The 57671-nt window shown below is 28.5% G+C and carries 46 protein-coding genes and 1 pseudogene (1 of these 47 running past the window's edge); 29 read left to right on the plus strand and 18 right to left on the minus strand.

Translation table 11 applies throughout. The annotated features are described in order from the left end of the window. Together C4S76_RS06365 and C4S76_RS06370 are read right to left on the minus strand one after the other, a co-directional pair. A pseudogene (locus tag C4S76_RS06365) lies at positions 1-1415 on the minus strand (hypothetical protein); the annotation flags it as partial. Between the two features lie 541 nt (positions 1416-1956). Beyond that, complete coding sequence (locus C4S76_RS06370; RefSeq protein WP_105193641.1) at positions 1957-3081, minus strand: GNAT family N-acetyltransferase; 1125 nt, start codon at positions 3079-3081, stop codon at positions 1957-1959. Positions 3082-3335: 254 nt separating this feature from the next. Here C4S76_RS06370 and C4S76_RS06375 point away from each other — a divergent pair, with 254 nt between their 5' ends. From C4S76_RS06375 to C4S76_RS06400, 5 genes are all read left to right on the plus strand, one after another. Then, on the plus strand, positions 3336-4040 hold the full coding sequence (locus C4S76_RS06375) for a zinc metallopeptidase (RefSeq protein ID WP_245915806.1): 705 nt from the start codon (positions 3336-3338) through the stop codon (positions 4038-4040). An 8-nt stretch (positions 4041-4048) separates the two neighbouring features. Further along, positions 4049-5101, plus strand: coding sequence for a 3-dehydroquinate synthase (aroB, locus tag C4S76_RS06380; RefSeq protein ID WP_105193642.1), 1053 nt, complete (start codon positions 4049-4051; stop codon positions 5099-5101). Between the two features lie 542 nt (positions 5102-5643). After that, positions 5644-6330, plus strand: a complete 687-nt coding sequence (locus C4S76_RS06390) for a TM2 domain-containing protein (protein ID WP_105193644.1) — start codon at positions 5644-5646, stop codon at positions 6328-6330. A gap of 555 nt (positions 6331-6885) precedes the next feature. Beyond that, positions 6886-7410: a hypothetical protein gene (locus tag C4S76_RS06395; protein WP_105193645.1), complete on the plus strand. Its 525-nt coding sequence runs from the start codon at positions 6886-6888 to the stop codon at positions 7408-7410. 475 nt (positions 7411-7885) lie between these two features. Beyond that, the gene (locus tag C4S76_RS06400) at positions 7886-9622 is read left to right on the plus strand and encodes a T9SS type A sorting domain-containing protein (RefSeq protein ID WP_105193646.1); all 1737 of its coding nucleotides are present in this window, start codon (positions 7886-7888) and stop codon (positions 9620-9622) included. Between the two features lie 279 nt (positions 9623-9901). Here the strand turns inward: C4S76_RS06400 and C4S76_RS06405 are convergent, their stop codons facing one another. The 9 genes from C4S76_RS06405 to C4S76_RS06445 all read right to left on the minus strand — a co-directional run bounded on the left by C4S76_RS06405 (position 9902) and on the right by C4S76_RS06445 (position 18229). Beyond that, the gene (locus C4S76_RS06405; protein ID WP_105193647.1) at positions 9902-10678 is read right to left on the minus strand and encodes a succinate dehydrogenase/fumarate reductase iron-sulfur subunit; all 777 of its coding nucleotides are present in this window, start codon (positions 10676-10678) and stop codon (positions 9902-9904) included. A gap of 27 nt (positions 10679-10705) precedes the next feature. After that, positions 10706-12721, minus strand: coding sequence for a fumarate reductase/succinate dehydrogenase flavoprotein subunit (locus C4S76_RS06410; protein ID WP_181044075.1), 2016 nt, complete (start codon positions 12719-12721; stop codon positions 10706-10708). Between the two features lie 30 nt (positions 12722-12751). Beyond that, positions 12752-13438, minus strand: coding sequence for a succinate dehydrogenase cytochrome b subunit (locus tag C4S76_RS06415; protein WP_105193648.1), 687 nt, complete (start codon positions 13436-13438; stop codon positions 12752-12754). A 194-nt stretch (positions 13439-13632) separates the two neighbouring features. Continuing rightward, positions 13633-14481 (minus strand): energy transducer TonB, encoded by an 849-nt coding sequence (locus tag C4S76_RS06420; RefSeq protein WP_105193649.1) that lies wholly within the window; start codon positions 14479-14481, stop codon positions 13633-13635. A 17-nt stretch (positions 14482-14498) separates the two neighbouring features. Continuing rightward, on the minus strand, positions 14499-15038 hold the full coding sequence (locus C4S76_RS06425) for a biopolymer transporter ExbD (protein WP_105193650.1): 540 nt from the start codon (positions 15036-15038) through the stop codon (positions 14499-14501). A 26-nt stretch (positions 15039-15064) separates the two neighbouring features. Then, positions 15065-15676 carry an ExbD/TolR family protein gene (locus tag C4S76_RS06430; RefSeq protein ID WP_105193651.1) on the minus strand — a complete coding sequence of 204 codons (612 nt, stop codon included), beginning with the start codon at positions 15674-15676 and terminating at the stop codon, positions 15065-15067. A gap of 79 nt (positions 15677-15755) precedes the next feature. Then, positions 15756-16571, minus strand: a complete 816-nt coding sequence (locus C4S76_RS06435; RefSeq protein ID WP_105193652.1) for a MotA/TolQ/ExbB proton channel family protein — start codon at positions 16569-16571, stop codon at positions 15756-15758. A gap of 193 nt (positions 16572-16764) precedes the next feature. Continuing rightward, entirely contained in the window at positions 16765-17226 is a 462-nt protein-coding gene (gene coaD / locus C4S76_RS06440; protein WP_105193653.1) for a pantetheine-phosphate adenylyltransferase, read from the minus strand. A gap of 22 nt (positions 17227-17248) precedes the next feature. Continuing rightward, the gene (locus C4S76_RS06445) at positions 17249-18229 is read right to left on the minus strand and encodes a D-alanine--D-alanine ligase (protein ID WP_105193654.1); all 981 of its coding nucleotides are present in this window, start codon (positions 18227-18229) and stop codon (positions 17249-17251) included. 165 nt (positions 18230-18394) lie between these two features. Here C4S76_RS06445 and C4S76_RS06450 point away from each other — a divergent pair, with 165 nt between their 5' ends. The 14 genes from C4S76_RS06450 to C4S76_RS06515 all read left to right on the plus strand — a co-directional run bounded on the left by C4S76_RS06450 (position 18395) and on the right by C4S76_RS06515 (position 34480). Next, on the plus strand, positions 18395-19381 hold the full coding sequence (locus C4S76_RS06450; RefSeq protein ID WP_105193655.1) for a PASTA domain-containing protein: 987 nt from the start codon (positions 18395-18397) through the stop codon (positions 19379-19381). 5 nt (positions 19382-19386) lie between these two features. Continuing rightward, positions 19387-20436, plus strand: a complete 1050-nt coding sequence (locus C4S76_RS06455; protein ID WP_105193656.1) for an RluA family pseudouridine synthase — start codon at positions 19387-19389, stop codon at positions 20434-20436. 98 nt (positions 20437-20534) lie between these two features. Continuing rightward, the gene (gene kdsA / locus C4S76_RS06460) at positions 20535-21353 is read left to right on the plus strand and encodes a 3-deoxy-8-phosphooctulonate synthase (protein WP_105193657.1); all 819 of its coding nucleotides are present in this window, start codon (positions 20535-20537) and stop codon (positions 21351-21353) included. Between the two features lie 74 nt (positions 21354-21427). Continuing rightward, positions 21428-22789, plus strand: coding sequence for an oxygen-independent coproporphyrinogen III oxidase (hemN, locus tag C4S76_RS06465; RefSeq protein WP_105193658.1), 1362 nt, complete (start codon positions 21428-21430; stop codon positions 22787-22789). Between the two features lie 806 nt (positions 22790-23595). Beyond that, positions 23596-24315: a hypothetical protein gene (locus C4S76_RS06470; RefSeq protein WP_105193659.1), complete on the plus strand. Its 720-nt coding sequence runs from the start codon at positions 23596-23598 to the stop codon at positions 24313-24315. Positions 24316-24357: 42 nt separating this feature from the next. Then, entirely contained in the window at positions 24358-25080 is a 723-nt protein-coding gene (locus tag C4S76_RS06475; protein WP_105193660.1) for a hypothetical protein, read from the plus strand. A 38-nt stretch (positions 25081-25118) separates the two neighbouring features. After that, the gene (locus C4S76_RS06480; RefSeq protein ID WP_105193661.1) at positions 25119-25820 is read left to right on the plus strand and encodes a hypothetical protein; all 702 of its coding nucleotides are present in this window, start codon (positions 25119-25121) and stop codon (positions 25818-25820) included. Positions 25821-25871: 51 nt separating this feature from the next. Further along, complete coding sequence (locus tag C4S76_RS06485; protein WP_146105709.1) at positions 25872-26585, plus strand: hypothetical protein; 714 nt, start codon at positions 25872-25874, stop codon at positions 26583-26585. A 119-nt stretch (positions 26586-26704) separates the two neighbouring features. Further along, positions 26705-28288 (plus strand): bacillithiol biosynthesis cysteine-adding enzyme BshC, encoded by a 1584-nt coding sequence (gene bshC, locus C4S76_RS06490; RefSeq protein ID WP_105193663.1) that lies wholly within the window; start codon positions 26705-26707, stop codon positions 28286-28288. Between the two features lie 92 nt (positions 28289-28380). After that, the gene (locus C4S76_RS06495) at positions 28381-29889 is read left to right on the plus strand and encodes a PBP1 and LysM peptidoglycan-binding domain-containing protein (protein ID WP_181042785.1); all 1509 of its coding nucleotides are present in this window, start codon (positions 28381-28383) and stop codon (positions 29887-29889) included. Between the two features lie 34 nt (positions 29890-29923). Next, positions 29924-30808 carry an ACP S-malonyltransferase gene (fabD, locus tag C4S76_RS06500; protein WP_105193665.1) on the plus strand — a complete coding sequence of 295 codons (885 nt, stop codon included), beginning with the start codon at positions 29924-29926 and terminating at the stop codon, positions 30806-30808. Between the two features lie 464 nt (positions 30809-31272). After that, a complete protein-coding gene (locus C4S76_RS06505) occupies positions 31273-31968 on the plus strand; it encodes an ABC transporter ATP-binding protein (RefSeq protein ID WP_105193666.1) in 696 nt (231 codons plus the stop codon). A 10-nt stretch (positions 31969-31978) separates the two neighbouring features. Continuing rightward, positions 31979-33208, plus strand: a complete 1230-nt coding sequence (locus C4S76_RS06510; protein ID WP_105193667.1) for an ABC transporter permease — start codon at positions 31979-31981, stop codon at positions 33206-33208. A 24-nt stretch (positions 33209-33232) separates the two neighbouring features. After that, positions 33233-34480, plus strand: coding sequence for an ABC transporter permease (locus C4S76_RS06515; protein ID WP_105193668.1), 1248 nt, complete (start codon positions 33233-33235; stop codon positions 34478-34480). A 54-nt stretch (positions 34481-34534) separates the two neighbouring features. On the opposite strand, the gene C4S76_RS06520 is transcribed toward C4S76_RS06515, so the two are convergent. Genes C4S76_RS06520 through C4S76_RS06550 form a run of 7 tightly spaced genes read right to left on the minus strand, consistent with a single transcriptional unit; the run spans position 34535 to position 41021 of the window. Continuing rightward, positions 34535-35779, minus strand: coding sequence for a sulfate adenylyltransferase subunit 1 (locus C4S76_RS06520; RefSeq protein WP_105193669.1), 1245 nt, complete (start codon positions 35777-35779; stop codon positions 34535-34537). A gap of 18 nt (positions 35780-35797) precedes the next feature. Continuing rightward, complete coding sequence (gene cysD / locus C4S76_RS06525) at positions 35798-36697, minus strand: sulfate adenylyltransferase subunit CysD (RefSeq protein WP_105193670.1); 900 nt, start codon at positions 36695-36697, stop codon at positions 35798-35800. Positions 36698-36699: 2 nt separating this feature from the next. Continuing rightward, positions 36700-37419 (minus strand): phosphoadenylyl-sulfate reductase, encoded by a 720-nt coding sequence (locus C4S76_RS06530; RefSeq protein WP_105193671.1) that lies wholly within the window; start codon positions 37417-37419, stop codon positions 36700-36702. 32 nt (positions 37420-37451) lie between these two features. Continuing rightward, complete coding sequence (locus tag C4S76_RS06535; protein ID WP_105193672.1) at positions 37452-38264, minus strand: phosphate ABC transporter ATP-binding protein; 813 nt, start codon at positions 38262-38264, stop codon at positions 37452-37454. Between the two features lie 40 nt (positions 38265-38304). After that, positions 38305-39153, minus strand: a complete 849-nt coding sequence (locus tag C4S76_RS06540) for a PstA family ABC transporter permease (protein ID WP_105193673.1) — start codon at positions 39151-39153, stop codon at positions 38305-38307. Next, positions 39150-40052 carry a phosphate ABC transporter permease subunit PstC gene (gene pstC / locus C4S76_RS06545; protein WP_105193674.1) on the minus strand — a complete coding sequence of 301 codons (903 nt, stop codon included), beginning with the start codon at positions 40050-40052 and terminating at the stop codon, positions 39150-39152. The genes C4S76_RS06540 and pstC overlap by 4 nt, the downstream gene beginning before the upstream one ends. Positions 40053-40061: 9 nt before the next feature. After that, a complete protein-coding gene (locus tag C4S76_RS06550) occupies positions 40062-41021 on the minus strand; it encodes a PstS family phosphate ABC transporter substrate-binding protein (protein ID WP_105193675.1) in 960 nt (319 codons plus the stop codon). 411 nt (positions 41022-41432) lie between these two features. Here C4S76_RS06550 and C4S76_RS06555 point away from each other — a divergent pair, with 411 nt between their 5' ends. The 10 genes from C4S76_RS06555 to C4S76_RS06600 all read left to right on the plus strand — a co-directional run. Beyond that, positions 41433-43214, plus strand: a complete 1782-nt coding sequence (locus C4S76_RS06555; RefSeq protein ID WP_105193676.1) for an assimilatory sulfite reductase (NADPH) flavoprotein subunit — start codon at positions 41433-41435, stop codon at positions 43212-43214. Between the two features lie 17 nt (positions 43215-43231). After that, a complete protein-coding gene (gene cysI / locus C4S76_RS06560) occupies positions 43232-44935 on the plus strand; it encodes an assimilatory sulfite reductase (NADPH) hemoprotein subunit (protein ID WP_105193677.1) in 1704 nt (567 codons plus the stop codon). A 2-nt stretch (positions 44936-44937) separates the two neighbouring features. After that, positions 44938-46305 carry a siroheme synthase CysG gene (gene cysG, locus C4S76_RS06565; protein ID WP_105193678.1) on the plus strand — a complete coding sequence of 456 codons (1368 nt, stop codon included), beginning with the start codon at positions 44938-44940 and terminating at the stop codon, positions 46303-46305. Between the two features lie 229 nt (positions 46306-46534). Then, the gene (locus C4S76_RS06570; protein ID WP_105193679.1) at positions 46535-47014 is read left to right on the plus strand and encodes a YcxB family protein; all 480 of its coding nucleotides are present in this window, start codon (positions 46535-46537) and stop codon (positions 47012-47014) included. A gap of 55 nt (positions 47015-47069) precedes the next feature. Then, positions 47070-48206, plus strand: coding sequence for a radical SAM family heme chaperone HemW (gene hemW / locus C4S76_RS06575; RefSeq protein WP_105193680.1), 1137 nt, complete (start codon positions 47070-47072; stop codon positions 48204-48206). A 24-nt stretch (positions 48207-48230) separates the two neighbouring features. After that, positions 48231-49040 carry a glutamate racemase gene (gene murI, locus C4S76_RS06580; protein WP_105193681.1) on the plus strand — a complete coding sequence of 270 codons (810 nt, stop codon included), beginning with the start codon at positions 48231-48233 and terminating at the stop codon, positions 49038-49040. A gap of 97 nt (positions 49041-49137) precedes the next feature. Then, positions 49138-49761 carry a bifunctional nuclease family protein gene (locus C4S76_RS06585; protein ID WP_105193682.1) on the plus strand — a complete coding sequence of 208 codons (624 nt, stop codon included), beginning with the start codon at positions 49138-49140 and terminating at the stop codon, positions 49759-49761. Positions 49762-50172: 411 nt separating this feature from the next. Continuing rightward, complete coding sequence (gene uvrB / locus C4S76_RS06590) at positions 50173-52182, plus strand: excinuclease ABC subunit UvrB (protein WP_105193683.1); 2010 nt, start codon at positions 50173-50175, stop codon at positions 52180-52182. A 602-nt stretch (positions 52183-52784) separates the two neighbouring features. After that, positions 52785-56708, plus strand: a complete 3924-nt coding sequence (locus tag C4S76_RS06595) for a C10 family peptidase (protein WP_105193684.1) — start codon at positions 52785-52787, stop codon at positions 56706-56708. A 437-nt stretch (positions 56709-57145) separates the two neighbouring features. Further along, positions 57146-57671: the 5' portion of a C10 family peptidase gene (locus C4S76_RS06600; protein WP_105193685.1), read on the plus strand. 1940 nt of this gene lie beyond the right edge of the window; the window shows 526 of its 2466 coding nt (coding positions 1-526); its start codon is at positions 57146-57148; the stop codon falls past the right edge of the window.

Genomic DNA, 57671 nt, shown 5'->3' on the forward strand with positions numbered 1-57671 from the left:
GGCATCGGGCTTTCACTGACTAATGTCCCTGTGCCCGCACTCCCTCCGGGTTTCGTTATACTTATTTTATATCCTTTTTGTTCATAATCCAGGTTCTCTATTCTCCATTTCATCTGCTCCGGAACTGGTTGCCTCCCTCCCATATTGGTATTTAACAACCAGCTTCGCTTCATAAGCTTAAGTCCTAAATAACGTTCATCTGTTTGGGTCTCTATTCCTTTATTATCATCACCCCATAAGGCATAATCTTTGTCTTTCATGCTTTGATGGGCTGAAAGCCTCTCTATTACCAACAATTTATTCCTGTTGGGGAGCCCATAGCGGCTTGCATTAACTGATTTTCCTTGGCGTTCATAGGAATCGCCGGCTACACTATAGGAAAAGCTTGGATTTTCTTCGTAGGAGGTGGTCCCGCCTTTTTGGAATAATCCGCTTTTATCATCGCGTATCATGCCGGTGATCCTTTTGCTGTATTTTTTATCTTGGTCAAGATCCCATATTAGGTGACTTTCACTATCTAAATAGGAGCGTTCCAAGGTAAATCCATATTTTACGGCCAGGTAACTTTCTGTTTTTATCCTTTCTAACGGGGTTAATATACGTCCGTATATAAATAATTCCGGTATATAGGCTTCTGCATAGTCTCCGTCGCCCCCAGGTAGGTCAAATGTGGAAGTGTTATTTATATTGCTGGGATTGAAGTTATGTCCTAAGGATATTACTGAATGGTTTCTTACTCCCCATAGAGAGGTATGGGGTTTACCGGTCCGGTAATAGACAAAGGAACGAAGGGCTCTTTCTTTAAATTGGTTCATATCGGATTCGGGACTCTTCCCGCTATGGTACATAAAGTCATAGCCTTCTTCTGCCCCATAATCTAATATGCCTCTTTGGCTTTCTTTGCTGTTGATTATCTTATCTGTACTTAAGATAAAGCTATTCCCCGGGACTCCGTTGAATGTAAACATATTCTTGGGTTGGTCCATTGGGTCAGCCCTTAATGAAAACGCACCTATTATCGTCGCTGTGGTTAAATTTGATCCTTTAATGTATATTTCTTTGGATATTTCATTGTCGGAATTACAAAAATTGGATATGTTTTCTAATTGGTTCTTTATCGCATCTTTATCATTGGTATTAAAACTTAATGCCGGATTAAAGTTATAATTGCGCAGGTAGTTATCGGCTTTACCTAAATATTCAACTCCATAAGAAGCGCCTCGCGGATCGTAATACCTTACTTGTAGTGAGTCTCCGGAATAATCTTTCCATTTATATGATCCATACCAATCTTCGGTATGGGATACCGGCTGCATCCATAAAACTGCTCCGGGTACTCCGCCTGGACCTATTATTTTTTCTTGGGAATATAATAAACAGCTACATAAAGACACCAAAGTGTAGATCTTTTTCATAGTAGATATAGTTAGTTTATAAATGAACGGCAAAACTAAAAATTTATATTTTATATTCCAAAATTATTAATGTATATTATTTTTTATTGTTTGCTGTTTTAAATATAATCCCTCCTCCTTAGTTTTTATTACAAGATGTGTATTGCTGTTTTCATTGTGTTTTTAGATTTGTTTTTTTGCTTTATTCTTTTTGTTCATTATTGTAATTTCGTTTCTAAATTTAGTTATAAATAAATCCAATGTTGAATTGATTAATATTTTTGTCCTTTTTGGTTTTTACTAAAAGTTACTAAAAAATATTTAACTATTATATTATCTGAAAGGAAAATGTTTATTTATTAAAATAAATAAGTAAATATATTAGGATTATTTTTGTATTCCAAAATAGCCTCAAATCTTTATGCTAAAAAATAGATTTTAAATATTATTTGGATAATGTTATATTTTAATAAATGATAAAAGTTCATTAAATCTATTTATATAATAATTTTAAGCTTTACATTACATATAATAAGTAATAGATTTAAAAAAAATGTAGTTTTTATATTTCTTTAAAATAAGTTCTTCTTCTTTTATGATTTATGGGATTATAATCTTTCCACAAAAGCTGAATGCTTTTATTGTTTTCTAATTCGGGATTAGTCTCTAAATACCTAATACCCTTAGAATTAAAAAGCTCAAAAAATTCTTTAAGTACTATAGCTGTGATGCCTTTTCTTTGATAATCCGGATGTATTCCTATAAGATAAAAATTTGCCCATTCATTATGTCTAGACGCTTTTAATAAATGATACCAGCCCCAAGGAAACAATTTACCTTTTGCTTTTTGTAATGCTTTAGAATAAGAGGGCATGGTAATAGCAAAACCTACTAATTTATTATTCTCATCAGCTATACAAATTACATAATCTTTATTAATAAAGGGAATGTATTTTTCTTTATAATAATTGATCTGTTTTTCTGAAAAAGGAACATAAGTAGGCAAAACCTTATAAGTTTCGTCTAATAGTTTAAACATTTCATCTGCATATTTTACCAATTCCTTCTTGGTATTGAAACGTAAAGCTTTTAATTTATATTTTTGTTGTAAAAGTTCAGAAAATCGAATTACTTTTTCTGGTAAAACATCTACAACCTTAATATAAAACTCTACCCATTCATTAGCTTTAGTAAATCCTAAAGATTCAAAATGTGTTGAGTAATAAGGGGAATTATATAAACCAATCATTGTGGCCAATTTATCATATCCCTTAATCAGTAATCCTGCTTTATCTAAATTAGTAAACCCTACAGGTCCTTCAATTCTTGTAAATCCGTTTTCTTTGGCGAATTCATAAGCTTTATCTAATAAAGCTTTGGTTACATTAAGATCATCTATCACATCAAACCACCCAAAACGTATTTTTTTTATACCTAATAGATTTTGTTCATTTTTATTAAGAATAACAGCAATTCTTCCTACTATTTTTTCATCTTTATAAGCTAAATATTTTTTACATACAGAAAATTCAAAAACAGGATTTTTCCTCTCATCAAAAATTTCCATTTCTTCGGAAATTAAAGACGGTACATAATATGGATTATTTTTATAAAGGAAATTAGGATATTCAACAAATTTTTTTAAATCAGATTGTGTATAAACTTCTTTAATTATTATTTGATCCATACTGTTAATAAATAAGACAAATTTAAATATTATAAAAAAGGAATTACATCAAAAAAAATAGTAATAATCATTAATTATAAAAAAAATGAAAACTTAAAAAAATTACTTCTATTATTTTTTGATGCAAAAATAATATAATAATTTAAAATGTGAGATTTCTAAGATAAATCAGGAAATTTTTTAAATTTAAGATATTTTGCTAATCGATAAAAAAAGGCATAATTTTAGTATTTATCAATAAAAAATTTAATTTAATGATGCACGATCCAATTTATATTGCAATTACAGCGGTTATTTTTATAGTGAGTATGATAGTTCAAGGTCAGTTAAAGTCAAAATTTGAATTATACTCAAAAACAAGTCTTTCTAATGGAATGAGTGGAAAAGAGATAGCGGAGAAAATGTTGAGAGATAATGGGATTATAGATGTTCAAGTAATTTCTACACCGGGTATGTTGACAGATCATTATAATCCGGAAAATAAAACCGTAAACCTTTCGGAAGCAGTATACAATCAGAGATCTACTGCTGCTGCTGCAGTTGCAGCTCATGAATGCGGACACGCTGTGCAACATGCTGTTGGATATTCAATGCTTCAATTAAGATCAAAATTAGTACCTGTGGTAAGTATTAGTTCTAATTTATTACAATGGGTTTTATTGGCAGGTATTGCCATAATGGCATTTTCAGGAAATACAATTGTTTTAGGTATAGGAATTGGCTTATTTGCTCTTACTACTCTTTTTGCGTTTGTTACATTACCCGTAGAATATGATGCCAGTAATCGGGCTTTGGCTTGGTTAGAAAATAATCAGATTGTAAGACCAAATGAATATAATGAATGTAAAGATGCTCTTACTTGGGCTGCCAGAACTTATTTAGTGGCTGCTTTAGGTTCTTTGGCACAATTATTATATTTTTTAATGATTTTATTAGGTAACCGAAGAGGAAACAATTAATATTTTATATGAATTTTATCAATCCCATTTATTATAAAAAAGAAGCAATAAAAAAAATAAATAATTTTATTTTAGAATATAATCCTTCACAATTAATTTTTTTAGTAGATTCTAATACTCAACAATTTTGCTTTCCGAAAGTAGTATCAGATATAAAATCTGAATGTAGAATAGAGGTTTTGGAAATAGAGCCCGGGGAAGAAAATAAAAATCTTTATACTTGCATAAATTTGTGGGAGGCTCTAACTGAATTAAAAATAGACAGGAAAAGCCTTTTAATTAATATTGGAGGAGGAGTTTTGACAGATATGGGAGCTTTTGTTGCAAATTGCTATAAACGTGGGATTAAATTTATAAATATACCTACAACTCTTTTAGCTATGGTAGATGCTTCTATTGGCGGTAAAACCGGTGTAGATTTAGGTAGTCACAAAAACCAGATAGGAAATTTTGTTTTACCTGAAATGGTAATGATAGATTCCGATTTTATAAGAACTCTTCCACAAGCACAGATATTAAGTGGATTTGCTGAAATTATAAAACATGGGTTAATAGCTGATAGAGAATATTGGAATAAAATCATTCAAATACAAGATTTAAATGCTGAAAATTTAGAAAGCTTAATCTCTGCTAGCATAGATATTAAGAAAAAAGTAGTAGCTGAAGATTTTACAGAAACAGGATTACGAAAAATATTAAATTTTGGGCATACAATAGGACATGCGGTAGAAAGTTTTTTTCTGGAAAATAAAAAACCTATTTTACATGGACAAGGGGTAGCGATGGGAATGATAGTAGAAAGTTATATTTCTGTAGAAAAAGGTTTTTTAGCCTATTCAGACTATCAACTTATTAAACAGTATATTAACTCTCTATATTCAAAAATTTCTTTAATGAAAGATTATTTTAAAGAAATTTTCATGTATATGCAGAATGATAAAAAGAATGTAAACAATGAAATTAAGTTTGTTCTCTTAAAAAGTATAGGTGAAGCGGTATATGATATCTCTGTAAATCATGAATTGATAGAAAAAGCTATTAATGTATATATAGATATGTAAACATATCAAATTTTTATCAAAAAAAATAATTTATTCTCTTTATTTTAATATCAATTATACTACTTTTTATTAAGAGTTGAAAAAGAGACAGTTTTATTTAAGTTTTGATATTAAATTAATGAGTAATTCTTTATTTATAAGATTTCGAATATCTAAATATATTCTTTTTTTATTAGATTTTAAAAATTTTGTAATTAGTTCGAAATTCATTTTCCTAATAGAACAAAAGAATCAAAATAATATATGTGATGTTTATCATTTCAGGCTAAATACAGGGATTTTTATTTATATTTGGCCAAAAATTAATATTATGAAAGATTTTAACAACTTAATTACAAATTTTTTATTGCTCATAATCTATCATGCTAGTGAGGTAAAATCAGCCATAAATAACATCTTTTACAACTTTAAAAATATTACTTTTTTACAGACTATATAAGTTTAAATAGTTTTTTTATGTTAAAATAATTAGTATTTCTAATTAAAAAAATAGAGAAGATCTGCAATACTCAATTTATCTATAATTAAATAATTTATTTATAATGAAAAACAAAACTACAGCTGCTCTTTTAGCTTTTTTCTTAGGCGGTATAGGTGGCCACAAATTTTATTTAAACAGACCCGTAGAGGGATTTATATATTTAATATTTAGTTGTACATTGATTCCTGCTATTATAGGTTTTATTGAAGGTATTATTTATTTATGTATGAGCGATTATTCATTTAATCTCAAATATAATGAAATACCAATTCAAACTAATAGTAATAATATTTATTTGTCCCTTAATCAAAATTTAGCTCATGGTAATGGCGGGTATCACTCTCAACAAAATAATACTATTTATGAGAATAAAAATATATTACCTAAGACTCAATCTGAAGCCTTTTATTTTATATTAATTAAAACATCCCAATTAGATGGAGAGGTAACAAAAAATGAATATCAACGTATGGAAGTTGTTTTAAAATTATTTTTTAATGATAAGGTTTTAAATATGACTACAGACGAAAATAGGATTAAACCTATATTACATGAAGATACTTTTGTGGTAATTGACAAATGCCTTGAATTTATTGATGATAATGAAAATTTATTAAAAGTTATTATAGAATTCAGTAATAAAAACGGAATAATAAATGAAGAAATAATGAACATTATCAGGTATATTTCTAAAAAGTCAGGAATGTCTAAAAATGTTTACACAGAAATAATTAATAATTATAAATAAGTAGTTTATACTACAAAAATTACTATCGCAAGTAAAAGACTAATTTTATATTGAATGAAATAAAATATTCAGATTATAATATGTGCAAAGTTATTTTCAAATCAAAAAATAGCTTTTGAAAGTAAATTTAGTTAATGTATAAAATATCTTATAATGTAATGATGGTTTAAATTTATTTTTTTTCCTTATTTATGATGATGACAGTATTATTATAAATATAAAATAAGATAATCATTTTAAAAAATATAGATTAAATTCTTAAATTATACAATTGTTAAATCAAAAAAAGATCTTTTTAAAGTTCACAAATTTTTTTAAATTTACTTTTCTTAAAGCATACAAATTTGTGACCTGAAATTTAACTGATATTTTGCTTGAAAATAAGTTTTTAACCATTATAGATCCAGATAAATATGATCAACTTATTTAGAATTAAAAGTTTTGAAAATTAATAGATCCTTAGTTAAAGTTCATTTTAAAAAATAAACACACATAATATATCACAACAAGCTAAATACAGGGATTTTTATTTATATTTGGAGTAAAATTAATATTATGAAAGTATTTATAAATTCAATATCGATCTTTTTTATAGGATTAATCTTAATTTCATGTAATGATTCATTTCTTAAAAATGCTGATTTATTACTAATTAACTTAAATAAAATGAATTATGCCTCAAGTAATGTTTGTTCATATTATTCTAATGTATGGAAAAATGCAATATACAATGAAGAAGAATATTTAGATGCTTCCAGTCCTTACTACCTCAAAGACTATAATCAGGCACTTATTATAGCAAAAGATACAAAATATATAAAAGATGAAGTAGCTTTTATTGTAAAAAGCAAAAAGAAAGTTGACAGTTTAATGAAATATATTAGTGAACATTCAATTAAAAATCAAGCTTTGTATGATGATTTGTTTGAGTTATATGTAAAATCTAAAGAACTTACTTCATTGGCTCTAAAACCTTCCGGATCATTGATCTATTTTGATGATAAAACAAATAATCTTTCGTATGAAATTGTAAATCTTTCTAATAGAATTAAAATTGAATTAGAAGCGAAGAAAAAATAATTAAAAAAAATACTTTCTTTATAAGAATAGTAATTTCAGAATAAGTACAAAATTTACATTTTATTCTATAAAATATATTCCTACAAATAAAAACGACAACAGTTTTATTAAAAACTTATTTCTTATTTAATAAAAAATGTTCAGTGAGGTTTCTTTCAAAAAGAGAAAAGCTTTGTCTTAGGTTTATAACCCCTAAGTGAAAACAGCATCCATTTTCAAACCGGAAACTTCATAAATTGGAATTTTAATAACAAAATAATCTAATTATTTTAAAGAAGAACTGATTAACACAATCTACTTGTTACTAAAATATTATAGTATAATTTTTACCCATATTAATATATGAATTATTAGAACAAAACATAATAAATAACAAATAAATTTATATAAGTATTTCTTAATCTTAATATATATTATATAATAATATTAAATATTATCCCTATATTAGCTATACAACCAATTAAATATATTACTTATGAAAAAAATTTTATTATTTATGCTAGTATTGAGTGTATTCAGCACTCATAGTTTGGCTTCCAGAAATTATTCTGCCGAAAAACAAAATTATCTTAAAAAGAATTTTGTAGCTTCTACTAATTCACAGTATGATCCAATGGATGTATTGGGAATATTAAATATATTACTTGATACCTATCAAACAGATTATACAAATCTAGGTCTGACTTGGGAAGATATAACTGAAGCTATTAATGGAAACCCGGATGCTATGATTGAAAAAGCAAAATATAAAAATTCAACAGAATTGCCTTTTACCTGGAAAACATCGGGAAAATACAAAGTTTTAACAAGGCTAAATTTATCTGTAATACGTTGTTATTCTTTTGATGGTAAATATTTTAAGAATTTAGAAGTATTATTTTGCCCCACTGATATTAAGTATTTAAATGTATCTAAAAATTATATGTTAAAAGAATTATATTGTAGTTTTGGTTTTTTAGCAAACATTGACATTGATATGTCTAATAATCGTAATTTGGAAGAATTAAGTTTCTTTGCTTGCGGAATTACTTCTTTAAATATATCTAATAATCCTAAATTGAAAGGGCTATATTGTACCTATAATAAACTTAAGGTTTTAGATGTATCTAAAAATCCTGATTTAGAGGTTATTGAATGTGAAGATAATCAAATAATGGCTTTAGATGTATCTAAAAATCCTAAATTAACCACATTAATTTGTTGGGGTAATAAAATCCCTGTTTTAGATGTATCTAAAAATACTGAATTAGTAGAATTTGATTGTGGCGGTAATCAATTAACAGTTTTAGATATATCTAAAAATCCAAAATTAGTGCAATTTGATTGTGAAGATAATCATCTAAAGGTTCTAGATACATCTAAAAATCCTTTGCTAGAAAGTCTATCTTGTGGAAATAATCAGTTAACTTATTTAGATGTTATTAAAAATCCAAAGTTAGTAGAGTTTAGTTGTGGAAAAAATCAACTTAAAGTTTTAGATATATCTAAAAATCCAAAATTAGAGGAATTTGGTTGTGAAAAAAATCAATTAACCGTTTTAGATATATCAAATAATCCGAATTTAAAGTCTATTTATTGTTTTGAAAATCAATTAAAATTATCTACTCTAAAAGGAGATTTCTCTAAACTTGATATTTACTCTAAACTAGGTCCACAAGCCTTATTAAAAGGAGGTACCAAAGGCTTTTTTGAATTAATCGACCTTTCTACTGAATATAACATCAACGGAACTTTAACTATCTTTAAATGGTATGATAAAGCTACTAATCAAGAAGTGGGGGTATTTGCCTCTAAAGGAACTTTTTATGCAGGTCCGGCCAACGCAGGAAAAACCCTTATCTGTAAAATGACTAATACTTTATATCCCGGTTTAATTTTAGAATATGAAGTAAAAATTAGCAATTCTACGACTCAGGGATTATCTGCTAAAACTATGGATTTTAATATACCTGAAAATTTTACCTTAACAAGCTCTCAAGCAGAAGCTTCTAACTTAAAAATATTTCCTAATCCGATAATCGATATATTGAAAATCAATACTCCTTTACATATTGAAACTGTAAGTGTTTATGATTATTCCGGTAATGAAGTAAAAAAAATAAGTCCGGTTTCAAGTAAGGAAATTAATCTACAAGGTTTATCCAGCGGCAATTATATACTCACCATACAAACCTCTCAAGGGGTTATTACAAAAAAGATTATTAAGAAATAAAAATTCTTAATAAAAGAAAAGAACCCGCCACAGTGCGGGTTTTGTTTTTTAAAGAAAGACAAAACAGACAAATTTTAGCTTTAGTAAATATTTTAAAATTTATAATCTGTATCTTATCAAACGGGTAATTTAAACTTTATAAAAAGATAAAATTGATAGTTTTCACCAAAATTAGATTTATTGTATTTAGGAAGTAATATTATTATAAAAAATATTAAGCATAAAAAACTCGAATTGTAATAATTCGAGTTTTTTATGCTTAATTATAAAATTTAATATTTATTCAGCTTTAATGTCATTTACTACACTTGCATAAATAAACTCTCTATTCATTCTAGCAATATTTTCTAAGGAAATTCCTTTAGGACACTCTACTTCACAAGCCCCTGTATTAGTACAGTTTCCAAAACCTTCTTCATCCATTTTTCTTACCATATTTAATACACGGCGAGTAGCTTCTACCCTACCTTGTGGAAGCAAAGCAAACTGAGATACTTTAGCTGAAACGAATAACATAGCTGAACCATTTTTACAGGTAGCCACACAAGCTCCACATCCTATACATGCTGCAGCAGCAAATGCTTTATCTGCTTTTTCTTTTTCAATTGGAATTGCATTCGCATCTATCGTATTACCTGAAGTATTGACAGATACAAACCCTCCGGCATGTTGAATTCTGTCGAAAGCAGTTCTGTCAACAATTAAGTCTTTTATTACAGGAAATCCGGCAGATCTCCAAGGTTCAATTACAATAGTATCTCCATCGTTAAACATTCTCATATGTAACTGACAGGTTGTAATTCCCCTATCCGGTCCATGTGCTCTTCCGTTTATAAATAATGAACACATACCGCAGATACCTTCTCTACAATCATGATCAAAAGCTACCGGTTCTTTATCAGAGTCTACTAATTGTTCATTTAGCATATCCAACATTTCTAAGAAAGAACTTTCTGTAGAAACGCCTTGTAATTTATATTCTTCAAATTTTCCTTTTTCAGTTTTACCTGCTTGTCTCCAAACTTTTAATGTTAAGTTTAATAATTTTCCTGCCATTTTATTTATATTTTTTTACAGGTTATTTTATTTATAATTTCTTGCTGCAATTTTAATATATTTATAATTCAACTCCTCTTTATGAAGAATTTCTTTATTTATATCCTCTCCATTATATTCCCAAGCAGCTACATATGAATATTTTTCATCATCACGAAGTGTTTCTCCTTCTTCTGTTTGATATTCTGTTCTGAAATGCCCTCCACATGATTCGTTCCTATTTAAGGCATCCATTGCCATTAATTGTCCTAATTCAAGAAAATCTGCTACTCTTCCTGCTTTTTCTAATTCTAGATTAATGGTTTTATCTGAACCCGGAACTTTTACATCTTTCCAAAACTCTTTTCGCAATTCTTCAATTTCAACAATTGCTTCTTTAAGACCTTTTTCATTTCTAGCCATACCCACTTTATTCCACATAATTTTACCTAATTGCTTATGAAAATAGTCTACTGATTTAGTTCCTTTATTATTCAAGAAAAATTCTATTCTCTCTTTTACAAGCTTTTCAGCTTCATCAAACTCCGGTGTATTCGTACTAATTTCTCCAGTTCTAATTTCATCAGCTAAATAATCTGCCATGGTATAAGGTAACACAAAATAACCGTCTGCTAAACCTTGCATCAATGCTGATGCTCCTAATCTGTTAGCCCCATGATCGGAAAAATTAGCTTCTCCTGCTACAAAACATCCTGGTATAGTACTCATTAAGTTATAATCTACCCAAATACCTCCCATAGTATAATGCACAGCCGGGTAAATTTTCATAGGGGTTTCATAAGGATTATCACCTGTAATCTTTTCATACATGGTAAATAAGTTCCCATATTTAGCTTCAACTACCTTTTTCCCTAATTTTATAATCTCTTCTTCAGAAGGATTATGTATATCTAATTCGTTAACTTTTTCTTTTCCATATTTAACAAAAGAAGCTGAAAAATCAAGATATACCCCCTCTCCTGTCGCATTGTTTTCAATTCCGTATCCTGCATCACATCTTTCTTTAGCTGCTCTTGATGCAACATCTCTTGGTACTAAATTTCCAAAAGCAGGATATCTTCTTTCTAAATAATAATCTCTATCTTCTTCTTTTATCTCTGTAGGTTTTAACTTTCCAGCTCTGATAGCTTCAGAATCTTCTTTTTTCTTTGGTACCCATATACGTCCGTCATTACGTAATGACTCTGACATTAGAGTTAATTTAGACTGTTGATCTCCATGAACTGGTATGCAAGTAGGGTGGATTTGTGTAAAACAAGGATTTGCAAATGCTGCTCCTTTTTTATGTATTTTCCAAACGGACGTACCGTTAGACCCCATAGCATTGGTGGACAAGAAAAATACATTTCCATATCCTCCTGAAGCTATTACTACAGCATGAGCAGAGTGTCTTTCTATTTCACCGGTAACTAAATCCCTTGCTATAATTCCTCTTGCTTTTCCATCTATAATTACAATTTCCAACATTTCATGTCGGTTGTACATTTGAAGACGACCTTTACCGATCTGTCTATTCATAGCTGAATAAGCTCCTAATAATAATTGTTGTCCGGTTTGACCTGCTGCATAAAAAGTTCTTTGTACCTGAGTTCCACCAAAAGAACGATTATCTAATAATCCTCCATATTCTCTTGCAAACGGAACACCTTGAGCTACACACTGGTCTATAATTGCACCCGATACTTCTGATAATCTGTATACATTAGCTTCTCGTGCTCGATAATCTCCTCCTTTAATGGTATCATAGAAAAGACGATATACACTATCGCCGTCATTTTGATAATTTTTTGCTGCGTTAATTCCTCCTTGTGCAGCAATTGAATGCGCACGTCTTGGAGAATCTTGATAACAAAAGGCTTTTACTTTATACCCCATTTCTGCTAAAGAAGCTGCAGCTGAGCCTCCTGCTAATCCTGTTCCTATAACAATTACATCTATTTTACCACGATTATTGGGAGCAACTAAACGCATGTGGTCTTTATGATTTTTCCACTTTTCATGGATATCTCCTTCTGGAATTCTTGGATCTAATTTTATACTCATAATCGAACTTTCTTAATATTAATAAAACTACTAAATTAAACTATTGCCTTTTAAGTAAAAATAAATTGCTATTGAGGCAAATCCGATAGCAATAAATATAAAGTAGGCTTTTCCTACTATTTTTATAACTGGAGTATAAATTCTATGATTAACTCCTACTGATTGAAAAGATGATGCAAAACCATGACTTAAGTGTAATCCTAAAAATATAAAAGCTACCACATAAATTAATGTATATATAGGACTTTTAAAAAGTTCTGTAACCAATAAATAATCATCTTCTACACTTCCAAACTTAATCGGATAAAAATAATTATATAAGTGTAACACCAAAAAAACCAGAATTAATAATCCGGTATATATCATGGTTCTTGAATTAAATGGTGTATTAGCGGAAAATTGATTAATTGCATATCTTTCTTTTCCTCTAGCTTTTAAATTTTTACGGGTTAACACAATTCCTAAAATAATGTGATAAATAAAACCGAAAGCTAAAACAAACTGCATAATCTGAATTAACGGATTAGTAGCCATAAAGTGTGAAGCTTGGTTAAATATCACTTCTTCTTTAGGTAATAAAGTTCCCTCACTATCTGTATTACCAGCAAATAATGTTAAATTAAGTCCTAAATGCACCAATAAGAAAATCATGAGAAAAAAACCTGTCAAAGCCATCATAAATTTCCTTCCAATCGAGGAAGAGTAAAATCGAGTCATATTATTTCAATATTTTAATTTGATAGCAAATTTAAAAAAATACAGAGGTTCATGTGTATGACAAATGTCAGATTTACTACTTTTAGACTATTTCTAAATAATTTAGTTATTATTTTAGACCTATATATGTAAAAAATATAAAAACTGTTTCTATGTAAAGAAACAGTTTTTATAAATAATTTTAATTAAAAATTTTATTGAGGTGGGATTCTAAACACAACCGGAAACCTAAATATAGATCTAACAGTTTTTCCGTTCACCATGGCAGGCTTCCATTTTTTAGTTTGTTTAATAACCCTTACGGCTTCCGCTCCACATCCATCACCAATATCTTTAACAATACTAACTTGGGAAACAGAACCATCTTTTTCTACCACAAATTTAATCATTACACGTCCCTCAGTATTCCTATCTATAGCTCTCGAAGGATACTCTATTCTACTGGCAACAAATTTCCGTAAAGATTCTATTCCACCGGGATATTGAGCTTCCTGTTCAACATCGCCGTCAAAAATTTTATTATCATTAACAGGTGGGGTTACCGGAGGTATAGGTGCTGCAGGAACATCATTTGGCTTACCATGAGCAATAGCTGCATCACCTGTTCCTTTACCGTCTTTATTTTCTAATCCTATAGCTTTATCTTTTGTTTCCTGTACTTGAGGAACGGTTTCTTCTTTTACTACAACTTTCTTAGGTTCCGGCATTACCATCTTAACTTGAGCTACTTCATCCTGCTGTGGAGGAGGGGGAGCTTTGGGCTCTTCCGGCTTTATTTCTACCACCTCATCTTTTTTATCATCAGGAGGATTTAATTCACTTAAATTTACTTTTACTTCTCCTTTAGATTTTTCATTCGAATCAGCTTCTTTTCTATTATAAACGTATAATAGCAATATGAACAAAATAAAAATAGCTGCTCCTATAAAAAAAGCTTTTGTAAGATAGCCTTTTTCATTACACCTCAGTCTGTATGCTCCATAGTTTCTATTTTTATGTTCAAATATTATATCGTCTAATGACTGTAAATGCTTATCTGACATTTCATTACTTTTTATAGTTAATTTTTAACTTTCTCAATATACACAGATTTTTCTGTTGAAGAAAGATCTTTAATTCCGTATCTAGTAGAATTTGTTATTTCCATCTCATCCAAAATATCTACTAGATTTTTATAATTAGAGTCATCCGTAGGTTTAATAATTATAGTAAACTTATCCGGATCTGCCTCTTTCTGAGCTCTCAATATTTCTTTTCTTATTCCTTCTTTTGAATAATTAGTTTCTATTAAATTTGAAGGACTTAAATCTTTAAGTTCTTGTTGATGCCAAAAAACTTTATCTTTTTTTCCTAGAATTATAGTAAACGAATTTTTAATTTTAATATTAGGAATATTTTCTGGGGGAATTTCCACCTTGGGTGGCATATTTAAATGCATAATATTGGGCTTACTAAAAGTGGTTGTAAACATGAAGAATGTTATAAGTAAGAAACCTAAATCACACATGGGAGCCATGTCTACATTAATACTCATTTTTTTAGATCTTACTTTCCCTCCGCCTTTACCTTTACCACTACTTGTGTCTACGCCTGCTGACATTTTATTAATTTTTAGTTAACATTAATTTATTCTGGTTTACTTTCTGAAGCAGTAATCAATTGAAATTTATTCATATTCTTATCTTGTAAACGATTCATCAAATTTTTAAATTTAGGATATTGAGTTTTTACGTCACCTCTTATACCTAAATCTAAAGAATCATTTGAATCTTTCGCAATCTTTCTAGCTTCAAAAACCCAATCAGTAATTTGCGGATTCAAGCTATCTCCGGGAATTCCCGGAACATTCATTCTTTCTCTGACATTTTCAGAAGCATTTAAATATTCCTTTAAGTTTTGAATAGGTACGCCAAAATCATTGATTTTCTTAAACTCATTTTTCTCTTTTTGAGTAAATTCAATATTATATTTTTTTCCTATAGCTTCTAATAAAGGAATTCTATATTTTTCTTCATCCATAGAAAAATAATATTTCCCATCTTTTGTCATAGATATTCTCATAACTCCATGATCTTTTATTTTGATCTGTGATATGGAAGATGGAGGATCAATGGTTACGGTTTCTTTAGTTTTAAATTGAGTTGTCAATATAAAGAAAGTCAGTAATAACCACGCCAAATCACTCATTGGCGTCATGTCTATATGTATACCTTGTCTCTTCGGTTTTACTCTTGCCATTTTTTTATTATTTATTTATAAATAATTTTAAATATTAATAATATGTTTCTTAATTGTATTAAGAAATTATTATTTATTATTAATGGTGAGAAGCAAAAGACTGTTGTATACTTAAACCTACTTCATCAATTTTAAAGGTTAATGTATCTATCTTAGAAGTAAAGAAATTATACATAATAATTGCTAAAGCTGAGGTACCAATTCCTAAAGCTGTGTTTACAAGAGCTTCTGAAATACCTACAGATAATGCAGCTGCATCTGGTGATCCACCGCCATCTCCTAAAGCAAAGAAAGCTTTAATCATCCCGATTACTGTTCCCATCAAAGCTACTAATGTACCTATTGAAGCAATAGTTGCTAAAATAGTCATGTTTTTTTCTAACATAGGCATTTCTAGAGTTGTAGCTTCTTCTATCGTTTTATTTAAAGATGCTAATTTTTGTTCTTTATTTAAAGTGGTATCATTAGCTAATGCTTTATAAGAAATTAGCCCTTCTTTTACCACGTTTCCTATGGAACCTTTCTGTTTATCACACAAAGAAATAGCATCGTTTATTTGGTTTTTATCTAATAATTTTCTAATTTCATTTACAAATCTGGTCAAACTTCCGGTACCCTCTGCTTTTCCAATAATAAAAAATCTTTCTATTGAAAATACTAAAACCATTAATACAAAAGAAATTAGAATAGGAACTATAATTCCTCCTTTATGAATAATACCCATAAAATTTAATGGTTTTCCATCTACTGTTTCTCCTTGAAAGTTCCCTTTTGCTCCAAAGAAAAAGATATATATTAATATACCTAGAGCTATTAAAATTACAATTGTTATAAACGGATTTAAGCCTCCAGTTTTTCTAGCTGAATTTGTTTGAGTTAATTGTTGTTTTTCCATTTGATATAAAATTAAATTTTTGAATATTTTTCTTCTTATTTATTTATTATATTAATTTGCATTCTTTTATTTGGCTTTCTCTAAAAAACAAAAACGTTAACCTTTTTTTAACTTCAAGATTTATGCCAAGACTTACGAAATAGCCTTTTATTCCCATAAGGATAAATATAAAATATAACTAAATTGTTTTTTTTTATATTCTTACTGGTTTTGGCACTAAAATTTCATAATGTCCTTTATATTTCATAATTTCTCTAACAATACTTGAACTTATAAAAGATTTTCCTGAGGAAGTTAAAAAAAACACTGTCTCTAAATTTTTATTTGCTAAGGTTCTATTGGTATGAGCTATTGCTTTTTCAAATTCAAAATCCGCAGGGTTTCTAAGTCCTCTAATTATATATTGAGCTTTTTTTTCAAAACAATAATCGATGGTTAATCCTTCAAAATGATCCACTTCTATATGGGGAAAATGCTCAACAGTTTCTTGTATCCATTGCATTCTTTTTTCTAATGGAAACATATATTCTTTATTTGAGTTATTTCCTATTGCAACGATAATTTTATCAAATAATGGTACTGCTCTTTCTATTATATCAAAATGTCCCAATGTTATAGGATCAAATGAGCCTGGAAACACAGCAATTTTTTCCATATATATAATTTAATTTTCAAATTTATTTATTAAATCTATGCAAAGCCAAGTTTACTTCATTATCCAATAAGTCAGAAAAATTATATCCAGCCTCTTTCACTTGTTGAGGGAATATACTTGCAGGAGAACAGCCAGGTGTTGTATTTATTTCTAAAAAATACGGAATTTCGTTTACTATTATAAAATCTAATCTTGAAAATCCGGTCATATTTAATAATGTATAAATACGAGCTGACATTTCCTTTATATTTTTATTTTCTTGACTGCTTAGCTTAGCAGGAGTTATTTCTTCAGATGCGCCTAAATATTTAGCCTCATAATCAAAAAATTCATTTTTTGAAATAATTTCGGTGGTATTGATTACCAATACCTTTCCTTGATAGTTTATAACTCCTACTTGAACTTCCTTTCCATTTAAGAAGCTTTCTATTAATATTGAACTATCTTCTTCAAAGGCTTTTTGAACTGCAGGTAAAAAATCTTCAATGTTTTTTACTTTAGAAACCCCTAAACTTGATCCCGATTGATTGGGTTTGACAAAACATGGTAATTGTAACTTGTCAACTATTTCTGTCGGATTTATATTTTCTCCTTTGTTTATATAAATGGAGGAAGCCATGGGTATATTATATTTTTTTAAAACAGAAAGTGTGTCTTTCTTATTAAAAGTTAGGGCTGAATTATAAAATGAACAGCCTGAATACGGAATTTCTAATAATTGCCAATAAGCTTGCATTAATCCATCTTCTCCCGGAGTGCCATGTATTGTATTTAACAAAACATCAAAATGAATTTTACTTCCATTTATGTTAAAACTAAAATCACCTCTATCTATAGGATATAATGTGTTTTCAATAGAGACCCCCCACCCTTCTTTTAATATAATTACTTTAAATACTTCATATTTCAATTTATCAATCTGACTATAAAAATATTCTCCACTTTTCAATGAAACATTACTCTCATCGGAGTATCCCCCCATTACAATTCCGACTTTTAACATAAAAATTTATTATATTATTAAAAAATAGATTTATTTAAAATTATTGTATAATCAAATAATGTGATGAATCATTATTTTCTATTGCTACACAAAATTAAACATATTTTTAACTATTAAACCATATTATTTTTATTTATTTATATATTTGCTTAGTAAAAAGCATATATGAAAATATTAAAATTCATAATTTCCTGGCAATTCTGGGTTAGTGTTATTATAGTAATCGCCATTTCATTTTTACTATTACAAGGTACTTTTCTTTGGTTGAATGCATATACTAATCATGGAGTTCAAGTGGAAGTTCCTAATTTAAGCAATCTTAATTTAGAACAAGCTATTGTCAAACTCGATGAAAGTAATTTGGAATATGAAATTGATACTTCAAAATATGATCCTAAATATAAACCATATCAAATATTAGATATATATCCATTAGTAGGCTCTAATGTTAAGAAAGGAAGACGTATTTTTATCCGAGCAAATGCAAAAACTTGGAAACCTGTAGTAGTTCCCAATATAATAGGTAAATATAAATATCTAGCTTTTAGTCAATTAGACTTAGTTGGTTTAAAAGTTTCCGATACTATCTATGAGCCTAATTTAGCTGTAAATACAGTTATAAAAATTTTATATAAAGGAAAAGAAGTGCAACCGGGCGTAACTTTACCCAGGTTTTCTCCTTTAACTATAGTTTTAGCAAAGGGGTTGGCTAAAAATGTTTCTGTACCTAGTTTTATTGGTTTGGATGAATCAACTGCAAAAGGGATGATTACTGAAAATTTATTTTCGGTAGGCTCTATAATTTACGATGATCCTGAAGATAAAGGCAATGCCCGAGTTTATTATCAGGTTCCTGTACCTTCTTCCACATATGACCAAGGTCAGGCAATAGATCTATACTTAAGTTCTAAACCTCTTGAAAAATTAAAAGATAAAATTAGAAATTTAGACCAAACATTTAATAGACGCTTTATTAATGATTCTGATTCTTTAAATTTAAGTAGACCTGTTAATGAATTTGAAAATAGTCCTTCCACTCGCAATAATACAACTAATACTCATAATTCCGAAACCAATACTTCTCCCCCTCCCCCTAAAACAAATACATCTAGAGAAGAACATAGAAGACCCAACCGAGTTATTATAGAGTAATAAATATGGGAGATACAATAAACTTAATACCAGAGGTTGAAACTGATGAAATGTATGAACACTATAAGTTTGTGGTTGATAGGGGGCAAAATTCTATGCGTATTGATAAGTATTTGGTAAATTATATTGAAAATTCTACTCGCAATAAGGTACAACAAACTATTAAGGCAGATAACGTTCTGGTCAATAATTCTCCTGTTAAATCCAATTACAAAGTAAAACCCAATGATATAATCTCCGTTGTTTTAGCTCATCCTCCTAGAGAAACCAATATAATTCCTCAAAATATACCTTTAAATATTGTATATGAAGATGAAGATTTACTTGTTGTAAATAAAGAGGCAGGAATGGTTGTGCACCCTGGTTTTGGCAATTTTGAAGGAACATTAATTAATGCTTTAGCCTATCATTTTAACCAACTTCCATATTTTCAGAATGATTTAGATAAACGTCCGGGTTTGGTTCATAGAATAGATAAGGATACTTCTGGATTATTGGTCATAGCTAAAAATGAATTTGCTATGAACTTCTTAGCTAAACAATTCTTTAATAAAACTACACAACGTGTATATCATGCCTTAGTATGGGGTAATTTTGAAGAAGATGAAGGAACTATAACCGGACATATTGGAAGAGATATAAAAGACAGAATGCAAATGTCCGTATTTCCTGATGGTACGCATGGAAAACATGCTGTTACTCACTATAAAGTTTTAGAAAGATTCCGTTATGTTACTTTGATCGAATGTACTTTAGAAACTGGAAGGACACACCAGATTAGAGCACATATGAAATATATCGGGCATATTTTATTTAATGATGCCAGATATGGTGGAAATCAGGTATTGAAAGGGACTACTTTTAGTAAATATAAACAATTTGTTGAAAATTGTTTCCAAATTATTCCTCGTCAGGCTCTACATGCAAAAACTTTAGGATTTATTCATCCAACAACAAAAAAAGAAATGTTTTTTGAGGTAGATTTACCTGAAGATATGCAAAAAGTTTTGGAAAAATGGAGAACTTATATAAATTATTCATCGCTATCTGAATAGCTATTACTATGTATTAAAAAACCATCTTATTTTAAATCAAAATATTTTGGTAACTTTGTAAGTATATACATACCTATTAAATACTATTAAGATTAAAGATGAAAAATAGTTTATATAATATACCAAAAATAAAAAATACTGAAACAAATAATTTCGTACTTATAGCCGGACCATGTATTATTGAAGGAGAGCAAATGGCAATGGATATAGCCGGTAAAGTAATAGAAATAACCAACAAGCTAGGGATTCCCTATATATTTAAGGGATCTTTTAAAAAAGCCAATCGGTCTCGTGTAGATAGTTTTACAACTATTGGAGAACAAAAATCCTTAGAAATACTTAAAAAAGTCGGTGATTCTTTTCATATTCCTACAACTACCGATATTCATGAAAATCAACATGCTGCCTGGGCTGCTCAATACGTAGATGTTTTACAAATTCCTGCATTTTTAATTCGCCAAACTGATTTATTAGTAGCAGCAGCTAATACTGGAAAATACATCACATTGAAAAAAGGTCAGTTCCTTTCTCCTGAATCCATGCAATTTGCAGCACAAAAAATTAAAGATTCTGGTAATAATAATTATGCTATTATTGATAGAGGCTCTTCCTTCGGATATCATGATTTAATTGTTGATTATCGTGGAATTCCAACCATGAAAAAATTTGCTCCAGTACTTTTAGACGTAACTCATTCTTTACAACAACCAAATCAAATTTCTGGTGTAACCGGTGGTCGCCCAGATATGATTGAAACCATTGCTAAAGCAGGTATTGCTGTAGGTGCCGACGGTATATTTATAGAAACTCATCCTAATCCAGGCAAGGCTTTATCTGACGGAGCCAATATGTTGCAATTAGATTTATTAGAAGATCTATTGGAAAAATTAGTAAAAATCAGAAAAGCTATTTCTTAAATTTATAAAGTATTCTTTAGGTTTATATTCTTTACTTATTATTAACGTTAAGTGATGATATTGACTAATTTAAAATGTTAAACTATTTAATTAAAAAATATAATGTACCTGGTCCAAGATATACCAGTTACCCTACGGTTCCATATTGGGACTTAGAAGGATTTTCTACAGAAAAATGGATAAATACCTTAAAAAAATCTTTTTTAGAAAGTAATTCAAAAGAAGGGATCAGCCTATATCTACATCTTCCATTTTGTGAAAGTTTGTGTACTTTTTGTGCTTGCTATAAGAGGATAACCAAACAACATAATGTGGAGCTTCTTTATATTGAAGCTATACTAAAAGAGTGGAATTTATATATAAATCTACTTCCGGAAAAGCCTATTATCAGAGAATTGCATTTAGGGGGAGGAACTCCTTCCTTTTTTTCTCCTAAGAACCTTAAATTTTTAATTGAAAATATTTTATCTAAAACAAATATTCATCCTAAAAAAGAATTCAGTTTTGAAGGACATCCAAATAATACTACCCATGAACATTTACAAGTATTATATGATTTAGGTTTCCGAAGAGTCAGCTTTGGGGTACAAGATTATGACTTACAGGTGCAAAAAGCTATTCACAGAATACAACCTTTAAAAAATGTGAAACAAGTTACAGAAACTGCCCGAAAAATTGGTTATGAAAGCATTAGCCATGATTTAGTTTTTGGTTTACCCTTTCAAAATTTAGACAAAGTCATTAATACTATTAAAATAACTGAAACGCTACAACCTGACAGAATTGCTTTTTATTCTTATGCTCATGTTCCCTGGATTAAAGGAGTAGGACAAAGGGGGTTTAAAGAAGAAGACTTACCTAGTGGAGAAGAAAAAAGAAAACTTTATGAGAAAGGTAAAGAATTATTAGAAAATATAGGATATTCAGAAATAGGAATGGATCATTTTTCACTAAAAAGCGATTCTCTTTATCAATCGATGATTCATAAAAAAATACATCGAAATTTTATGGGGTATACTTCATCTTCCACTCAAGTGATGATCAGCTTGGGGGTTTCCTCTATTTCTGATAGTTGGTACGCTTTTGCTCAGAACGTAAAAACTTTAAAAGAATATTATCAAAAACTGGAAAATAATGAATTACCTGTATTTAAGGGGCATATCCTTACTAAAGAAGATTTGTTTATAAGAAGGCATATATTAAATATCATGTGCCTATTGGAAACACATTGGCAAAATTCTATTTTACAAGAAAATTTTCCTGAAATAATAGATAGACTTAAAGAATTTGAAGATGACGGATTATTAACATTAAAGGATAATCAAATACTAGTTAAAGAAGAAGGAAGATCTTTTATAAGAAATATATGTATGGCCTTTGATTTAAGAATGATGAGAAAAGCTCCGGAAACTAAACTGTTTTCAATGACAATCTAAAATTTATTTATTTTAAAATAAATTTTAAAACAAGTTGAATTTAAATTAAAACCTTAAATTTCATTCCAAAAAATTAAATCAAACATAAATTTTACGCTTCACTAAATTCTTATACATTTTCATTAATCATTATTGAGCTTAATTAGTTCTACTTTAAATATTTTTTATTAAAAAAAGCATAAAAAATTAAAATGTTTTTTTACCTCATTTAGACTTGCTAAAATTGAAATTTTAAAGATTATTCATATTTGTATATAGTATTTATCTGAGGAATATAGACCTATTCAAAATATTTTTTATTTTATCATATAATAATTAAAGTTTGTTATATTATATAAAAATAAATAAAATCGCATTATATTCTATTTATAAACCATAACTATTTTTTTTATTATATAAATCAATTAATACACATATAGTATACATACAACAATAATAATATAAAACAAATATAGAATACTTAAAAATAATATAATATAAATTAATAACCAAACTACTTTAACACAAAAATTAAAAAATAATATTAAAAAAAATATACACATTTAATATAACATTTAACCTTTTTTCATATTTATTGAATAAATTATTTGGTTTGTAATAAATTAATTTATAAATTCACATGCTGAAATTTTTGAAATACAACATTTCTAAACTAAAGCATGATTTAACTAAATAAAATAAGACAGATAAATCAAAGCTTTGTTAATGAGTGTTTTATGATGTAAATTAAATAACGAGTAAAAAATATAATAATTAACACTACTAAACTCTGTTATAAGATAATTTTATTAATTTAATATATAATTATGAAAAGAAGTTTAGTTGCTTTAATTATGCTGTTTAGTATTTCATTTTCGGGAAATGCCCAGGTAGGTGTAAATACTAACACTCCTATGGCTACTTTACATATCGAGAACCTGCCCTCCTCAGCTACTGTTGCCGAGGGCATATTAATACCTCGTGTAACAGTAGCTGATCTTGATGCTCAAGATTCTAAGTACAAAGATGATCAAAATGGTTCTTTAGTTTTTGTAACCGACAATTCTATGGGGACTCAAGGAAAAAAAACAAGTAATATCAATGGAAGAGGTTTTTATTTTTATGATGCAAAATCTTCAAAATGGGCTTCTGCAACCCCTTCTTCTAACGGATATGGAGATAGTGGGAGCTTTACCGCGACTCCAATTTCATTTGATCTAGTAAAAACAAATCCTACAACTTTAAATTTAAATAGCTATGTAAATGATTATAACTATTTTGAATTTAATAAAGATTCAGCACCAGTGGATGCTAAAGCTGAAATTTATAATATAACATTTCCTTCAGCTCTAGTTTTTAAAAATAAAACTATATATTTCTTCTCTAGAATACCTGACAGTAAAAACGGAGGTGTACGTTTTACTAATGTCCCTTCAGAATTTATTAACTCAAATAACCTTGGGTTAAGTGGAAATGCATCAATTCGTCTTTATTCAGATGGAACCAGATGGTATTTAATGTCTGGAAATTTTTATGTCAATCATTAAAAAATAATTTTTCCTTTATTATAACTTCTAAAAATTGAATTAATGAAAAAAATTATTCTATCAATATTTATTTTAGCCGGAATTTCTTTTGCTAGTAATGCTCAGATTTTAATTGGTGATGATGGAAATACAACCAAAGCCCATGCTAATCTGGAAATAGTTAAATCAAAAAATACAGATAACATACCCAGTGGAATTTTAATTCCGCGTCTTACTGTAAGTTTTCTTGAAAATAATGAAATTGCTAAATTATATGGAGCAAATCAAAATGGGGTATTAATATTTGTTTCTGATAGTCCAGGGAATAGTTCTATAACTAGTAATATTACCAAACCTGGATTTTATTATTTTGATGCTACTCAAAATAAATGGTTTAGTATAGATGCTAACAATTATGGAAAAGGAAATTTTAAACCTATTCCGGTTAAAATTACTTTAAGTCCCGGAATTACATGGAATAACTGGAAATCAAATACACCCGAAGGAAAACCTTACAGTAATTATAATTATTTTGAATTTCAAGGAACAGTTGATGATACTACTAAAATTTATATGCCGGATCCTTCTGTTTGGCCAACAGGTGCTACTATCTATATAAGAAATAATACGAATGGAACAATTGGATATGATAATATAGATCCAAAAAATTTTGTAGCTAATACTTTAACAAACCATTTTGAACAAATTCCCAATAGTGCTACTCATCAATTATATTCCGATGGTACAAGATGGTATCTTATGGGAGGGACTGCTTCGGATTTATAAAATTTAATATTAATTTTTATTATTTAAAAGATAAAAATATGAAAAAAAATTTCTTACTTATGACATTATTGCTTACTATGTGTATAATGGGAAAAGCACAAATAGGCATTAATCAAAATTCGCCGATGGCCAATTTAGATATAAAAGCATCTGTCACCCCTACTTTTGCTGAAGGTTTATTAATTCCTAAAGTAAGTGTGAGCTTATTAGATGCTATGTCTTCGCGTTATAATCAAGATCTGGACGGCGTTTTGGTAAATGTTACACAAATTACGAATTCTACAGATTCCAAAACAATTGATATTAAAAATGTAGGATTTTATTACTATGATCAACCTCAATCTAAATGGAAAAGAACCGATGTAAATCTTGGTAATGGTAGTTTTACACCCAACATTATTAAAATGGCAGTATCTAAAAATACAAAATGGAGCAATTATGTAAATTATAATTATTTTGAATTTTATGAGGATGGTAGTTTTAATAGTACAATTAACATGCCTGCTCCTAATGTTTTTGCAAATAAAACCATTTATCTTAGAAATAATGCCGGAGGTAATTTAATATTAGATTGTACCGATAAGGCAGATTTCCCAGATACCATCAATCCGGACAATTCTGTAACTCAAAACATCGGTTTAGGCGGCTTATTATCCTATTCTTTATATGGAAGTTCCGCAATTCAAGCCTATTCTGACGGAAATAGGTGGTATCTTATGTCAGGTCAAAAGACTTTCTAAACAATAATTTTACAAAATAAAAATAAATTATAATTATTTAACAAATAAATTATGAAATCAAAAATATTTAAACTTTTTTTATTATTAACATTATCCATGACCGAAATCGTAAATGCTCAAATTTCAGTCTATAATACCCCTGATACCAAAATTTCAGAAACTAATTATTTTTTTGATGCTTCTCTTACTGAAGGTTTAAATAACCCAAATTTAGGTAGACTATTTGGATTTCCTGGAATAGATTTGACTGTATTTACATTTGATGTCAATAGTGTAAAAGGTAAGGTTTATCCTTCTTTCTTTGATGGGGCATTAGTATTTAATAAAAAATCTGGAACAACTGTTGATGGTATTCCTACTGAAGTTGGAAGAGGTTTTTATTACTTTGATAACCCGAATGCTAAGAATATAACTAATGGAAAATGGATGAAATTAGGTGGTACTGATTACTCTTCTAACGCACCAAACGGGGTTATAACTAGTAATTCTATAGATGGAAAACCTATTTATAGTTATAAGAGTACCTTTACACAAGTAGCAGGGGAAACTAAAACTGAATTTGATCTAACAGTACCATCCGGAATTAAAGGGTTATTTAAAATTACAATTTATAACACAGATGCTAATTACTATACAAATAGTGTTTATTCCTTAACTATGGACCCTAACAATAGTGGAAAAGTCAAATTGGTAACAGGTGTTCCTAATATTTCTGTAGTATATCCTGCTGGTACATATAATTATATATTAGAATATTTAAAATAACCTAGTTACTTTGCTTATAAATAAAAAAATGACTTCTTTCCAGAAGTCATTTTTTTATCTTATTATGAATCGTTTATTTCTTATTTCTGACTTTCAGTTTTTTATTGTAAATTTGCTGAGTGAGAAATCGTATTAATATTGCAGAAATACCTGGTATCTCCCCTACAATTAAAGATTACCTTAACCTTGGGGAATCACTTACTCCCTATTACAAAAGAACTCTTTCTTTTGATAATTTAGTAATACAAGCTAAAGATAAACTATCTTCCTTTTCTTATAGAAGTGAACTCTCTGAAGAGTTATACAATCAACACAAAAATTTAGATTTATCAGATAAACAAAAAGAAAATTTATTAAAAATATCCCAAGACTATACAGTGACCATAACTACCGGTCATCAATTGAACTTAATGTCCGGACCTTTATATTTTATCTATAAAATTTTGCATGTAATAAAACTATGCGATGTTATGAATCGTGATCAAAAGGATTATCATTTTGTTCCAATTTACTGGATGGCTACTGAAGATCATGATTTTAATGAAATTAATCACTTTTATGTACAAAATAAAAAGTATGAATGGAAGGGCAAACACACAGATTTTGTAGGTGAACTTTCTACCCAAGAACTTAAAAGTGTATTATCCGAATATTATGAGAGCTTAAAATATTTTCCAAAAGGAAAAGAGCTAAGATCAATTATAGAACAATCATATTTTTCTCGGTCAAATTTATCTGACGCTACCCGTTTTTTTGTTCATAAACTATTTAAAGAATATGGTTTATTAATTATAGATGGAAATAGTAAAAATTTAAAAAAACTTTTCATTCCTTGGGTGGAAAAGGATATTAAAGAGCAAAAATCATATCAAATTATTTCTGATACTATTAAACTACTTAAACCTTTATATAAAATTCAGGTTAATCCCAGAAAAATAAACTTTTTTTATCACGAAAATAAAGAACGACATCGAATAGATGAAACTAACGGAAAATATTATATTTTAGGAACTTGTAATAATTTTTCACAAAAAGAAATTTTAAATCAACTGAATGAAAATCCGCAAAAATTCAGTCCAAATGCCTTAATGCGTCCGGTCTATCAAGAAGTTATTCTTCCCAACGTTGCTTACATTGGCGGAAATGCAGAAATATCTTATTGGCTGGAATTAAAAAAATATTTTGATAATCAAAAAATTCATTTTCCTATATTAATCCCCAGAAATTCATTTTTACTTATTAATGAATCTCAGGAAAGAAAAATGGATATGTATAACTGGAAAGGTAAAAGATTATTTCTTCCTAAAAAAGACATTATAGATTCTGTTGTACAACAAAAATCAGATTTTAAATTTGATTTTCTTAGTTATAAAGAAAGAATACAAAACATTTTTTCAGATCTTTTAAAAGAATCCGAACATACTGATCCTTCCTGGAAAAACATGATCTTAGCCCAACAAAAAAAACAGTTAAATGGACTTAATAAAATCAATACCCGCTTCTATAAAGCTGAAAGAATAAAAAATCACGAACTTATTTCTAACTTTGAGAATCTTCATTTAGAAATATTTCCTCATAGTACATGGCAAGAAAGAATCGAAAATTTTTCTTATTATTATTCTATCTATGGAAAAAAATTCTTTAATTATTTATATAACGAAATTAGTGAATTTGAATCTGTTATGAATATAATAACTATATAAAAAAAATAATTATTTACATTTGCATCAAAGTTATTAAAAAAATGAAAAAATATTTTTTACTATCAATAATATTGCTGTTTAACTCTTTTATAATGGCACAGCAAAAAAAACATATAGTAGAAGCTAAAGAAACTTTATATGGATTAAGCAAAAAGTACCAAATTTCTATAGATGAATTAAGAAAGTCTAATCCTCAACTTAAAGATCGGGCTCCTCAAATAGGAGAAACACTCATAATTCCAGATAAAACTTCTAGCCCTAATCAAAAAAAGAAAGATAACGCTGTAACTACAAACACATCAAATAAATCATTTGAAAAAGATATAGACACATCTAAAGAATTTATCTATATAACTGTAGAACCCAAAGAAACTCTTTATAGGATAAGTAAAAAATATAAAATAAGTATTGATTCCATAAAAAAATTAAACCCTAATATGGACGAAAAAGGTCCTAAAATTGGGGAAATATTAAAATTATATGCAACCACTAATAAAATAAAAAATCAGAATTCTAAAGATTCTGACTCAACTAAATCAAACGCAAAAGAAGATAATGTTGCTATATCTAAATCAACAGTTAATGATAAAAATGAAAATGTTATCAATGTTGTAATGTTTTTACCCTTTCATACTGAAACTACAGAAAAAAATGAAGAAAGAAATATAGCTAAAGAATTTTATTCAGGAGCTTTTATCGCCTTAGACTCGCTAACCAACAAGGGGAGAAAAATTAATGTAAATTTATTGGATAGTGGAGAAGATAATAAATTTAAGGAAACCCTTAATACTTATGATTTTTCTAATACTCAACTAATTATTGGTCCGTTGTTTAAATCAGGAATCATATCTGTTGCCAATAAAATCAAAAAAATACCAATAGTTTCTCCTTTTACTTCTAGTGACGAATTAGATAATTATTCTAATTTAATTCTCTATGACACCAAAGATCAAATTTTAGCAGAAAAGCTAGTAGAGGAAATGATGAAAAAATATTCCGGTGAAAAAATATACATACTATATGATAATGATCATGTTGAGGTAGCTCATTATGTAAAATCTTTACTTCTAAATAAAAAGAAAAATATAGAAATTGTATTAACTCAAAAAGCTGAAGATATTAAACCTCAACAAAATTTGGTTACTCAAGAATACAATAAAATTTATTCTATAATAATTTCAGAAGATAACAATTTATTGACAAACTATTTAAATAATATTATAAACTGGAATACTGATCAATTGCAACCTATATCTTTATATTATTCTTCCTTATTTGATAATAAAAAATATAGTGGAAAGTTATTAGATTTCGGACTTATTTATTCAGATACAAAATATGTTAACGAATATGGTTTTAATGAACAAAAAACAATAAATGCATATAAAAAGAAATTTTGTAATACTCCCGGTAAATATGCTATTGTAGGTTTTGATGTAACCTATGATATTTTAAACCGAATGGATAACAATGGAATTTTATATGATAAATATATGAAGAGTGAAGCAAAACAATTAAGCAATAAATATTCTTTTATAAGGATTAAAAATAATGGTGCTTGGGCAAACCAAGGAGCTAGAATCATACAACTTCTTAAATAATAACAATTAATTTATATAAACACAGAAAAATTTAATGAATTCGTTAGTATTTCCTGGACAAGGAACTCAATTCCCTGGTATGGGAAAAGAACTGTATGACAGTAGAACTGATATTAAAGAAATGATGAATTCTGCTAATGATGTATTAGGGTTTGACATTATTAATATTATGTTTAACGGTACGGAAGAACAACTTAAGCAAACTAAAGTAGCTCAACCTGCAATTTTTATTCATTCCATTGCCGCCGCTAAGATTAATGAAAATGCTAGAATAGAAATGGTTGCCGGACACTCTTTAGGAGAATTTTCTGCTTTAGTCGGTAATGGAGTGTTATCTTTTGACAGTGGATTAAAACTTGTGTATGAAAGAGCTTTGTCTATGCAGGAAGCTTGTGAAGAAAATCCGTCTTCTATGGCTGCTATTATAGGACTTCCGGATGAAATTATCGAAAATGTATGCCAAGAAATATCTACAGATAAAAATCTGGTTGTACCGGCAAACTATAATTGTCCGGGTCAATTAGTTATATCTGGTCATACACCTGCTGTAGAAAAAGCTTGCGAAATCTTAAAAGAAAAAGGAGCAAAAAGAGCATTGATTTTACCTGTACATGGAGCATTTCACTCTCCATTAATGCAAATGGCTCAGGATAGACTTGCTAATGCAATTAACAATACCAAGTTTAATACTCCAAGTGTTCCTATTTATCAAAATGTTACAACTACTCCTGTAAAAGAAGTAGAGCAAATCAAAAAAAATCTCATCAAGCAACTCACCCTTCCTGTTAAATGGAAACAAACTATACAAAATATGATAGCTGATAATTGTTCTGTTTTTATTGAAACAGGTCCTGGTAAAACATTACAAGGGCTTATTAAAAAAATTGATAATTCTGTAGAAGTTTCTTCATTATCTTAATTTAAAATATATAAAAAGCTAACTTTATTAAAAAAGTTAGCTTTTTTATAAAAGAATTCTATCTAACTTCTTTTTCATTTTTATAATTTTTTTTTAAATCTTAAGTTAAAATTAATCAAATCAATTAAGTTCTTTTATTACGAAATCTTCCTTCAATTAATTATTTAAAATTTCTACTAGTCATAAACATAACTTTTTTTATCCTAAATATGAATACATATTTAATTATTGATATGTTGCCTACATAATTTACTCTATACACGTAGTTTCCTTATAATTTTTTAATAAAAATTCATGCAAAGTATATATTTTTAAACCTTTTATACAATTATTACATATACATTTTTACTAATATTAATTTACGGAATATTTTTTAATAATGTTATTTAAATATTTATAATTTAGATATCTATATGTAACATTTAATAATAATCTTATACAAATTAAGTAATATATAATATACCATGATCTCATTAAAAAATATACAAAAATATTATGACATAGGACACAACAAATTACATGTTTTAAAAGGAATAAATTTAAATATAGAGGAAGGAGAAATGGTAGCTATTATGGGCTCTTCAGGATCGGGAAAATCAACTTTATTAAATATTTTAGGAATTTTAGATTATGCAGATTCAGGGGAGTACATTTTAAATAATGTCACTATAGGAAAAGGATTAAGTGAAAATAAATCTGCAGACTACCGAAATAAATTTTTAGGTTTTGTATTTCAGTCTTTTAATCTTATAGGATTTAAAAATGCTTTGGAAAATGTAGCTTTACCTCTTTATTATCAAAAAATTAAACGAACCAAAAGAAACGAAATAGCTAGAGAATTTTTAGAAAGTGTGGGGTTAGGAGATCGTGCAGATCATATGCCAAATGAGTTATCTGGAGGTCAGAAACAAAGAGTAGCGATTGCTCGAGCTTTAGTTACACATCCTAAAGTAATTTTAGCTGATGAACCAACTGGAGCATTAGATAGTCAAACTACGTATGACGTCATGAAATTTTTACAGCAGATCAATAATGAAGGTAAAACCATTCTTATAGTTACTCATGAGCCTGAAGTTGCACAACAATGTAAAAGAATTGTTCATTTAAAAGATGGGATAATAGAAAGCGACGAAATTATTTCTCAAGATGTTTTAATTTAATATATAATCTATGTTTGATATAGATCGATGGCAGGAAATATTTTATTCAATTAAACAAAATAAGCTTAGAGCTTTTCTATCTGGATTTACTATCACTTTGGGTTTATTTATATTTATAATCTTGTTTGGAATAGGCAATGGACTTCAAAATGGTTTTATGTCACAGTTTATAAGAGATGCTACAAACCTTATCAGTATATTTCCAGGAAGAGCTACTGAGGCCTATAAAGGATTACAGGAAAACCGAAATATAACTTTAAAGAATGAAGACTTAAATCTTATTAAAAAAGTTTACAATAAAGAACTTGAATATAAGACATCTGTTATTTCCACATCTGATACCGTACGATATGGTATGGAAACAGGTAAATATCCCATTCAGGGGATCTTTCCTGAAAAACAATATATTGAAAAAATAGTAATGATTTCAGGTCGCTTTATTTCAAAAAATGATATGAATAATGATCAGAAATTTGCCGCCATTGGCAGATTAATAGAAAAAGATTTATTTAAAAACGAAAATGCCTTAGGGAAATATATCTCAATCGGTGGCATAAATTATAAAATTATTGGAGTATTTACTGACAGTGGAGGAGATAGAGAAGAAAGAATAATTTATGTACCTATAACTACTTTACAATTAGCAAAAAAAAATTCTGATACAATAAATCAGATTGATTTATCCTACAACTCTTCAATGAATCCTCAGCAGGCAATTAAATTAGGAAAAAATATTGAAATGGATTTAAGATCTAAGCTAAAAATATCTCCATCAGATAAATCAGGCTTGTATGTAAGAAACAATGCAGAAAATATGGGTGATACATTTGCTTTTTTTGCTGTCATTTCTTTTTTAGTTATTTTTATTGGATTTGGAACTATTATGGCTGGTATTATAGGCATCAGCAACATTATGGTTTATATTGTTAAAGAAAGAACTAAAGAAATTGGTGTAAGAAAAGCTCTGGGAGCAAAACCATCTAATATAATTGGTCTTATATTGCATGAATCTATATTTATAACTGTTATTTCGGGAATTTTAGGGGTTTTACTAGGCATTTTAACTTTATATTTAATTGGAGATCATTTATCGGATTATTTTATAGTGGATCCATCTGTAAGTTGGACATTAATATTATTTGCAACTTTCTGCTTAATTATTTTTGGAAGTATTGCCGGCTTTATACCTGCTCGCAGAGCTGCTAAAATTAAACCTATTGAAGCTTTAAGAGCAGATTAATATAATAAATTAAGACAAAGTATTATGCTTATTTTTGAAAGAGAAACTTGGAGCGAAATTTATTATTCTTTGAGTAAAAACAAATTAAGAACCATACTAACAATGATAGGGGTTGCCTGGGGAATGTTTTTATACGTTTTTCTTTTAGGAGCTGCTAAAGGTGTTGAAAATGGATTTAATAAAATATTTGATGGATTTGCTACAAATAGCATTTTTTTATGGGCTGATTATACAGGTGAACCCTATAAAGGTTATCCTAGAAATAGAGAATTATTTATACATATTAATGATGTAGATTATTTAAAAAAAGAAGTGCATGAAATAGATTTTATTGTTCCTAGAAGTGTACGAAATTCAGCTCAAGGATTAGTGTCCCATGGAAATATAAGTAAAAATTATAACATTTATGGAGACTACCCTATTGCTTCTAAAATTGAAAAAAAGGAATTAATTGATGGAAGATTTCTAAATGAAAACGATATTTCTCAAAATAGAAAAGTAACTGTTATCGGAAAAGAAGTTGCAGAACAATTATTTAAAAAAAATGAAAAACCTATTGGAGGTTTTATTAAAATAGGAGGAATTTATTTTCAGATAATAGGTGTTTACCGATTAGCCAATGCCAGCATAGAAGGAGAAAATACAATATATATCCCATTCAATACTTTTCAAATTCTCTATAATAAAGGAGATAAAATTAATTGGATGGCAATTTCTATAAAACCTCAATATAATGTAAAAACCGTAGAAAAAAAAATCAAACTATTACTCAAAAAAAAATATGATGTTGCACCTACTGATGAAAAAGCTTTTGGAGCATTCAACTTTGCAGAAAATTTTAAAAAAGTTACAGGCTTTTTAACTGGTATGCAAATATTAACCTGGGTTGTTGGAGGGCTTACTATTTTAGCTGGAGTAATAGCCATTTCCAATATTTTATTAATTACAGTAAAAGAAAGAACCCTTGAAATTGGAATTCGAAGGGCTTTAGGTGCCAAACCTGGAGAAATAAAACAACAAATTTTATTAGAAAGTGTTTTTTTAACTGTTTTTTCAGGAATAATCGGATTTATCGGAGGTATTTTACTTCTTATTTTCATACGTTCCTCTATAGGAGAAAGCCCTAGTTTTCCATTTTATAATCCTACGGTTAATTTATGGAATGTCTTAATAGCTTTAACAATTATGGTTGGTTTAGGGGTTCTTATTGGACTTATTCCGGCAAAACGTGCTGTCCAAATTAAACCTATTGAAGCTTTACGTACTGAATAAAATCAAAAGAATTTATCTGTAGATAGATAAATTCTTTTTCAATATTATTATTTATTATTTAACAAAACCAACTGCTACAGTATTATTGGTTTGCATGTCTATTAAAATAAATGCTCCATTCATTTTGTTATCTTCATATTTATCCAAATATAATGGTGAAGCTAACTTTATATTTACCTCTGAAATTTCATTCATAGATATTTCCGAAGCTTCAAATTTAGCAGATGGATCTTCCGGAGGAATAATATAATGAATTTCATGTAACTTACATACTCCCATTCTAGCTCCTGCTTGTATACCATATTTACCACTTAAGGTAGCTTTTTGCTCGTCTAACCAAACTAAATCTGCCAAAATATCTTTATTGATAAGAAAATCTTTATTTTCTTTAATTAGCATGCTCCCTCTACTAATATCTATATCATCAGACAGTCGTATTTGTATAGATTGTCCTTGTTCTGCTTTTTCATAAGTGGTTTTATACTTTCTTATTTCCTGCACTTTACTTTTTTTCCCGGAAGGTAATACTATAATAGTATCTCCTAATGAAATCGATCCACTTATAATTCTTCCAGCATATGCTCTATAATCAGTAAATTCTTCATTCTGAACATGTAAAACTTGTTGTATATCCATTCTAAAGTCAGAATGTTCCGATTGTGTTTTACCTATGGTATGTAATAGCTCAGATAGAGTTTTTCCTTTATAAAATGGCATATTATCAGATTTATACACGATATTATCACCTTTTAAAGAGCTTACAGGAATAATAGCTATTTCTTGATCTTGTTTAGGATACTGTTCTAACATATTATTAATCTGACGTGAAATATTCTGAAACACTTTCTCATCATAATCTACTAAATCCATTTTATTAATACAAAATAAAATATGCGATTGCCTAAGTAAACGATTAATAAAATAATGTCGATAAGTTTGTTCTAACAGTCCTTTTCTGGCATCTATTAAAATAATTGACACTTCAGAATTTGAAGCTCCTGTAACCATATTACGTGTATATTCTACATGTCCCGGACTATCTGCAATAATAAATTTACGTTCGGGAGTAGAAAAATATATATGGGCTACATCAATAGTTATTCCCTGTTCCCTTTCAGCTATAAGCCCATCGGTAATTACTGAAAAGTCAAGATCGGATAAACCTTTTTCTTCAGTTTTTTTCTTTATTAAATCTTCTTGTTCTTTAGTAAGTGCTCCATTGTCATAAAGTAGTCTCCCTATTAAAGTGCTTTTTCCATCATCTACACTACCTGCTGTATTTATTTTTAATAAATCCATCTATTCGTTTAATTAAAATTAAAAATATCCTATTTTTTTACGTTCTTCTAGAGCTGCTTCGGATCGTTTGTCATCCATTCGAGCTCCTCTTTCAGATGTCTTTGACGATTTATTTTCTTTCATAACTTCTTCAATAGTTGTTGCATTTGAAAGAAGAGCTGCTGTACATGTCATATCTCCCACAGTTCTAAATCTTACTATACCTTCTAGAACTTTATCTGAATCCACTAAATTAAGATAATCAGAAAATGCTATATAGCTCCCATCTCTTTCTACTAATTTTCTGGAATGTGCAAAATAAATAGAGGGTAATTTAATACCTTCTTGTTTGATATAATTCCAAACATCTTCTTCTGTCCAGTTACTTATAGGAAAAGCTCTAACATTTTCACCAAAATGTATTTTACCATTTAATATTGTAAATAATTCCGGTCTTTGTTTTTTTGCATCCCATTGTCCAAAATCATTACGAACCGAAAATATTCTTTCTTTAGCCCTTGATTTTTCTTCATCTCTTCTTGCTCCTCCCATGCAAACATCAAACCCAAATTCCTCTATTGCATCTAAAAGAGTCACTGTTTGTAACGAATTTCTACTGGCATATTTCCCGGTTTCTTCTTTTACTTTCTTTTGATCTATACTATCTTGTACATATCTAACAATTAATTCTACCCCTAATTTTTTAGCTAACCAATCTCTAAATTCTATAGTTTCCGGAAAATTATGTCCGGTATCTATATGTAAAAGCGGAAAAGGAATTTTAGCCGGGTAAAATGCTTTTTGAGCCAATCGAACTAATGTTATGGAATCTTTACCTCCTGAAAATAATAGTACGGGTTTGTTAAATTGAGAAACTACTTCCCGTATTATATAAATACTTTCATTCTCTAAAGTTTCTAAATGTTTATCTAAACTCATTATTAATTATTTTTATCTTTATGTATGTGTAAACCACATTCTTTTTTTCCGTTTTCCCACCACCATCTTCCAGCTCTGAAATCTTCACCTTCTTGTAAGGCACGGGTACAAGGCGCACATCCAATGCTGAGATAACCTTTTTTATATAAGCGATTAATGGGTACTTGATTTTGTTTTATATATTCTTCTACTTCTTTTAGAGTATAATTTAATAAAGGATTAAATTTAATAAGATTATGCGTATCATCCCATTCTAAAAACTGCATGTTTTCCCGATTCGGGGATTGTTCTGCTCGTAAACCTGTTATCCACAAATTTGCTTCTTTTAAGGCCCTAGCAAGCGGAATTACCTTTCTTATATAACAGCATTGTTTTCTGTTTTCTATACTTCTATAAAATCCATTTATACCAAATTCTTCAACGTATTCTCTTATATCTTTTTCATCTGGATAGTATATTTTAAATTTAAAATTTTTATATTTTATCTGTGAAGACTGAAACACATCATAAGTTTCTTCAAAATTTCTCCCTGTATCTAATGTAAAAACTTCTACTTTTTCTACATAATTATACAATATATCTGTAATCATTTGATCTTCAATACCAAATGAAGTTGAAAAAACCTTTTTCCCTGGAATAGTATCTAAGACAAATTTAATTTTTTCAAATACTGTTAGTTCTTTAATTTCCTTATTCCAATTTAATAAATCTTCTTGCCTCATTTTATCTAATTATAACATATTTAAACTAATCGTTAACTAAATGCCCCTGAAAGATATTTTTGTGTTAATACATTTTTAGGGTTATTAAAAACTTCTTGAGCTTCTCCTTGCTCAACTATTTCACCTAAATACATAAATATTACATTATCGGCAATTCTTAATGCCTGAGTTAAAGTATGTGTGACTAAAACAATGCCATATTCTTTTTTTAAATCCAAAAATAATTTTTCGATGGTATTACTGGAAATTGGGTCTAAAGCAGATGTAGACTCATCCCCTAAAATAAACTCAGGCTCTACAGCTAAACCTCTTGCTAAACATAGTCTTTGTTGCTGTCCTATAGATAAACTTGAGGCAGAGGTATGTAATCTGTTTTTTATCTCTTCCCATAATCCGACTGCTTTAAGATAATATTCAACAATTTGGTCTAATTTCTTTCTTCCTCTAACTCCATGTATTTTACAACCATAAGTTATATTATCATAAATCGACATTGGTAATGGAGTTGGGCGTTGAGATAATAATCCAATCTTTTTTCTTATATGAGTTATTTCGACATTTTTATCATAAATATCTTCATTATCTACTAAAATGTTTCCAGTAATCTTTACTTTATAAATTGTATCGGTTAGTCTATTAATACTTTTTAATAAAGTTGTTTTTCCACATCCTGATGGTCCTATTATACAGGTAATTTTACGATTAGGAATTTCAACATTTATATCTTTTAAAATATGTTGATCTTTAATGTAAAGATTAAAATTTTTAATTTTTATACTAAAGGGATTATGTATTTCTCCAAATTTATTGTTGGGTAAAAATGATTGATTTATTTTACTATTCATTTTTTTAGAATCAAATTATAAACGATTGCATTATTAGGAATCATGAAATTTTATTTTTTGAAAATTTATGTAAAAACAACCTACCCAAAATACTTAATACCAAAACTATAATAGTTAACAATAATGCTGCAGCATAGGCTTTATTCTGAACATCATCGGACGGACTGCTTAACTGAAAAAATATAGACAAAGGCAAAGTAGCTGCCGGTTGATTAAGTGATGTAGGTATATTATCCGTAAAACCTGCTGTAAACATAACTCCGGCTGTATCTCCTATGGCTCTACCTATAGATAAAAAGGTTGCTGTGGCAATTCCCGGAGCAATTTGTCTTATTACAATTTTTAAAGTTTCTAAACGAGTAGCTCCTAACGAATATGATACCTCCAATAATTCTCTAGGTAACTGTTTAGTCACCTCATCCATAGATCGAATAAATATAGGAATAATTAAAAGCGAAATTACTATAATACCTGCCAAAAGAGAGGTTCTTAATCCTAGAAAAACCATAATAGTAAACCCAAAAGCTCCATACACAATTGAGGGTATTCCAAATAATACATCATAGGTTAAACGTGCAAATTTTGCTAAAAAATGAGTTTTCTTTAAATATATATTTATATAAAAAACTACAGGAATGCTAATTAAAAGGCCAATTAAAGTAGCCCCGCCTACGATATACAAGGATCCCACAATAGCATTAAGTATTCCTCCTTCTTTACCTATATAAAACCCACCACCAGGAAGTTTTGAAATCATATCCCAAGACAATACAGGTATTCCTTTTTTTATAACAGTCCAAAGTATACTTCCTAAAAAAGAGATTACTAAAATGATAGAAATTATCATTAAAATATTCATAATCTTTTCTTCTAAAAATTTAATTTTCATAAGATATATTTAGCTTCTACTTTCTGAAGTATTATTCTGGCTCCTACGTTAAATATTAATATAATCATAAACAATATTAAAGCGGCAAACATTAATGCTGATTCATAATTTGGTATAGATAACATTTCTCCATAATTATTAGCTATTAATGCTGGTAAAGGATAACAACTATCTAAAATAGAAGTAGGTTTTGCTGGGACATTACCACAAACCATAACTACGGCAATCGTTTCTCCAAAAGCTTTGGATATTGATAAAACTATTGCTGCTAAAATCCCAGGAAAAGCTCTCCTTAAAACTACAAACTTAGAAGTTTGCCAATGTGTGGCACCTAAAGATATTGACGCATCTTTCAAATCTTGTGAAACATTTGATAATACTTCTACAAAAAGGCTTATAAGAATTGGGATAATCATCACACCCAAAACGATTCCTCCTGCTAAAACTGAATATCCACTAGTAAAATCAGAAAATTTAGGTCCCAAATAATCTGAAATCCATGGTACTATAATTAAAACTCCCCAAACTCCATATATAATTGAAGGAATACCAGCCAAAATATCTAAAACAGGAAAAATTATTTTTTTCATTGTCCTATGCGATTTTTCTGTAATATATAAGGAGGTTAAAAGAGAAATAGGCAATGCAAACATAACAGATAGCATTGTAACACTAAGAGTTCCATATATAAATGGTAAAAAACCAAATTGTCCTTTTAAAGGCTTCCATTGTGAAGAAAATAGCAATTCAGAAAGTGGAAAGTAATCTAAAACAGGAATTGATTTTGCATACAATCCTATACCTATAAGAAATAATAACAATATAGAGGCTACTGTTATTAATAACATATATTTTTCTGCAAATTTATCTTTAAATATCCGCCACTTTAAACGAGACATCCGTGTACTTTAATTTATTTTTTTTAATTCTTCTTTTCTATCTTCCTCAGACAAGGCAACATAACCATTTTCTAATGTATATTTTTGTCCTTTAGATAATATAAATTTTAAAAATTTTATTACTATAGGTTTTGCAGGTTTTCCCTTGGTAATTATATACAGATTTCTTGCAGGAGGAGACGGGTATTTTTTTTCCGAAACAGCCTTTAAAAGCATTTTTAAATCATCATAAAAATTTTCATCTTTATCAATAATTCCATTGTTATTAATATCTATAGGGAGAATAGCTAAACCTTTATAAGGTTTTTGGCTTTTCAAATCATATACATAAGCAATATTATTAAATCCTATAGCAAATTTGTCTTTTTGTACAGCAGATGCAACTCCAGGATCTCCATATACTGCTATTCCTTCTAAATCTTCTTGTTTTTTATTAATCCATGCTGCCCATGTTTCTGCTGCTCCACATGCATCAGCCCTAGTATATATACGAATAGGATAATTATTTTTACTACTTTTATCAATCTGATTCCAATACGAAATAGTATTATTCCATAATTTACTAGCAACTTCTTTTTTTAGCCCTATTTTCTTTATGTGATCTAAACCTGGATTATTTTCATTAATAGTCGCTACTACTGCATCTTTAGCTACAGTTATAGAATAAGCTCCTTTCTTTATTTCTTCTTTATGTAATTCCCTAGATACCATGCCTAGATCAACTATACTCGAAATTACATCCGTCATTCCTTTACCTGCTCCACCTCCAGAAATATCTATTCTTACTTCGGGGTTTTCTTTTTTAAATTCTTCCGCCCACTTCACAACCATAGGATATAACGCAAAAGCACCTGAAATTTGAATTTCATTTGTATTATTATTAGGGTCATCATTTTTTGTTACAATCTTCCTATCAGAACAGGAAAAAATAAAAATTAGACTTATTATTACAAAAGCATTTTTTATCATTTGTTACCCCCTAATCTTAACTCTTATTAATTAATATGCAAATATAAATAAAATCTATAAACTATATCGATTAAGTAGGAATTAAATATAAAAATATTCTATATTATTAAATATTTTCATTTATTATTGATTACATCAAATTATCACATATTATTTTAATAATAATTGCATTATTATCATAATACTACTTTTTAAGTGAAAAAAAAAGCAATCAATAAATCAATATAATTAACATAAAATTATTTTAAATATAAATCCATATTTTATATTTTTTTTTATTTAATAAAATAATATTTTATCCTTTTTAATTTGTAAGTTTGTTAGTTGTATTGATATAATGAACAATACTTATTTTATATTATTTTATACCATATTTTTATGTATTTAAATAGCCACATTGGACAATAGAAAATGAATAATTTAACTTTGCCAATCACTCAAGAACAATTAAAGAAGTTAAATGTTCTTCTCAAAGAATTGAACTCAACTCAACAGGCTTGGCTTGCAGGATATTTATGGAATGCTTCTAACAATTTGAATCCAGAAAATATCTGTTTAACTTCAAACAATGAAATAAATTCTTTAACAACTATCACTATAATTTCTGCTTCTCAGACGGGTAATTCCAAAAAAATAGCAGAGCAACTCTTTGTAGATATAGAACGTATAGGTTTAAATGTAAAACTCATTCAGGCAGGTGATTATAAATTAAAACAAATTTCCCAGGAAAAATATTTATTCATAATAACTTCCACTCATGGAGATGGAGAGCCTCCGGAAGAGGCATTAGCTTTATTTAAATTTTTATTCTCTAAAAAAATAACCCATTTAAACAGTCTTAATTATTCTATTTTAGCATTGGGCGATTCTTCTTACGATTTTTTTTGTAAAGCAGGTAAAGATTTTGATTCTCAGTTGTATAAATTAGGTGGAAAACGTATAATGGATCTGATGGTATGTGATTTAGATTATCAAAAAACTGCTGATCTTTGGAGACAAAATGTAATAAATTATTTAGAAAAAAACCTATCTTCAATTACTCAATCAAAATCTCAATCTCATCAAGAAATTTTAGTTGAAAGCAGTATTTATACCAAAGAAAAACCTTTCCATGCTCAAATTTCCGTAAATCAGAAAATTACAGCAAGACAAGCAGATAAAGATATTCGACATATAGAAATTGATTTAGGGGATTCTCAACTAAAATATCAACCCGGAGACGCATTAGGTATCTGGTTTAAAAATATGCCTGAATTAATTAATGAAATACTATCTGTGCTTCAATTAGCTCAAGATAGTCCCGTTAATTATTTTGGAAAAACTATTACTTTATTTGATGCTCTTACCCATCACTATGAATTAACACAGAATACTCCAATTATTGTTACTAAATATGCGAAATTTGCCGGAAAATCAAAATTAAACCAAATAATATCTAATGAGTTTGATTTAAAGGAATATAGTAAAAATACCCCCATTGTAGATATGATTCTTCAATATCCGGCTGTCATTACTGCTGAAGAGTTTTTATCTTGTTTACGTCCATTAACTCCTCGTTTATATTCAATTGCTTCTTCTCAAGAAGAAGTAGGCTATGAAGCTCATATAACAGTAGGAGTTGTTAAATATTTAAAAAATGGCAAAAAAAGATATGGAGGAGCCTCCGGCTACCTTTCTTTTTTAAAAGAAAATGATGAAGTAAAAATATTTATCGAGCCCAATGATCGTTTTCGTCTCCCTACTTCTAACGTTCCTATAATTATGATAGGCTGTGGTACAGGAATCGCTCCTTTTCGTGCATTCATGCAACAAAGAGAAGCTGATTCTGCAAAGGGCAAAAATTGGTTGTTTTTTGGTAATCAACATTTTATTTCTGATTTTTTATACCAAACAGAATGGCAACATTATGTAAAAACAGGTCTTTTAACTCAAATAGATCTTGCTTGGTCAAGAGATCAGGCTCAGAAAATTTATGTTCAGGATAAAATATTTAATAAAGCTTCAGAAATATGGAATTGGATTAATGATGGAGCTCATATTTACGTATGCGGAGATGCGTTAAAAATGGCTCAGGATGTAGAAAAAACATTAACTAACATTATTATGAAAGAAGGGAATATGAATAAAGAAGAAGCTGAGGATTTTATTAATAACCTTCGTGTTGCACAGAGATATTTAAAAGACATATATTAAACTAATAAAATAATACAATGAATAACGAACAGGGAGACTCAACTCCTCTTTCTGATAATGAAAGGCTAAAAAAAGAAAGTAATTTTTTACGGGGAACTATTGAAAATGATTTTAAGGATGAACTTACCGGTGGATTTAAAGGTGATAATTTCCAATTAATTCGATTTCACGGAATGTATCAACAAGATGATAGAGATTTAAGGGCAGAGAGAAAAGAAGAAAAATTAGAACCTCTATTAAATGTTATGTTACGTTGTCGTTTACCTGGTGGAATTATAACTCCGGCACAATGGTTAGGTATAGATAAGTTTGCTACAGAGGAAACACTTTATGGCAGTATAAGGCTGACTACACGTCAAACCTTTCAATTTCATGGGGTTTTAAAGCCCAAAATAAAACCTATGCACCAGCTTCTTCACAGATTAGGTCTAGATTCCATTGCTACCGCAGGAGATGTTAACCGAAATGTATTATGTACTTCAAATCCTATAGAATCAGAACTACATCAAGAAGCCTATGAATGGGCTAAAAAAATTTCAGAACATCTTTTGCCCAAAACCCATGCATATGCAGAAATATTTTTAGATGGTGAAAAACTTTCTACCTCTGATAATGAACCTATATTAGGTCCTACCTATCTCCCTAGAAAATTTAAAACTACTGTGGTTATTCCTCCACAAAACGATGTGGATTTACATGCTAATGATTTAAATTTCGTCGCTATTCAGGAAAAAGGAAAGCTAATAGGTTTTAATGTTTTAGTAGGTGGTGGATTATCCATGACATACGGAGATAAAAGCACTTATCCCCGTACTGCCTCTGAATTTGGATACATAGATAAAAAAGATACTCTGTCAATTGCTGAAGCTGTAGTTTCCACTCAACGAGACTGGGGAAACCGTAGCAACCGAAAAAATGCTAAAACAAAATATACATTAGAACGTGTTGGGATAGATAACTTTATAAAAGAAGTAGAAAAAAGGGCTAAATTAAAATTTCAACCCATTAAACCTTATTTATTCACTAGTAGAGGAGATCGAATTGGCTGGGTAAAAGGGATTGATAAACAATGGCATTTAACCTTATTTATAGAGAATGGACGTATATTAGATTACCCCAAAAAACCTTTAAAAAAAGGTTTAGCTGAAATAGCTAAAATTCATACCGGTGATTTCAGACTTACAGCTAATCAAAATTTGATAGTTTCTGGAGTTAGTGAAAATAATAAATCAAGAATTGAAGAAATAGCTCGTAACCATGGTCTTATTAATGATGAAGTTACAGAACAACGAAAAAATTCAATGGCTTGTGTTTCTTTTCCCACTTGTCCTTTAGCTATGGCTGAATCTGAAAGGTTTTTACCTGAATTTGTTACAAAGGTGGAAAAAATAATGACCAAACATAAAGTGTCTAATGATTTTATTGTTTTACGAATTACCGGCTGTCCTAATGGATGTGGTAGGGCTATGTTAGCCGAAATAGGTTTGGTTGGAAAAGCCTTGGGCAGGTACAACCTTTATTTAGGAGGAGATCGTATCGGACTACGTATTCCTAAACTTTATAAGGAAAATATAACTGTAGATGAAATCCTTTCATCAATTGACCCGCTTATAGGTTCATGGTCTGAAAAACGCATAGGTAATGAAGGATTTGGAGATTTTTTAATTAGAGAAAAAATTATTCGTCCGGTAGTTAACCCAGCTAAAGACTTTTATGCATAATTATGGATTATCTTCCTGTATTCCTTAATTTAAAAAATAAAAAAATTTTAGTTATTGGGGGTGGAGATGTAGCATATCGTAAAATACAGTTGCTTATAGATGCAGGAGCTGATGTATTTATTGTTTCAAAAGAGCTTTGTTTCAACCTAGAAATTTTTGTTAAAAAAAAGAAAATTCAATGGATAGCCAAAAAATTTAGACCTGAACATATTCTGGATAAATTTTTGGTTATTGCCGCAACTAATAATCAAGACTTAAACATTCAGGTTTATAGAGAAGCAGAAAAAAATAATATTTTTATCAATGTAGTAGATCATCCTGATCTTTGTTCCTTTATATTTCCATCTATAATAGATCGTTCTCCAATTATGATAGCTATTTCTTCCGGTGGTAAAGCCCCTGTTCTTATAAAACAAATTCGTGAAAAACTGGAGGCTATTTTACCTTTACATATAGGAAAAGCCGCTCAGATTGCAGGAAAATGGCGAAATAAAGTCAAACAAAAAATCTATTCTTCTATTGATCGTCGTAATTTTTGGGAAAAATTATTTCGCAGTAATTTTCTTTTTCTTGCTAATAGAGGTAATGAAAGTGAAGCTGAAAAATATTTAGAAGATAGTCTTTATGATAACTATCATAAAACAGAAGGACGTGTTGTTTTATTAGGGGCAGGTCCTGGTGATGCAGAGCTTTTAACTCTAAAAGGATTGCAAATATTACAACAGGCAGACGTTATTTTATATGATAATTTAGTAAATCGAAAGATATTGGATATTTCACGACGAGATGCTGAGAAAATATTTGTAGGTAAAAAAGCAGGTAATCATCTAATAGTGCAAGAAAAAATTAATAACCTAATGGTTATGCACGCTAACTCAGGAAAGCTGGTTGTCCGACTTAAAGGAGGAGATCCTTTTATTTTCGGAAGAGGAGGTGAAGAACTACATTTTTTACAAAAAAATAATATTTTATGCGAAATTATTCCCGGTATTACTTCCGCAATTGGTGCCAGTGCTTATTTTAAAATTCCTCTAACTCATCGAAATGTTTCTAAAGGGGTCACCTTTATTACCGGACATAATCAGGAAGAAGAGGAAACATTACCATGGGAGGCAATCTCTCATTTTAACCATACTCTTGTCATTTATATGGGAAAAATGAAAGCTCAATTTATTCAAGATATTCTTATACATTACAAAAAAGATATTTTAACTCCTATAGCTGTTATTAGCAAAGCCACTTGTCCAGATGAAAAAATTTTTACAGGAACTCTTTCGCATTTAGCAGAATTGGCAGATAAGTCTGAATCCCCTTCGTTGTTAATTATAGGAAATGTTATAGATTTATATAAATTATTTAATGATTCTTGAATTTTCCATTTATTTTTTTATATTTTTAATAATATGTAACTATTAAAATTAGATTTTTATTTACACACATATTAAGCTCTTAATAAAACATTCTCTTCATATATAATGAATTACATTTACTAATATTTCATAACTCTAACTTGTCTTATAAATGCCCATATGTTTTTATTAATTAATATTATTGTAAATTTTTGTAAAATATTTTAAATTACTTTTAACTTTACATTTTATGGAAATAGAAGCCCAAGTATCATCCGAACATTATTTAAAAGTAATAATGGAATTTTTTTTTAAAAAACCTATATTCATTTTTTTTGAAATAATAGGAATATTATTGTTAGGTTGTTATATTTTAGGTTGGAATCTTGAAAATACTGTCTCTACTCCTATTTATTATTTAGTCTTCTCCTTATTTTTTATTTTTGTAAATCCTTTTATTTTTTATATTTATTCTAAAATACAAATTCCCAAAATGCCGGAAATAACTGAAAAAATTATTTACTACTTTGGAAATGAAAACATTTCATTAACAGGAAAAAATTTTGATTCACTAATTTTATGGGAAGATATAAAAAAGATTATAGAGAATTCAAACGGATTTATCTTAATTCAAAAAAATAAAATTTTAAATTTTATTCCTAAATCTGCTTTAAATAATAATTATGATAAATTTAAAAATTTATTAATCGAAAAAGGATTTCGTTTTTAAAATACTCAAAATTTTATAATATCCTAGATTTCAAATAAATCAAGTCTTTTTTGTTATGTCCGGAATCTATATTCATATTCCATTTTGCAGAAAAAAATGCAATTATTGTAACTTTCATTTTTCCACTCGATTTACTTATAAATCAGAACTTATAAAAATGATAGGTACTGAATTACAAATGCGAAAATCTGAGTTAGATAATAAACCGATTAATACTATATATTTTGGAGGCGGAACTCCTTCTTTATTATCTTACTTTGAATTAGATTTTTTATTTCAGAACATTGAAAGAAATTATAATATTTCTCAATTAAAAGAAGTTACTCTGGAAGCAAATCCTGATGATTTATCAAAAGATTTTTTATTATATCTTAAAAACAATTCTCCTGTCAATCGTCTAAGTATAGGTATTCAATCTTTTATTGAAGAAGACCTTCGATTAATGAATCGCGCCCATAATTCTCAACAAGCAAAAGATTGTGTTTTAAATGCTAAAAAAGCAGGATTTGAAAATATTTCTATAGATTTAATTTATGGAGGGCAAACTACCACAAATAAATTTTGGTTAGATAATTTATCCCAAGCAATTTCATTAGAAATTCCTCATATATCTTCTTATGCGCTTACAGTGGAATCTAAAACAGTATTTGATTCTCAAATAAAAAAAGGAAAGATACCCGAAATCGATGAAGAAAAACAATGGCAACAATTTCATCTAATGAGAGAGAAACTTTTAGAAAATAATTATATACAATATGAGCTCTCTAATTTTGGAAAAAATAATTTTTTTTCTCTTCATAATAGTTCTTATTGGAAAAATGAACCTTATTTGGGTATAGGTCCCTCGGCTCATTCTTTTAATGGGAAAAATATTCGGAGTTGGAATATTTCAAATAATATGAAATATATCAAATCATTACAAGAAAAGAAATTACCTTCTGATCATGAAATAATTACTGAAATAGATTCCTATAATGAAAAAATAATGTTAGGACTACGAACAATATGGGGAGTAAGTATACAAGAAATTGAAAGAAATTTTCCCATTTTTATAATACAACATTTCTATAAAGAATTAGAAAAATTAGAAAAAGAAAAGAAAATAATTATTCAGGATTCTATAATAAAAATAGCCACAGATTATTTATTTCAAACAGATGGAATAATCTCAAAATTCTTTTTTACGAATTAATCAGAATCACTTATTTTTGCATAGATGAAAGAAGAAGGTCAACCAATAGGCATTTTTGATTCCGGTATGGGTGGATTAACTAACGCTAAAGAAATTAAGAGGCTATTACCAAATGAAAGCCTTATTTATTTTGGAGATTCAAAACATTTACCTTACGGAGATAAATCTAAAGAAGTTATTATTGAGTACTCTGAAAAGATTACTAAATTTTTATTAGAAAAAAAATGTAAAGCTATAGTTATTGCCTGTAATACCGCTACAGCTAATGCTTTAAAAGAAGTAAAGATAATTGCAAAAGAAAAAAACGTTCCTGTTTATGATGTTATTTCTCCCGTTGCAGAAAAAGTAGCTTTCACATTTAATCAAAATGTAGGAGTTATTGCCACAAAATCAACTATTTTATCCCATATTTATAAAAAAAGTATTAAAAAACTAAATTATCATATTGAGGTTCAAGAACTTGCCACCCCCCTATTGGTTCCTGTTATTGAAGAAGGCTATAATAACCATGAAGTTTCCAACATTGTGCTTAAAACATACCTAAGTAATAAAAAACTACAAAATATTGATTCTTTAATTTTGGGATGTACACATTATCCTATAATATTAGAAGAAGTAAAACATTTTTATAAAAACAAAATTCAGGTAATTGATTCTCCTTTAATTGTAGCTAACTACATTAAACAAGATTTGACAAAGAAAAATTTATTAATTTCAGAAAATAAAAATCCTTCATATGAATTTTATGTTTCAGATCTAACCCCTACATTTATAAAACTTGCAAAAAAATTTTTTGGTTCAAATATAAATCTTGAAATTAAAAATATTTTTTAATTATTCCACTTTTTATAATATTCAAAAAAATAGGAAAAATATTTGTAAATTGCAAACTCTTATTTACATTTCTACTTATAGCTTACTGAAATAAAATATGGATTTAATTAGATTAAATATTCGGGGAATTTCATATAGCCAAACTCAAACCGGAGCCTATGCTCTTATTTTAGAAGAAGATTTTGGTAAAAGAAAAATTCCTGTAATAATAGGCAGTTTTGAAGCTCAGTCTATTGCTTTAGCCTTAGAAAAAGACATAACTCCTCCACGACCTATTACCCACGATTTATTCACTACGTTCGCTAAAAGCTTTCATATTATCGTCAAAGCTGTTTTTATATATAAATTAATAGATGGGGTTTTTTATTCCAATATTTTATTTCAAAATAGGGAAACAGACGAGGAAAAAGAAATAGATTCCAGAACCTCTGATGCTATTGCTTTAGCTATACGCTTTGATGCTCCTATATATACTAATAAAGAAATTATGAAAAAAGCAGGAGTATATATGGAAATGAAAGAAAATAACACTGGTAATTCTTCTTTTGAAAAGACTATTGATAATATAGAAAATCAACTTAAAATGGAAGATTTAGAAGAAACCTTTTCACATCTTTCAGAAACTGAAATTAATGAATTAATAAATAAGGCACTTGAAAGTGAAGATTATGAAACTGCTGCTAAATTGAGAGATGAACTTACTAAACGTAACTTACATTAAATATTTATTATATCTTTTCATTTTATTTAGAATCTTTTTCGGATATGATTATAATTTTGTCTAAATATTAATAACATTATTGAATATAAATTAATTTCAGAAGTAATAAATTTTTAAAATTATTTCTTTAATTTTAACTATTAAAAAAATACTTATTTTTTAATCTTTTATAAATCAAAATTCAAACAAGGATGAATGTAAACTATAAGTTAAGAATTGATTACTAACCTTATAAATTACAATTTTTTGATATAAATAATTATTAACAATATAATTTAGATTTAACCTATTTTATAATTTATTTTTCTGCTTTATAACTATTTGTAAATATAACATTTTCTAAAATTAGAAACCAATTAAGATTTACTTATGAGTTTCTACATTTTTACAGTAACTTTATTTTTTTAAACTATGAACTTTAAGGTAGTTTCTCCATTTAATCCCACAGGTGATCAGCCTCAAGCAATAAATTCTTTATCAAAAGGATTTTTAAATCAAGAAAAATATCAAACTCTCTTAGGAGTAACCGGATCTGGTAAAACTTTTACTATTGCCAAGGTTATAGAAAAAATTCAGCGTCCCACTATTATATTAGCACATAACAAAACACTAGCAGCTCAATTATATATGGAATTTAAAGAATTTTTTCCTAATAATGCTGTTGAATATTTTGTTTCTTATTATGATTATTATCAACCCGAGGCTTTTATGCCTACCACTAATACTTATATAGAAAAAGATCTATCCATTAACGAAAATCTGGAAAAATTACGTTTAAGCACTACCTCGGCATTACTTTCTGGAAGAAGAGATGTTTTGGTAGTTTCTTCTGTTTCGTGTCTTTATGGAATTGGAAATCCTCAGGAATTTAAAAATAATTTAGTAGCATTAAAAGTAGGGCAGAATATTACAAAAACTAAATTATTACAATCATTAGTAAATGCCCTTTATTCAAGATCAGAAATAAATTTTGCAAGAGGAAATTTTCGCGTAAAAGGGGATATTATTGATATCTTCCCTGCTTATTCCGATACCGGTATAAGGATACACTTGCTAGGCAATGAAGTTGAAAGGATTGAAAATATAGATTATATTTCAAACAGTATTATAGATAATCTTGAAAGTATTAATATTTATCCCGCTAATCTTTTTGTCACTTCTCCCGAAACATTAAATCATGCCATTAAAAACATACAAATTGATTTAGGTAAACAAGTAGAATATTATAATGAAATAGGCAAAGGCTTAGAGGCTCATCGACTAAAAGAACGTACAGAATTTGATTTGGAAATGATTAAAGAATTAGGATATTGTTCTGGTATCGAAAATTATTCCCGATATCTGGACGGAAGAACTCCCGGATCCAGACCCTTTTGTTTATTAGATTATTTCCCCCAAGACTATTTAATGGTTATAGATGAAAGTCATGTAACTCTCCCCCAGGTGCACGCAATGTATGGAGGTGACCGAAGTAGAAAAGAAACCTTAGTTGAATATGGTTTCAGACTTCCTGCAGCCATGGATAATCGTCCGCTTAAATTTGAAGAATTTGAAAGTATGCAAAATCAAGTTATTTATGTGAGTGCAACGCCTGCTGACTATGAACTTCAAAAGTGTGAAGGTATATATGTGGAACAAATTATACGTCCTACAGGATTATTAGATCCTGTAATAGAAGTAAGACCCTCTCTAAATCAAATGGATGATTTAATGGCGGAAATCCAACAAAGAATTGAGGAAGATGAAAGAATATTAGTGACTACTTTAACCAAAAGAATGGCCGAAGAACTTACTAAATTTTTAACAAAATTTGGTATTAGAACAAGGTATATTCATTCTGATATAGATACTTTGGAACGAGTTGAAATTATGCAAGATTTAAGAATCGGTAAATTTGATGTATTAGTTGGAGTTAATTTACTTCGTGAAGGATTAGATTTACCGGAAGTTTCGCTCGTTGCGATTTTAGATGCAGATAAAGAAGGATTTTTACGTTCTCATAGATCATTAACTCAAACCTCAGGGCGTGCTGCAAGAAATATTAATGGTAAAGTAATTATGTATGCTGATAAAATTACGGATAGCATGAAGAAAACTATAGATGAAACATCCAGAAGAAGAGAAATTCAAAACCAATATAACCTTGATCATCATATTACCCCTAAACCTTTAAATAAAAAAATTACTTCTATAACCATAGGTAATGAAGAGGTCCTTACTGAAAAATATGAATCTGAATCATTATTAAAACAAGTGGCAGAAGCTATACCTGATTATCAATCTGTAGATTTGGATAAGATTATTTCTAAAAAGCAAAAGGAAATGGAAAAAGCAGCTAAAAATTTAGATTTTATAACTGCTGCTAAAATACGTGACGAAATAAAAGTTTTAAAAGAAAAAATAAAAGAGACTAAAATATAAACATTCTACTATCTATTCATCTTCTATTTTTTTAATTTGTTTATTTTGTCCGTAAATAATTAATTTATCATTTATAAATATTAACATTTTAAAACTATTAAAATTTATATTATAATCAAAGCTTACACTTACCTATTATTATTTTTAAATCAATTTGATTAATACATCATTTTCTTTTATAAAAAATAAAAAGAAAACTATAATCATGCTTAAATTTCTATATATCAGTCTATATTTATATTATTAGATATACTAAATTAATATAAATATTAAAAGATACTCCCTAAATTTTAAGAAACTGAAATATAATATTTTATTATTTTACAATCTTTTACCTTTATATAAACAATAAATATATATTTATATTATAATCTAAATGTATATTTATTTTTTTATATATTTGCAACAAACTAATTTTATAAACATATATTTATGACATAATTCTATATTTTTTTATTCATTAAAAACAACTACCTTTAATTTAAAATTAAAATAGTTCCGATCTTTCTTATTCTACTTCTCTTTAAAGCTTAGAATACTTATTATTTATATTTTGAATATTTTTTTATAATTTTTTAATTTTTATTAAACAATACTACTTTATGATTAAATTTAAATCTATTTTTATAATTATAGGATTTTTTATGTCCTATTATTTTCAAGGACAAAACATTTCCGAAGAAACCGCCCGAATGGTGGCAAATAACTTTCTTAATCTAAAATCTGAAAACAAAAGATCTTTGGAAGTTCAATTAACCAATATTACTGCTCAAATTAATAAAAAGTACAATGGTTTCTATATTTTTAAAACAGCTACTGAAAAAGGATTTTGTATTATTTCTTCTGAAAAGGGAAACCATCCTATTTTAGCTTATTCTTTTGATTCTCCCTTATCTACTAACGGACCAATTTCACCCGAATTTTTATATATTCTTGACGGATATCAGGCAGCCAACGAATATTTAAGAAAAAACAAATCCAAAAAAATCATTAGTGAGGATAACGCATTAATTAAAAAAGAATGGGAAGATTTGCTTGACGGAAATTCTTTTTCCTCAACTATCAATGCTAAATTATCACAACCTGAAAGTGTTAAACCGCTTCTTCTAACTACTTGGAATCAATCTCCTAAATATAATAAATTTACCCCCATTCTTAATGATAAACCTACCCATACAGGATGTGTTGCTACAGCAATGGCTCAAATAATGAAATTCTGGAATTATCCTGTTAAGGGAAAAGGAACACATACATATACTTTTTCTGAATTGAATGGGAAAACATTGACAGCAGATTTTGAAAACACTACCTATCTCTGGGATACAATGCCTAATTCACTTTCATCATCAACTGAACCAGAGATTGATGCTGTAGCCACTTTAATGTTTCATGCTGGAATCGCTGTTAATATGAAATATGGTAATGAATCTTCTTTAGCCAGTGACGCATCTGCTAAAGAAGCCTTAATAAAACATTTTAAATATAACCCGAAAATTGAAATTATACATCAAGGATTAATAACAGATAATGATTGGTTAAAATATGTTAAAGATCAGCTAGTTGAAGGTTACCCTGTTTATTTTTCCGGAAGATCTTCAACCGGCGGACATGCTTTTATCGCAGATGGCTATGATGCTAACAATCTTGTTCATTTTAATTTAGGATGGGGGGGACATTATGACGGTTATTATCAGATTACTAATCCTAGGGGATATACCGGACGGCAAACTATACTTATTAATATTTTTCCTTCTGCCATCACTTGTTCTACCCCTACAGGACTTACTACCTCAAATATCTCTGATAACAGTGCTATTCTCAATTGGAAAGTAGTAAACGGAGCTCAAAATTACACAATAGAATATAAAACCGCCTCTGCTTCTACTTGGACTGTTGCCAACGCTTCTATTAATTCTAATAGCTTTACGCTCTCAGGATTAGTAGCTAATACTTCTTATATCTGGAGAGTCAAAGCTAATTGTCAAGGTTCTAATACTTCGGATTATTCTCAAGCTAATTTTAAAACTATACTACCGGCCCCTTGTATCGAAAACTATGAACCTAATGACTCCTTTACAGCTTCGACACCTATTCTTACTAATACAGAATACTCTGCAGGGATCAATTCCGCTTCAGATAAAGATTATTATAAGTTTACACTAAACAATAAATCTAACGTGACAATTACTTTACAAAATCTACCAAAAAATTATGAATTATTTGTATATAACAGTTCAAAAGCTCAAATTGGAAAAAGTACTAATGGAGGAAATACTAACGAATCCATAACTCTTAATTATCTAGTCCCGGGTACTTACTATGTATATGTATATGGAGCTAGTGGCGCTTTTGATATTACTCAGTGTTATAACCTCAAAGTTGAAGAAACTGTAATTGCTCCTTGTATCGAAAACTATGAACCTAATGATTCTTTTACAGCTTCGACACCTATTCCTACTAATACTGAATTCTCTGCAGGAATTGGCTCTACTTCAGATAAAGATTATTATAAATTTATCCTTGACAATAATTCTAATGTGACCATTAATTTACAAGACCTTTCTAAGAATTATAAATCCATGCCAATTTTGCCTAAGTTTTATAATTTCATTGTGTATAACAGTTCAAAAGAACAAATTGGATTAAGTTCTGCCAATAATACTACAAATGAATTCGTTACTCTTAACAATCTAAAACCAGGTACTTATTATGTGGTTGTAGAAGGATATAATGGTTATTTCGATATTACCCAATGTTATAAACTTAAAGTTGAAGCAATCACTTTAGCAGCTCCTTGCATTGCCAATTATGAACCTAATGATTCTTTTGCCCAAGCAACAGCCATTAATACCAATACTAATTACTCTGCAGGAATTGGCTCCTCCGCAGATAAAGATTATTATAAGTTTACTCTAAACAGTAAATCTAACGTGACGGTTACTCTACAAAATCTACCAAAAAATTATGAATTAATTGTATATAATAGTTCAAATGCTCAAATTGGGAAAAGTACTAATGGAGGAAATACTAACGAATCCATAACTCTTAATTATCTAGACCCTGGTACTTATTATGTAATGGTTTACGGTTATAACGGTTATTTTGATATTATCCAATGTTATAATCTCAAAATTGAAGCGGCTGTAATTGCTCCTTGTATTGCCAACTACGAACCTAATGATTCCTTTGCCCAGGCAACAACCATTAGTACCAATACTAATTACTCTGCAGGAATTGGTTCCGCTACGGATAAAGATTATTATAAGTTTACCCTCTACAATTGGTCCAATATTAATGTAACCTTAAAAGATCTTCCTAAAGATTATAATTTGGTTGTATATAACAGTTCAAAAGCTCAAATTGCAAAAAGTGTTAATGGAGGATTTACTAATGAGTCCGTAACTCTTAATTATTTAGAGCCAGGTACTTATTATGTAGTTGTAGAAGGATATAATGGTAATTATGATATTAATCGATGCTATACACTTAAAGCTGAAGCGACTGCAATTGCTTCTTGTGTTGCCAACTACGAACCTAATGATTCTTTTGCGCAGGCAACAGCCATTAATACCAATACTAATTACTCTGCAGGCATTGGCACCATTACGGATAAAGATTATTATAAGTTTACCCTCAACAATTGGTCCAATATTAATGTAACATTAAAAGACCTTCCTAAAGATTATAATTTAGTATTATATAACAGTTCAAAAGCTCAAATTGCAAAAAGTGTTAATGGTGGAACTACTAATGAGTCCGTAACTCTTAATTATCTAGAGCCGGGTACTTATTATGTAGTTGTAGAAGGGTATAATGGTAATTTTGATATTACCCAATGCTATACACTTAAAGCTGAGGCGACTGCAATTGCTTCTTGTGTTGCCAACTACGAACCTAATGATTCTTTTGCACAAGCGACATCTATTCAATCTAACATTGATTACTCTGCAGGAATCGGTTCTGCATCAGATAAAGATTATTATAATTTCATTTTGAATAGTAAATCTAACGTAACAGTTACTCTACAAAATCTTCCTAAGGATTATAATTTTATAATATTTAACAGTTCATACAAAAAAATTGGAAAAAGTACTAGAAAGAAAAAATTAAATAAATTAGTTTTTTCCAAAACTTTAAAACCTGATACTTACTATGTGCAAGTTTATGGTGAAAAAGGTGATTTTGATATTAATCAGTGCTATACATTAAAGGTGGAAGGAAATTATATTACGTATAAAAATGTTAATATATCAGATACTCTGCTAGACAATGAAATTTCTAATACAGAAAATAATAACTCTGTTCTACTATATCCTAACCCTGTTGAGGATATTATCAATATAAAAGGAGTATATTCAGATAAAAATGAACATACAAACCTAACTATTTATGATAGAAATGGTAGAATTGTTAAAAACTTTCCTATCAAGATAGACAATATTATTTCTATAAATGTTTCCGATTTATCTCCTAATGTCTATTACTTAAATATTAAAGGTAAAAATTACAAGTTTATTAAAAAATAAATCTCTCAGTTAAACAAACAAAAAAACCGAAAGATCAATCTTTCGGTTTTTTTATATAATAAATATGAATTAAAATCTTCATCTTTCAAATTTTACAATACAACTATATAAAACACTTACTCACAACTTTATTAATAAACAAACCCATCTCATAAATTAAATATATAGAATAAAATTTCATTCTAAATTAATCACATAATATAAAATTTAAGTTTGAATAGTTGTTTTTTAAATTATTTTTTATAAATTTATCCAATATTAACCCCATACAATATTATGCCTATGATATAATTATATAATATTTAAACACCTTAAAAACAACTACTTTTAGTTTTAAATTAAAATAGTTCAGATCTTTCATATTCTACTTCTCTTTAAAGTATAGAATACTAATTACATTTTGATTATTTTTTTATTTTAACAAATATTATAAATCTATGTTTAAATTTAAATCTATTTTTATCGTTATAGGTTTGCTTTTGTCCTATTATTTTCAGGGGCAAAGCATTTCCGAGGAAACTGCCCGAATGGTGGCAAATAACTTTCTTAATCTAAAATCTGAAAATAAAAGATCACAGGAAGTTCAATTAACTAATATTACTGCTCAAATTAATAAAAAGTACAATGGTTTTTATATTTTTAAAACCGCTAATGGACAAGAATTTTGTATTATTTCTTCTGAAAAGGGAAACCACCCTGTTTTAGCTTATTCTTTTGATTCTTCCTTATCTACTAATGGACCAATATCTCCCGAGTTTTTATACATTCTTGACGGATATCAGGCAGCCAATGAATTTTTAAGAAAAAACAAATCCAAAAAAATCATTAGTGAGGACGATGCTTTAATTAAAAAAGAATGGGAAGCTTTACTTGACGGGAATTCTTTTTCCTTAAATAAAAAAGCTAAAATCTCACAACCTGTAAAAGTTGAACCCCTTCTTAAAACCACTTGGAATCAAAGTC

The sequence above is a fragment of the Apibacter adventoris genome (genome assembly GCF_002964965.1).
Lineage (GTDB): Bacteria > Bacteroidota > Bacteroidia > Flavobacteriales > Weeksellaceae > Apibacter > Apibacter adventoris.

What these genes read in the sequence shown, in the direction of transcription:
- C4S76_RS06370 (WP_105193641.1), bottom strand. Translation starts at nt 3,081, where the DNA reads ATGGATCAAATAATAATTAAAGAAGTTTATACACAATCTGATTTAAAA.
- C4S76_RS06420 (WP_105193649.1), bottom strand. Translation starts at nt 14,481, where the DNA reads ATGTCAGATAAGCATTTACAGTCATTAGACGATATAATATTTGAACAT.
- C4S76_RS06470 (WP_105193659.1), top strand. Translation starts at nt 23,596, where the DNA reads ATGAAAAGAAGTTTAGTTGCTTTAATTATGCTGTTTAGTATTTCATTT.
- hemW (WP_105193680.1), top strand. Translation starts at nt 47,070, where the DNA reads ATGTCCGGAATCTATATTCATATTCCATTTTGCAGAAAAAAATGCAAT.
- C4S76_RS06430 (WP_105193651.1), bottom strand. Translation starts at nt 15,676, where the DNA reads ATGGCAAGAGTAAAACCGAAGAGACAAGGTATACATATAGACATGACG.
- pstC (WP_105193674.1), bottom strand. Translation starts at nt 40,052, where the DNA reads ATGTCTCGTTTAAAGTGGCGGATATTTAAAGATAAATTTGCAGAAAAA.
- C4S76_RS06410 (WP_181044075.1), bottom strand. Translation starts at nt 12,721, where the DNA reads ATGAGTATAAAATTAGATCCAAGAATTCCAGAAGGAGATATCCATGAA.
- C4S76_RS06495 (WP_181042785.1), top strand. Translation starts at nt 28,381, where the DNA reads ATGGCACAGCAAAAAAAACATATAGTAGAAGCTAAAGAAACTTTATAT.
- coaD (WP_105193653.1), bottom strand. Translation starts at nt 17,226, where the DNA reads ATGGAAAAAATTGCTGTGTTTCCAGGCTCATTTGATCCTATAACATTG.
- aroB (WP_105193642.1), top strand. Translation starts at nt 4,049, where the DNA reads ATGAATTTTATCAATCCCATTTATTATAAAAAAGAAGCAATAAAAAAA.
- C4S76_RS06480 (WP_105193661.1), top strand. Translation starts at nt 25,119, where the DNA reads ATGAAAAAAAATTTCTTACTTATGACATTATTGCTTACTATGTGTATA.
- C4S76_RS06570 (WP_105193679.1), top strand. Translation starts at nt 46,535, where the DNA reads ATGGAAATAGAAGCCCAAGTATCATCCGAACATTATTTAAAAGTAATA.
- cysD (WP_105193670.1), bottom strand. Translation starts at nt 36,697, where the DNA reads ATGAGTTTAGATAAACATTTAGAAACTTTAGAGAATGAAAGTATTTAT.
- murI (WP_105193681.1), top strand. Translation starts at nt 48,231, where the DNA reads ATGAAAGAAGAAGGTCAACCAATAGGCATTTTTGATTCCGGTATGGGT.
- C4S76_RS06395 (WP_105193645.1), top strand. Translation starts at nt 6,886, where the DNA reads ATGAAAGTATTTATAAATTCAATATCGATCTTTTTTATAGGATTAATC.
- C4S76_RS06375 (WP_245915806.1), top strand. Translation starts at nt 3,336, where the DNA reads ATGATGCACGATCCAATTTATATTGCAATTACAGCGGTTATTTTTATA.
- C4S76_RS06390 (WP_105193644.1), top strand. Translation starts at nt 5,644, where the DNA reads ATGAAAAACAAAACTACAGCTGCTCTTTTAGCTTTTTTCTTAGGCGGT.
- C4S76_RS06400 (WP_105193646.1), top strand. Translation starts at nt 7,886, where the DNA reads ATGAAAAAAATTTTATTATTTATGCTAGTATTGAGTGTATTCAGCACT.
- C4S76_RS06415 (WP_105193648.1), bottom strand. Translation starts at nt 13,438, where the DNA reads ATGACTCGATTTTACTCTTCCTCGATTGGAAGGAAATTTATGATGGCT.
- C4S76_RS06530 (WP_105193671.1), bottom strand. Translation starts at nt 37,419, where the DNA reads ATGAGGCAAGAAGATTTATTAAATTGGAATAAGGAAATTAAAGAACTA.
- C4S76_RS06475 (WP_105193660.1), top strand. Translation starts at nt 24,358, where the DNA reads ATGAAAAAAATTATTCTATCAATATTTATTTTAGCCGGAATTTCTTTT.
- C4S76_RS06540 (WP_105193673.1), bottom strand. Translation starts at nt 39,153, where the DNA reads ATGAAAATTAAATTTTTAGAAGAAAAGATTATGAATATTTTAATGATA.
- cysG (WP_105193678.1), top strand. Translation starts at nt 44,938, where the DNA reads ATGGATTATCTTCCTGTATTCCTTAATTTAAAAAATAAAAAAATTTTA.
- C4S76_RS06425 (WP_105193650.1), bottom strand. Translation starts at nt 15,038, where the DNA reads ATGTCAGCAGGCGTAGACACAAGTAGTGGTAAAGGTAAAGGCGGAGGG.
- C4S76_RS06445 (WP_105193654.1), bottom strand. Translation starts at nt 18,229, where the DNA reads ATGTTAAAAGTCGGAATTGTAATGGGGGGATACTCCGATGAGAGTAAT.
- C4S76_RS06515 (WP_105193668.1), top strand. Translation starts at nt 33,233, where the DNA reads ATGCTTATTTTTGAAAGAGAAACTTGGAGCGAAATTTATTATTCTTTG.
- C4S76_RS06550 (WP_105193675.1), bottom strand. Translation starts at nt 41,021, where the DNA reads ATGATAAAAAATGCTTTTGTAATAATAAGTCTAATTTTTATTTTTTCC.
- C4S76_RS06405 (WP_105193647.1), bottom strand. Translation starts at nt 10,678, where the DNA reads ATGGCAGGAAAATTATTAAACTTAACATTAAAAGTTTGGAGACAAGCA.
- C4S76_RS06505 (WP_105193666.1), top strand. Translation starts at nt 31,273, where the DNA reads ATGATCTCATTAAAAAATATACAAAAATATTATGACATAGGACACAAC.
- C4S76_RS06535 (WP_105193672.1), bottom strand. Translation starts at nt 38,264, where the DNA reads ATGAATAGTAAAATAAATCAATCATTTTTACCCAACAATAAATTTGGA.
- C4S76_RS06435 (WP_105193652.1), bottom strand. Translation starts at nt 16,571, where the DNA reads ATGGAAAAACAACAATTAACTCAAACAAATTCAGCTAGAAAAACTGGA.
- C4S76_RS06520 (WP_105193669.1), bottom strand. Translation starts at nt 35,779, where the DNA reads ATGGATTTATTAAAAATAAATACAGCAGGTAGTGTAGATGATGGAAAA.
- hemN (WP_105193658.1), top strand. Translation starts at nt 21,428, where the DNA reads ATGTTAAACTATTTAATTAAAAAATATAATGTACCTGGTCCAAGATAT.
- fabD (WP_105193665.1), top strand. Translation starts at nt 29,924, where the DNA reads ATGAATTCGTTAGTATTTCCTGGACAAGGAACTCAATTCCCTGGTATG.
- cysI (WP_105193677.1), top strand. Translation starts at nt 43,232, where the DNA reads ATGAATAACGAACAGGGAGACTCAACTCCTCTTTCTGATAATGAAAGG.
- C4S76_RS06595 (WP_105193684.1), top strand. Translation starts at nt 52,785, where the DNA reads ATGATTAAATTTAAATCTATTTTTATAATTATAGGATTTTTTATGTCC.
- C4S76_RS06510 (WP_105193667.1), top strand. Translation starts at nt 31,979, where the DNA reads ATGTTTGATATAGATCGATGGCAGGAAATATTTTATTCAATTAAACAA.
- C4S76_RS06455 (WP_105193656.1), top strand. Translation starts at nt 19,387, where the DNA reads ATGGGAGATACAATAAACTTAATACCAGAGGTTGAAACTGATGAAATG.
- C4S76_RS06555 (WP_105193676.1), top strand. Translation starts at nt 41,433, where the DNA reads ATGAATAATTTAACTTTGCCAATCACTCAAGAACAATTAAAGAAGTTA.
- uvrB (WP_105193683.1), top strand. Translation starts at nt 50,173, where the DNA reads ATGAACTTTAAGGTAGTTTCTCCATTTAATCCCACAGGTGATCAGCCT.
- kdsA (WP_105193657.1), top strand. Translation starts at nt 20,535, where the DNA reads ATGAAAAATAGTTTATATAATATACCAAAAATAAAAAATACTGAAACA.
- C4S76_RS06485 (WP_146105709.1), top strand. Translation starts at nt 25,872, where the DNA reads ATGAAATCAAAAATATTTAAACTTTTTTTATTATTAACATTATCCATG.
- C4S76_RS06585 (WP_105193682.1), top strand. Translation starts at nt 49,138, where the DNA reads ATGGATTTAATTAGATTAAATATTCGGGGAATTTCATATAGCCAAACT.
- C4S76_RS06450 (WP_105193655.1), top strand. Translation starts at nt 18,395, where the DNA reads ATGAAAATATTAAAATTCATAATTTCCTGGCAATTCTGGGTTAGTGTT.